Below are 56,273 nucleotides of genomic sequence, written 5' to 3'. Positions count from 1 at the left end.
GTGCGGTCACGACTGACAGTTAGGCAGATCCTCAAGCGACTGTCGCTTGATCCAATCGCGGTAGTGCCGGGCGCCGCGCAGGATAAAGTCCATCGCTGTGTCGATGGTGTCTTTGCGGGTAAAGATCGCCTCCGCGATGACGCGAATACCATGCTCCAGTTGCTGCCGTTCGAGGCCGCGGCCGGCGAGCCAGTATCCGACCCAGGCGGTGTGACGGGCCATGTTGAGTACCTGCGGCGGTCTGACTTCGAAGGGATCCCCTCGCTCGATCGCTTTGCGCACTTCCTGCCGTTCCTCCTCGCTGTACTCCTCAGTGAACCAGAAGCGGATATAGCCCGTCGCGCAGACGTAGGACTGAAGGACTCTCTCGGTTCTGAACTGCTGTTTGGTACAAAGGGCGCGTGGCCAACGCCCCAGCAGGGTTCTCTCGGATCCTTGAAGAAAAAGGGCTTCGTCCGGGCCGACGAAATTCGGTTTTGCATCCTTGTGGAGCGGACCGTAGCCGACAATCATCCGAATCCGCTCCTCGAGGTCACCTTGACCAAAGGCATTGGCGAGATGCGGCGTTTCGGCACTCAGGTGCAGAAACATCATCGTGCGCATCAACTGCGGCTTCCTGCCGTTGTCGGGTTCCGACAAAGCGGCGAGCAGCTTGGCCGCCTCTCGTCTCACGGCCGCTTCCGGATCGTTTATCAGGCGATCCGTCAGAACCTCCATGATCCCTTCGCCGAAAGTGAAGTACCTGCCGACCATTCCATCGACGGCCTGGCGCAGCGCGCTTTGCGGGTCCACGAGGCCGTTGTCCCGGAAGAACCGCTGCACTCCGTCGTCCGAGGCAAAGTGCTTGGCCAGGCCGGCGAACGCAGCCGCCCTGACACGATGATCAACTCTGTCGTCTTCGCAGGCCAGTTCCATCAGAAATGCGAGCTTGGCTCGCTGGTCCGGGAATGGGTCTTTCAGCACCCCCGTAAGGGTGGGGTCTTCCTCGATGGGCTCCGCAACATCGGTCTTGTCCGCAAAGCATTCCGCCAGCAACTCAACGGCCAGCGCCCGCGCCCCAGGATGGGCTGCATGGTCGGCCTGCTTATGCAGGACCTCGATGCGCTTCGGATACCGCGCCTTGGCGAGGCTGGTCAGGATCAGCTGCTGCTCCGTGAGATGTTCACGGATTTCGACCACCTCCGCCAGCAGATCGCAGAGACGCTGGTCCAAGGGATAGTGTTTGACCAGCAGTTCGAGCGCACTGCCTGGGGCTTGGTCGTCCTGTGCACGGCGCGGTTGCCGCGCGGACGCCTCCAGCAGAGGACGTATCTGCCGATTGTCCCTGTGGTGCTCTGCCAGCGCCTTCATGGCCGCAGCGTTCAGTGGCCAACCGGCGTTGTCGTCCCGCGCCGAGTCGATCAGATAGGGCAGCGCTTCGGGCAGTTGGGCGAAGTGCTCAATGATGCCTGATTCGGCATAGCGCAACTGAGCTTGGATCCAAGGCGATCTGCGATAGCCGTCGATGACTTCCTTAAGAACGGAGAAGGTTTTCGGAGAGCCGGCAAAGCGACGGGAGAGAATCTGCAGGGCTTCACCGCGGTGGTCGCTGTCGCCGTGTGCTTTGGCCAGTTTGCAGAGGTAGGCAAAGTGGTCTTCAGGTGTGGCGAAGGCCTTTGCTACAGCATCGTGGACAATTGAGCGCCAGCTGTCCGGCCAGACCGCGCCATAGACCAGGTCGCGATGTCTGAAGGCCATGACTGGCTCGGTGTCGAGCAGCGCGATCAGCTTGTCTCGGAGATAGTCTTTCGAGGGCAACGCCGCCAGTTGCTCTGCGACCCGACCGCAACTCCGGCTCCGTTCGGTTTCGGGAAGCCGCTTCGCTGCCGCGAACTCTGCTAGCAGGGTATCAACCCTTGTCCTGTCGTCGGAGCCTCTCACGCCGCTGGCCTCCCTCACACCGTGTCGGGCACGATCACATGGGAAGACCTAAAGTAGAATTAAGTCGTCGGTTGGCTCGCCGGAGGGACGTGCTGAGCCTGCCCCTGAGCTGAGGGAAAGAAAGGGGCCGGAGACGGGCATCCCATCGGAGGAAAAGGGGATGGTCCGTCTCCGGCTTCAGGTTAACCGGTCCGCCCGAAGCCGAAGAGGGGGTGCGGGGTCCGGGCGGACCGGCGGAGGCTTGTCGAAGGCGGCCTACTCGGCGGCGGCCGCCGGATAGGTCACGCCCAGCGCCTTGGCGACGCCGGCACCGTAGTCCGGGTCGGCGGCGTGGAAGTGGGCAAGCTGGCGCTGGACGATGAAGTCCGGCACCCCGGCCATGGCGCCGGCGATGCTCTCGAAGAGCCGCTGCTTCTGGCCTTCGTCGAAGAGGCGGAAGAGGTTGCCCGCCTGGGTGTAGTCGTCGTTGCCTTCACGGTGGTTGTAGCGGTCTGCTTCGCCGGAGATCTTCAGCGGCGGCTCGGCGTAGTCCGGGTTCTGGGCCGGGCCGTTGAAGGAGTTCGGTTCGTAGTAGACGTCCGGATTGCCGGTGTCGTTGCGGAAGAACCGCATGGCGCCGTCCTTGTGATAGTGGTGCACCGGGCACTTGGGCGCGTTTACCGGCAGCGCCTCGTAGTGGGTACCCAGGCGGTAGCGGTGCGCGTCGGCATAAGAGAAGATCCGCCCCTGCAGCATCTTGTCCGGCGAGAAACCGATGCCCGGCACGATGTTGGAGGGCGAGAAGGCGACCTGCTCGATCTCCGCGAAATAGTTGTCCGGGTTGCGGTTCAGCTCCATGACGCCGACGTCGATCAGCGGGTAGTCGGCGTGGGGCCAGACCTTGGTCAGGTCGAAGGGGTTGTAGGGCGTCTTCTCGGCGTCGGCCTCCGGCATGATCTGCACCTTGAGGTCCCACCGCGGGAACGCACTCTTCAGGATCGAACCGAAGAGATCCTCCTGATAGCTCTCGCGGCTCTGGCCGATCACCGCGGCGGCTTCTTCGTTGGTCAGGTGCTTGTGGCCCTGGCGGGTCTTGAAGTGGAACTTCACCCAGAACCGCTCGTTGTCTGCATTGATGAACGAGAAGGTGTGGGAGCCGTAGCCGTTCATGAAGCGCGGGCTGGTCGGAATGCCGCGGTCGGACATCAGGATGGTGATCTGATGCAGCGATTCCGGCGACTGGGACCAGAAGTCCCACATCGCGGTGGCCGAGCGCAGGTTGGTCTTGGGGTGGCGCTTCTGGGTGCGGATGAAGTCCGGAAACTTCAGCGGATCTCGGATGAAGAAGATCGGCGTGTTGTTGCCGACGAGATCCCAGTTGCCTTCCTCGGTGTAGAACTTCACCGAGAAGCCGCGCACGTCGCGCTCGGCATCGGCGGCACCAAGTTCGCCGGCGACGGTGGAGAAGCGGGCGATCAGTTCGGTCTTCTTGCCGACCTCGGAGAAGATCTTGGCGCGGGTGTACCGGGTGATGTCGTGGGTGACGGTGAAGGTGCCGAAGGCCCCCCAGCCCTTGGCGTGGACCACCCGCTCGGGAATGCGCTCGCGGTTCTGGTGCGCCAGCTTCTCGATGAGCTGATAGTCCTGCAGCAGAACCGGCCCGCGCGCGCCGGCGGTGATGGAATTCTGGTTGTCGGAAATCGGCGCGCCTGCCGTTGTCGTCATTGTGGGGGTCGCCATGGTGGGGATGGTTTTGCTGCTGTCGTCGGCCATCTCTGTCCTCCTGAAAACGGTGCTCTGCGCCCTGCCGGGTCCTGCCTGCAGTCTCGCCCTGCAGTCTCGCCCTGCAGTCTCACCGGCTACCCGGGTCGCACCCGGCTGCGGCGACGCCTCAAAGGTGGCCGGAAATTGTCGATAAGTGAAATCGATTGTTTCAATAGATACAATTGGCGTAGACTATTATTAGTGAACGGCGATACGTCGGAGGCTCTGAGCGATGAACCTGAGGGATCTGCGGTACATCCTGGCGGTGGTGGAGGAGCGCCACTTCGGCCGCGCCGCGGAGCGCTGCAACGTCAGCCAGCCGACCCTCAGCGGTCAGATCCGCAAACTGGAGGACAGCCTGGGGGTCACCCTCTTCGAGCGCACCAACCGCTCGGTGGTGACCACGGCGGTGGGCGAGGCCATTGCCAAGCACGCACGCCTGGCGCTGGAACAGACCGACCTGATCGAGGGCATCGCCCGCGCCCAGCGCGATCCCATGAGCGGACGCCTGCGGCTCGGCGTGATCCCCACCGTCTCGCCCTATCTCATGCCCCTGGTGCTTCGGCGCCTGGCGGAGGCCCACCCGCGCCTCACGCCGGTGCTCTCGGAAGAGGTGACCGAGCGGCTGCTGGAGCGCCTCGCCAAGCACGAGATCGACGCCGCATTGCTGGCAACGACGCCGGAGGCCCCGGACCTCGCCAGCCTGCCGCTCTTCGAAGAGCCCTTCTGGGTCGCCCATCCGCGTGACCACCCCCTGGCGGCACTGGAGGAAATCACCGAGGCCGACCTGGCCGATGTGGACCTGTTGCTGCTCACCGACGGGCACTGCCTGCGCGACCAGGTGCTGCAGGTCTGCGACAGCCGGACAGCGCCGTCCGGGGCGACGGCACGCAGGGACAAGAAGGGGACCAGTCCCTTCGGCGACCTGCGCGCCTCCAGCCTGGAAACGCTCTTGAACATGGTGGCCGCCGGCTTCGGCTGCACCCTGGTGCCGGCCTTGGCGGTAAAGGGCGCCCAATTCACGACCATGGGGACGACCGACATGGGCGTCGTCGCCCGGCCGCTGAAGCTGGCGACGGCGACCCGGCCGGTGGCGCTGTGGTACCGCCGCAGCTTCCCCCAGGTGCAGATGATCGAGGCCCTGGCCGAGGTGGTGGTGGCGAACCTGCCCAACACGGTGCGGCCCCTGCGCGGCCAGACTTAGACCGGTTTGGCGACAAGAGGGGCGTCCTGCGGCTCTGCGGGACGCCCCTGCCTCAGGTCTGCGAACGAAAGGTTAGGCGCTGGCCGGCTCCAGGGTGACCGTGTAGAGGTCCTTGTCGTTCAGGTCCTTCAGGGTCACGGTCATGGCCTCGGTCTCGCCGTCGATGCGCACATGGCCGAAGAACTGAAGCTCGGAGCTCGGCGGCAGATTGCGCTCGCCGGCCGGGTCCTTGGAATACACCACCTGCGGGCCGAAGGTGTCGTCCATCCGGCCCGGCCCGAAGGAGCCGGCGTGCACGGGGCCGGAGACGAACTCCCAGAAGGGATTGAAGTCGCGGAACTGCGCCTTGCTGGGGTCGTAGTAGTGCGCCGCGGTGTAGTGGACGTCGGCGGTGAAGAAGACCGTCTGCTTGATGTCGTTGTGCTTGATGAAGCTCAAGAGGTCGGCGATGTCGTGCTCGCGGCCCAGCACCGGCCCGCTGCCGTTGGCGCCGTTCTCGAAAGCGCTCTCGCCGTCGGCGACGACGATGCCGATGGGCATGTCGCTGGCAATCACCTTCCAGGTGGCCTTGGACGCCAGGAGCTGCTGCTTCAGCCAGGTGAGCTGCTGCGGGCCCAGGAAGTCGGTGTCGCGGCTGCGCACCGGCTGGTTGTTGGAGCTGTTGGGGCCGCGGTAGCTGCGCAGGTCGATGAAGAAGACGTCCAGCAGCGGTCCGTAGGGGATCTTGCGATAGATGCGCTCCCGGTCGCTGGGGTGCTGGCGGATCGGCATGTATTCGAGGAAGGCCTTGTTGGCGCGGGCCGCCAGCAGGTCGGCGCTTTTGACGGTGTAGCGGTCGTCGGAGATCAGCATTTCGCCCGGATACCAGTTGTTCACCACCTCGTGGTCGTCCCACTGGGCGAGCATCGGCACCTCGGCATTGAAGCGCTTCACGTTCTCGTCCATGAGGTTGTACTTGTAGTTGCCGCGGAACTCGGCCAGCGTCTCGGCGACCTTGGCCTTCTCCTCGATCATCACGTTCTTCCAGACGGTGCCGTCGGGCTGCATCTTCTCCGTTTCCAGAGGATTGTCGGCGTAGATGGTATCGCCGGAGTGGATGAAGAAGTCCGGCCGGGTGTTGCGCATGGTCTCGTAGCAGCGCATGCCGCCCCAATCCAGGTTGATACCCCAGCCCTGGCCGCAGGTATCGCCGGTCCAGACGAAGGTGATGTCGCGCTTGCCGGCGGGGCCGGTGCGGAAGCGGCCGACCATCGGTTCGCTCAGCAGGTTGACGTCGGCCAGGTCCTGCCACTGCAGGCGGTAGAAGATGTCCTGGCCGGCGGGCAGGCCGGTGAGATCCATCTTGGTGGTGAAGTCGTTGCCGTCGATGGCCGCCGGCCCGCGCAGGCGCTGGGCGTTGCTGAAGGAATCGCTGGTGGCGACCTCAACCAGCAGCCGCGCAGGCCGGTCGGTCCGGGCCCAGATGATGCCGCTGTCGGTGGTCACGTCGCCGGACTGAACGCCGTGGGTGAAGACCGGGCGGTTTGACTGGGCGATGGCAGGAAAGCCCAGCAGGCCGGCGCCGAGAAGCCCTGTACCGAAGAGCCCGGCACCGGCGGCGCCGCCGCGCAACACCTTGCGTCGCGAGTAGAGGGAGGTCGAGCGGGGAAAGCGCGTCGGCGTCATGATCTTCTCCTTAGCGATCGGGTTTTGGGGATCTTTTCGTTTCGTTAACGCGGAGGCGCGGCGTCCCGTGGCTGCCCCGGCCGGCCCTGCCTCAGCGCGCGATTATGGTTAACGAATTCGATAGCCTCCGGACTTTGCCGCAGGATGTCGCTTGCAGGTCACTTTCGTGACGGGTGCGTTTAGGTGTTGAAGGAGGGCTCTCGGCGAGGCTTCGGCCCGGTTTTCCGGGCATCTTCAACGTCTCTTAATGGTTATCAGAGGAAACTGAAATCTGTCCGTAATCCCATGGAAAGGTTGGGGTCCTTGCCCACGAAGGCTGAGTTGGCCGAGGAGCTGGCGCGGCTCAGGCAACGCGTCGAGGAGGTGGAACGCCTCGAGGACGATCATGCCCGGGCTCTTTCCGCGCTGCGCGACAGCGAGGAGCGTCTGCGCGGCTTTGCCGCCGCGGCTTCGGACTGGTTCTGGGAAATGGATGCGGACCTCCGGCTCTGCTATGTCTCCGAGCGGCTGAAGGAGACCACGGGCGTCGACCCCGACGAAGTGATCGGAAAGTCCCGGCTGCAGCTTGGATCGGGCGACACCGACGAAGAGAAGTGGAACGCGCACCTTGCGGACCTGCGGGCCCACCGCCCGTTTCGCGACTTCCGTTACGTCTATGCCATGGCCGACGGCTCACGCCAGTACTGGTCGATCAGCGGCGTTCCGCTGTTTGACGACAACGCCAACTTCCTCGGCTACCGGGGCACCGGCCGCAACCTGACGGAGGAGTATCAGGCGCGCCGCATGGCCTTCGAGGCGCAGGACCTTCTGCTGCAGGCGGTCGAATCGTTCACTGCAGCCGTCGCACTCTTCGATGCGGAAGACCGGCTGCTGCTGTTCAACGAAAGCTACCTTGCGTTTCACACCGCCGCCACCGAGACCATCGGGCCCGGCATGACCTTTGAGGAACTCATCCGCATTCAGATCCGGCACGGCCTTATCCCCGCCGCTTTCGGCCGGGAGGAGGACTGGGTGGCCGAGCGGATGGAGCGGCACAGAAACCCGCGCGAGGAGTTCGAGGTCGAACGCTCCGACGGCAAGTGGTTGCGGGTTCGCGAGGAACGCACAACCAACGGCGGCATTTTCATGACGGCCACCGACATCACGGAGACCAAGACCATCGAGCGGGCGGAGCAGGAGATTCGCGACCGCCTGCGCGCGGTGATCGATCATCTGCCCGCGGGCCTCAGCCTGAAGAACCAGGACGGTCAGTACATGCTGGTCAATCAGCAGTTCCGCGACGTCTACGGATTGGGCGCCACCCAGTTGCTCGGCGAATCACCCTTCGACTACTTCCGTCACGACGAGGCGGAGGTTTTCCGTGCCCAGGACTGGATGGTTCTGAAGACCGGCGTGCCGATGGAGGTGGAAACGGAAGTGACCCGCGGCGACGGCGGCAAGGTCTTCGTCATGATCACGCGCTTTCCGGTGCTCGACTCCTCCGGTGCAGCCATCGGCGTCGGCGGCATTCATGTCGACATCACGGAGATGAAGGAGAAGGAGAAACAGCTCCGCCTCGCCCGTGACGACGCCGAGCGGGCCAACCGCGCGAAGTCGACCTTCCTGGCGAACATGAGCCATGAGCTGCGCACCCCTCTGAACGCCATCATCGGTTTCTCCGAAATCATGGAGCAGGGGCTTTTCGGCCCGATCGGCAACGAGCACTACCGCGAGTACGCCGAAGACATTCGGCGCTCGGCCAGCCATCTGCTCTCCATCATCAGCGACATCCTCGACCTCTCGAAGATCGAGGCCGGGCGCATGGAACTGCACGAGGAGCCCATCGACATCGCCGCGGTCGTGGAGTCCTGCCTCACCATCGTCAAGGAAACGGCGGCGAATGGCGGGCTCAAACTGCAGGCAACCCTGCCGAAAGACCTGCCTCAGCTCGTCGCCGACAAGCGGTCGATCCGCCAAATCCTGCTCAACCTGCTGTCCAATGCCATCAAGTTCACGCCGGTCGGCGGTTCGGTCTCTGCCGAGGCGGTCCTGGAACAAGGCGGTACCTTCGCACTGGTGGTGCGCGACAGCGGGATCGGTATGGCCGAGGAGGAGATCGATCTCGTCCTCCAGCCCTTCGGTCAGGTCGAGAGCGTTCACACCCGCAGCCACGACGGCACCGGCCTTGGTCTGCCGATCACCAAGTCCCTGGCGGAGATGCACGGCGGCCAGATGGTGGTGACCAGCACCGTCGGCGAGGGGACGGAGATCACGGTGCGCTTTCCGGCAAACCGCGTACTGACCTGGCCGGGCGGCGCCGGCAAGCCCCGGAAGCACTCGGCCTAAAGCGGCCAGACCATCAGGATCACCGGCACCGCCACCACGATCACCAGCACCTCCAGCGGCAGGCCCATGCGCCAGTAGTCGCCGAAGCGGTAGCCGCCGGGCCCCAGGATCAGGGCGTTGTTCTGATGCCCGATGGGCGTAAGAAAGGCGCAGGAGGCGGCCACGGCGATGGCCATCAGAAAGGGGTCGGCGCTGACGCCCAGGCGCTCAGCAATGGTCGCTGCAATCGGTGCCATCACCACCGCGGTGGCCGCATTGTTCAGAATGTCCGAGAGGGTCATTGTGACCACCATCAGGATCACCAGAACGATGCTGGCCGAGAGGCCGGCGGTGATCATCAGAAGGCTGTCGGCGATCAGCGTGGTTGCCCCGGTCGACTGCAGCGCGCCGCCGACGGGGATCAGCGAGCCCAGCAGCACGATCACCGGCCAGTCGATGCCGTCGTAGAGTTCGCGCACCGCCAGCATGCCGCTGACCACCAGAAGCGCGACGGCAATGCCGAAGGCAATCTGAATCGGCACCAGACCCAGGCTGGCGGCGGCGATGGCGGCGGCGAAGATGGCGATAACGGCTGGCCCCTGTTTGCGTTTGCCGAAATGGATTTCCCGCTCGGCGAGCGGCAGGCAGCCGAGCGCCGGGACGAGATCGGCCAGATGCTCCGTCTCTCCGTGCAGCAGCAGTACGTCGCCCGGGCGGATGCGAAAGGAACGCAGCCGTCCGCGGTAGGGCTGACCCTGGCGGGAGACGGCGAGGATGGTGATGCCGCGCCGTGCGAAGAGGCGCAGCGAACCGACCAGTCGCCCCTCCAGGCGCGAGCCCGGCGTCACCACCGCCTCCATCAGGGTCGCGTCTTCCGGCGGTTTGGTCTTGCCCGTCTCGACGCCGATCTCCAGCCCCAGCTTGCTGACGAACTTGTCGATCTCTTCGGGAGCCGCTTCGATCTTCAGCACGTCGCCGGCCTGCAGTTCCTTGCGTCCCGTGGCGGGGTGGACCCGGTCGTTGCGGATCTGGTCCATGATGACCGCGTCGATATCCTGGGTCAGCTCGTCGACTTCATGCAGGGTCTTGCCGATGTGGGGGTTGTTCTCGGGCACCCGCACCTCGGTGATGTAGTTCTCGATGTCGAAGAGGTCGCCGTTTGCCGCGCGGCTCGTGCCGCGGTCCGGGACCAGCCGCCAGCCGATCAGGGTGATGAAGACCAGCCCGGCAAGGGCGATGGCCAGCCCGACCGGCGCATAGTCGAACATCTTGAACGGCTCGCCGGTCAGCTCGCCGCGAAAGGTGGCGACGATGATGTTGGGGGGCGTTCCGATCAGTGTGATCAGTCCGCCGAGAATCGATCCGAAGGACAGGGGCATCAGCAGCTTCGCCGGTGAGCGCGCCGCCTTGCGGGCGGACTGCAGCGCCATGGGTAGCAGGATGCCGAGGGCGCCGACATTGTTCATCACCGTCGAGAGCACGGCGCCGAGGCCCGCAAGGGCACCGACATGACTGCTGGCCGAGTGTGCCGCCGGCCTGATCAGCCGGGTCAGCAGGTCGATGGCGCCGGAACCGGAGAGGACCCGGCTGAGGATGAGCACGGCGGCCACGGTGATGGTCGCGGGATGGCCGAAGCCGCTGAAGGCCTGGCCGGCCGGCACCAGGCCCGCCACCACGCTCACCATCAGGCAGCCGAAGGCCACCACGTCGTAGCGCCAGCGGCCCCAGACCAACAGAACGAAGAGCCCCAGCATGATGGCGAAGATCATGATCTGCTGTTCGGTCATGAGGGCTGCGGGGGCTTCCGGATCGGTTAACGGAGCAGGAATTGTGTCATCCCGCCTTCCGGACGGCTAGAGCGGATCATGTTTAGACGAAACCGCCCCTGTGACCGACGTCAGATCCCGGCCAGCCCCCCCAAAGCCCTGCAGATTTGCGCCTTTTCCGCGCTTGGAACATGCCCGGATGGGCGGCGAAACCCAGTGGCACGCGATTCCCTGCGCACCGGATCCGCCCGCGGGTTGCGGCGCGGTTTGCTGCCGTGAAAGCCGGCTGGAAGCATGCAAACGGTCCTGTAACGCGGCCCGGCGTATGATCATCGCTTGATTGCGCTCCGTTGTTGGCTCCCAATGGGGTTTAGAGAGGGTTTATCCGGCGGTTCGGCGCTCGTAACGAAGGGTCACATCCCTGTGAGAGGCCTTTTGGCGGAATTCTGCCTTACTATCTGAGCTGCAGAAGGGGCGCCTGCAGGGGGAGCGTGGCGGGCACCCGGACCCAGGTCGGGGGACCACCGAGACGGCATGCGACCCCGCTACAGCGACAAGGAGAAAGCGTTATGAAGAAGGCCTTTCTGAGCACGGCTTCCCTCGCTGCCGGGGCCCTGGTCTTTGGTATCTCTTCTGCCTCGGCCGAGGAGGCGCAGGTGATCGAGCTGACCCAGACCGCCTGCCAGTTCGTCGAAGTCGAAGACGGCGGCGACCACGGCTACACCTCCACCCAGAAGGCCGACTGCGAGGCGATCAACGCCGAAAGCGGCGCCGACCGTCTGGCCAGCGCCAAGGTGCTGACGCTGAAGCCCGGCAAGTACGTCTTCCGGGTCACAAACAAGAACGTGCCCTACGATCTCGGCTTCTGGGTGCGCGAGCATGACTATGACTGGCGCAATCCGCTGCACAAACTGAACAAGACTTCGGTCTCCGGCGGTGGCCTCAGCCAGGGCACGACCAAGGACTACGAAGTCACCCTCGAGGCGGGCGAGTACATCTACAGCTGCCCGCTGAACCCGACGCCGAACTACAAGATCGTCGTCGAAGGCTAACGGCCCCGTCTCAGAAAGACACAAGGCTCGGACAAGGAACAGCACGATGGCCAAGACCATCCAAGCGGATATCTGCGTAATCGGGGCCGGCTCCGGCGGCCTTTCGGTGGCCGCCGGCGCCTCCCAGATGGGTGCCAATGTGGTTCTGCTCGAAAAGGGAAAGATGGGCGGCGACTGCCTGAACTACGGCTGCGTGCCCTCCAAGTCCCTGATCGCCGCCGGCCACGCGGCCGACACGGTGCGCCACGCCGGCAGGTTCGGGGTCAACGGCCACGAGCCGGAGGTCGACTTCCTCGCCGTGCGCGATCACGTCCGCAGCGTCATCGCCGCCATCGCGCCGCACGACTCGGTGGAACGGTTCGAGGAGCTCGGCGTCACCGTGATCCAGTCGGCCGGCAGCTTCACCGGTCCGGGCGAGGTGATGGCCGGCGACACCCGCATCAAGGCCAAGCGCTTCGTCATTGCCACCGGCTCCTCGGCCGCCGTGCCGCCGATCCCGGGCCTGGATCAGGTGCCCTTCCTGACCAACGAAACCGTCTTCGATCTGGCCGAGCGTCCCGACCACCTGATCGTTATCGGCGGCGGCCCGATCGGGGCCGAGCTGGCCCAGGCGCAGCGTCGCCTGGGGGCCAGGGTTTCGCTGCTGGAGATGTTCACGGTGCTTGGCAAAGACGACCCCGACGTCACTGCCTTCGCGCGCAAGCGTCTGGTCGAGGACGGCATTGAGATTCACGAAGGCATCGCCATTAAGGAGGTGGTGCAGCAGGGCAACGGCGTCGCCGTGACCATCGAGGAAAACGGCGAAACGAAGCAGCTCGTGGGCTCCCACCTTTTGGTCGCCGCCGGGCGCAAGGCCAATGTGGCTGGCCTGAATCTGGAAGTCGCCGGTGTCGCCTATTCCCCCAAGGGCATCGAGGTCGACGAGCGCCTGCGGACGACCAACAAGAAGATCTTCGCCATCGGCGATGTGGCCGGCGGCTATCAGTTCACCCATATGGCCGGCTATCACGCAGGCATCGTCATCCGCAACGCCCTCTTCAAGCTGCCCGCCAAGGTCGACTACAAGGCGGTGCCCTGGGTCACCTTCACCGACCCGGAGGTCGCCCACGTGGGCCTGACCGAAGCCCAGGCGCGCGAACAGTACGGGGACAAGGTGCGGGCGCTCAAATGGTCCTTCGCCGAGAACGACCGCGCCCAGGCGGAGCAGGCGACCGAGGGGCTGATCAAAGTGGTGGTGGGTGCGCGGGGCAAGATCCTCGGCGCCTCGATCGCCGGGCTCCACGCCGGCGAGCTGCTCCAGCCCTGGGTGCTGGCCATCAGCCAGGGCCTGAAGATCGGCGCCATGGCCAACATGATCGCGCCCTATCCGACCCTGGGCGAGGTCAACAAGCGGGTCGCGGGGAGCTACTACACCGCGAGCTTGTTCAGCGAGCGTACGAAGAAGATCGTCCGGTTCCTGCTGCGCTTCTAGGACCCAGAGTCAGGGACCCAGAGTCAGGGGGCCCGAGTTAGGGCCCAGACCTAAGGCGCAGACGAAAGGCCGCCCGGCGGCCGCAAGGCAGCAATCGTTTGAATTCATCAACCACCGCCCGCACGAGCGGCGTGGGGCGGCAAGCCTGGAGTGTGTCATGAGCAACCATGTATCGACCTCTGGCCCCGTGCCGCGAACCGCAACGGAGGCCACCACAGTGGACACCAACACTCATCCCGCCAAGAAACCGTCCCGCGTGAAGCGCTTTCTGCCGCTGGCCGTTCTGGCGGCGGCCGTTGCAACGGCCTTCTCGCTGGGTCTGCACGAGCATCTTTCCATCGACGCCTTGCGCCAGCACCGCGCCCTTCTGAACGGCTTTGTGGCGGACAACGCCGTCCTTGCCGGCCTGGCTTTCGTCTCGCTCTACGCCCTGGCGACGGCCCTCTCGCTGCCGGGCGGCGTGGTGCTGACCATTGCCGGGGGCTTCCTTTTCGGTGTCGCAACAGGTGCCGTCTATGTCGTTCTCGCCGCGACCCTGGGCGCAACCGCGGTCTTTCTGATCGCGCGCTCGGCGCTCGGCTCCGCTCTGCGCGACCGCGCCGGGCCGTTCCTGAAACGCATGGAGGCGGGTTTTCAGGAGAACGCTCTCAGCTATCTTCTGGTGCTGCGTCTGATCCCGCTGTTTCCCTTCTTCATCGTCAACCTGGTGCCGGCCTTCCTGGGCGTGCCTTTGCGCACCTACGTGCTGGGCACCCTGTTCGGGATCATTCCGGGCACCGTGGTTTTCGTCCTGGCCGGCGCTGGTCTCGGGTCGGTCTTCGATCAGGGCGGCGGTTTCTCCGTCGGCTCGGTGCTGACGCCTGAGGTCATTGCCGGGCTGGTGGGGCTGTCGCTGCTCTCGCTGCTGCCGGTGGCCTACAAGCACGTGAAGGCGCGGCGCGCCCGAAGCTGAGCGGTGAGGATTTGAAGGCCGGGCCGGACGGGCGCCACCCTGGCGCCCGTCCGGCCGGCTTGATATGCTGTGGCGGTGCTCACAGTCGGCCGCCCGGCCGGCTCCCGCAAAGAGGCGCCAATGCATCGCCGCTCCAGGTTCACAACAAGCGCCGGCAGGGCGCGTCGCCAGGGTCTGTTGATGCCCCTGCTCTCGGCCCTCCTGCTCCTGGCGGGCTTTGCAGCCGCCGCCGCGCAGGACATCACGTTCTTCCGGATCGGGACGGGGTCGACCGCCGGCACCTACTTTCCGGTCGGCGGCATCATTGCCAGCGCGATCTCCTCGCCGCCCGGCAGCCGGGACTGTGACCGCGGCGGCAGTTGCGGCGCGCCGGGCCTGGTGGCCGTGGCGCAGTCGACCCGCGGGTCGGTGGACAATGTCCGCCAGATCCGTGACGGGACCGTCGAATCGGGCTTCAGCCAGTCGGACGTTGCCTACTGGGCTTTCAACGGGGAGGAGCTCTTCCAGGAGGAAGGCGCCGTTTCGGGCCTGCGGGCGATCGCCAATCTCTATCCAGAAACCATTCACCTGGTCGTGCGCTTCGATTCCGCGATCAAGAGCGTGGGGGACCTGCGCGGCAAGCGCATCTCGCTGGACCGCAAGGGCTCCGGCACAAGGGTCAACGCCCTGTTGATCCTGAAAGCCTTCGGCCTGAGCGAAAGCGATGTGGAGGACGTGCCGCTTGGCTCCGGCGCGGCGGCCGATGCCCTGCGCGAAGCGGAGATCGACGGCTTCTTCTTCACCGCCGGCACCCCCGCGGCAGCCGTGCAGGAACTGGCGGAGGAAGCGCTTATCGAACTGGTGCCCATCGAGGGTCCGGCGGTAGAGGCCCTGCTGAAGGACTCTCCCTTCTTCGCCGACCACATGCTGCCCACCGGAGTTTATCCGGGGATCGGCGAAACCCACACGGTTTCGGTCGGGGCGCAGTGGCTGGTCGCGGAAGGCGTGCCGGAGGAGACGGTCTATCAGATCACCCGCGCCCTGTGGCACCCCAGCACGCGCCAGCTGCTCGAAAAGGGCCACCCCAAGGGCAGCCAGATCGTTATCGAGAAGGCCACGGAGGGACTGGGCGTACCCCTGCACCCCGGGGCTGAGCGCTACTACCGAGAAGTCGGGGCCCTGGATGAGGCAGGGCAGTAGGCAGGGCAGTAGGCCGGGCCGCCCCGGCGGAAATCCTCAGAAAAACGCGATGGTTTCGCTTTCCTCGGCCGCTTCCGCCAGCCACTGGCGCATCGGCGACCAGTCCATGATTGTCGTGCAGTAGGCCTCGCTGTCCGCGGCCAGCGTCACCTCGAAACTGCGGAACCGGGTGACGACCGGTGCGTAGAAGGCATCGGCGATGGTCGGGGCGCCGAACAGGAAAGCGCCGTCCAGGCCATGGCGCGCGCGGCAGTCGCGCCAGATCGCCTCGATGCGGGCGATGTCCTCCGCGACCTCCGGGCTCAAGGGATGGTCGGGATAGCGGCGGCGCAGATCCATGGGCAGGGCCATGCGCAGGGCGCGAAAGCCGGAGTGCATCTCCGCCACCACCGAGCGCGCCCGGCTGCGCGCGCGCGGGTCGGCCGGCCAGAGCCCTCTGTCGGGATAGCGCTCGGCCAGATGTTCGCCGATGGCCAGGCTGTCCCAGATCGCTTCGCCGTCCTCGATCAGCGCCGGGACCTGGCCGGCCGGGCTGTGGGCCAGGATCCTCGACCGGGTATCGGGCTTGCGCAGAAAGATGACCTCCTCCTCGAAGGCGATGCCGGCCAGCTTGGCGATCAGCCAGCCGCGCAGGGACCAGGAGGAGTAGCTCTTGTTGCCGAGAATGAGCGTGTAGCGGGGCATCGGGGTGGGTTCTCCGGCTCGGCCATTCTTCGGCCTGACTTTTGTGGGTCTGGCCTTTGTTCGGCTCGACAGGGCCGCGATTTAGCGCAAAGATGCGCGCGCCACGCAAGCCGTTCGTCGCCGGCCCGCCCTGCGGCATGGCTTTTCTCGCCTCTTTCTCCCGCGCATTCGGAGCCCGCAGCCTTGGCAACGACATCCTTTCTGGTTTCCGACGACCCCTCCGCCAAACCCCTGACCGTGCTTTCCCGCGAGACCTTCGATGACTGGTTGCAGCAGCAAAGTGCCGAGCGCCGCCGCTGGATCGCGGCAAGCGGGTTCAAGGCGGCGCCCGGTGCCGTTTGCCCTTTGCCCGGTGCGGATGGCGCGCTGGACGAGGCCCTCGCCATCATCGACGCCAAGGAGCCGATGTGGTCGTTTTCCGCCCTGCCTTCGACGCTGCCGCCCGGCCGCTATCGCCTGACCCAGACGCTGCGCCCGGCGGCTGCCACCAAGGCGGCGCTCGGCTGGCAGCTCGGCACCTATGCGTTCACCCGCTATAAGGAAAACGGACGCGACTACGCCAGCCTGGTCTGGCCCAAGGGGGCCGATCAGGACCTTGCCGCCCACACCGCCGAAGCGACCTTCCTGGTGCGCGACCTGGTGAACACGCCGGCCAACGACCTGGGCCCGGCGGCGCTGGCGGATGCCGCCAAGGCGCTGGCCAGACGTCACCGCGCCAAGTGCAGCGTGATTGTCGGCGATGCGCTGCTGCGCAAGAACTATCCGGCAGTGCATGCCGTCGGCCGCGCCGCCGCCGACGAGCCGCGGCTGATCGATCTGCGCTGGGGCACACGGGGGCCGCGGGTGACCCTGGTGGGCAAGGGGGTCTGCTTCGATTCCGGCGGCCTCGACCTGAAGCCCGCCTCCGGCATGAAACTGATGAAGAAGGACATGGGCGGGGCCGCCCACGCGCTCGGCCTGGCCGCGCTCATCATGGCCCAGAAGCTGCCGCTGCGCCTGCGGGTGCTGGTCCCGGCGGTGGAGAACGCGGTCTCCGGCAATGCCTTTCGTCCGATGGACATCCTGCAGACCCGCAAAGGGCTGACCGTCGAGGTGGGCAACACCGACGCCGAGGGGCGGCTCATCCTCTGTGATGCCCTTGCCGAGGCCGACAGCGAGAAGCCGGACCTGTTGCTCGACTTCGCCACGCTGACCGGCGCGGCGCGGGTTGCGCTGGGCCCCGACCTGCCGGCGCTTTTCTGCAACGACGACAAACTGGCCGGCAGCCTGCTGCGCCACAGTGCGGCGGAGAACGACCCGATGTGGCGCCTGCCGCTCCACCAGCCCTACCGCCAAGGTCTGGAGAGCAAGACCGCCGACCTCAACAACATCGCCGGCAGCCCCTATGGCGGCGCCATCGTGGCGGCGCTGTTCCTGGAGCAGTTCGTCAGCCCGGCGACGCGTTGGGCGCACTTCGACATCATGGCGTGGAACCCGGCGGGCAAGCCGGGCCGGCCCGAAGGCGGCGAAGCCATGGGCCTGCGTGCGGCCTATGCGGTCATCGCCGAGCTCACCCGACGCCCGCCCGCGGCGAAACGCTGACCGTTCGGCGGTTCCGGCCCCAGGCGGTCAGGCGGCTTCCCGCAAACTCCCATGTCTCAGCGTGGCTGGGGCAAAGTCGGGACAGACCTTGCGCCCGGACCGGGCCTTGGGCAGAATTCGTTCCGCATCTGTAACGAGATAGGGCGCCCGCCGTGTTCGACGCTCCGCTGCAAAAGAGCAGGCTGACAATCAGGCCGGTTGCCGGAAACGCCGGCCCGTGAGCCTGAACCTGAAGCCTGCCCAGGCGCTGGCCCTCTGGCACAGCGTGATGGTCGCCGGATTGAACCGGGCGCTGCCGGACCTGACGGCGCGCCAGTTCGCTCTCATGCTGCATGTTTATCAGGCGCCGCCGCCGCACACCGTGCGTGGTCTGGCCGCCCGGCTCAACATGTCCAAGCCGGCGGTGACCCGCGCCCTCGACCGGCTCGAGGGCCTGGAGTTCCTGCGCCGCAAGCCCGACGAGGCGGACCGCCGTTCGATCCTGGTGCAGCGTACCGTCAAGGGCTCGGTCTTCCTGCGCGAGTTCGCCGACATGGCCGCTGAAGCGGCGCGGACGCTGGACGAAGGCTAAACACGAACGACCACGCAAAGCAGGCAGCTGGCGGAGCGGTTGCTCACCCCCACCCCAACCCTCCCCCATCAAGGGGGAGGGGGATCTTCTCCGGGCGGCTAAACTTCGCCCCTCCCCCCTTTGATGGGGGGAGGTCGGGAGGGGGGTGACGACCTATCCGTCTCACTCGCCGTCATCCCAGATGGTCCTGCGACCCTGACGGAAAGCGTCAGTACCCGCGCTCCATATCGACGACGTGGCGCAGCGGCTCACCGGCTTCCAAGCGGTGGATGTTCGCCACCACGGCCTGGCAGGCGCTTTCCGGAAGGGTCATGCTGGCGATGTGCGGGGTGATGAAGATCCTGGGGTGCGCCCAGAAGGGGTGCTTCTTGGGCAGCGGCTCCTTGCGGAAGACGTCCAGCGTGGCGCCGCTCAGCCGGCCGCTGTCCAGGGCGGCCAGGAGGTCGTCCTCCACCAGGTGGCCACCGCGCCCGACGCTCACCACGGCCGCGCCCTCGGGCAGTTGATCGAAGGTCTCGCGGCAGAGAATGCCCTCGGTCTCCGGCGTCAGCGGCAGCAGGCAGACCAGGATATCGGTCTCGGCCAGGAACTCCCGCAGGCCCTCCTCTCCGTGATAGCAGGAAATGCCGGTGATGCTCTTGGGCGTGCGGCTCCAGCCGGCCAGCTTGAAGCCGAAGGGCATCAGCTTCTCCAGCGCATCGCGGCCCAGCACGCCCATGCCCAGCATGCCGACCTGACGGGCGCCGGCGGCGATCTGCGGGATTTCGCGCCAGAGCTTTTCGGCGCGCTGGCGGGCGTAGTCCAGCATGAAGCGGTGGTGGCCGAGCACGGCATAGGCCACGTACTCCGACATGCCGGCGGTCAGCCCCGGCTCGACCATGCGCACCACCGGCACGCCCTCCGGCAGGTCCGGGTCGCTTGCCAGGTGGTCGATGCCGGCACCGATGGAAAAGATCGCCTTCAGGTTCGGATAGCCCTTCAGCTCCCCCTCCGGCGGCTGCCAGACCAGGGCGTAGTGAATGGCCGCCGGGTCGCCCTCGTAGGGCCAGGTGTGGACGTCAAGCTCGGGATAGGCGCCCGCCAGCGCTTCGGCCCAGGCGGTGCCGCGATCGATATCGGTCTTGATGAGAAGGGCCACGGTGATCCAGGAAAGGGAAGGAATGGGCCCTCAGGTTGCCACAACCCCCTCGACGGCTTCCAGTTCAAATGCCGCCTTCATCAGCGCCTGGGTGTAGGCCTCCTGCGGGGCATCGAAGATCTGTCCGGCATCGCCCTGCTCGACCACCCGGCCATTGCGCATGACGATAACCTCGTCGGCCAGGGCGCGGACGACCTTCAGGTCGTGGCTGATGAAGAGGTAGGCCAGGTTGTGGCGCTGCTGCAGATCGCGCAGCAGATCGACGATCTGCGCCTGCACCGACATGTCCAGCGCCGAGGTCGGCTCGTCCAGCACCACGAAACGCGGCTTCAGCACCATGGCGCGGGCGATGGCGATGCGCTGGCGCTGGCCGCCGGAGAACTCGTGGGGGTAGCGGTGGCGGCTCTCCGGGTCCAGGCCGACCTCCTCCAGTGCGCCGATAATCATCGCCTCGCGCGCATCCTCGCTCTCGCCCATGCCGTGGATCTTCAGGCCTTCGGCGACGATCTGGCCGATGGAGAGGCGCGGGCTGAGCGAGCCGTAGGGGTCCTGAAAGACGATCTGCATGGAGCGCCGCAGGGGCCGCAGGTCCTTGGAGCCCAGGCCCTGGATGGTCTGGCCGTTAAATTGGATCGCGCCTTCGGAAGACAGCAGGCGCAGCAGCGCGAGGCCCAGGGTGGTCTTGCCGGAGCCGCTTTCCCCCACCACGCCGACGGTGTGGCCCTCACGCACCGAAACCGAGATGCCGTCGACGGCGCGCACGTAGTCCACAGTGCGCTTCAGCACGCCCTTCTTGATCGGGAAGTAGACCTTCACGTCGTCGCCGCGGATCACCTCCGGCGCGTCGGCGGCGGCCTCGATGGGGGCACCCTTGGGCTCGGCCGCCAGCAGGCGCTGGGTATAGGGATGCTGCGGGTTCTCGAAGATCGCCTCCTCGTCGCCCTGTTCGACGATCTCGCCCTGGGTCATCACGCAGACCCGGTCGGCCATCTTGCGCACGATGCCCAGGTCGTGGGTGATCATCAGCATCGCCATGCCAAGTTCGCTCTGCAGCTCCTTCAGCAGTTTCAGGATCTGCGCCTGGATGGTGACGTCCAGGGCCGTGGTCGGCTCGTCGGCGATCAGCAGGTCCGGCTCGTTGGCGAGAGCCATGGCGATCATCACGCGCTGGCGCTGGCCGCCGGAAAGCTCGTGCGGATAGGCCGAGAGGCGTTTCACGGCATCGGGGATGCCGACCATCTTCAGAAGCTCAAGCGTGCGCTGGCGCGCTTCGTCCTTGGTCATCCCCTTGTGCAGGATCAGCGTCTCGCGGATCTGCTTTTCCACCGTGTGCAGCGGATTGAGGGAGGTCATGGGCTCCTGGAAGATCATCGAGACCTGGTCGCCGCGCACCTCGCGCAGGGTCTTCTCGTCTGCCCCGATCAGTTCCTGCCCCTTGAAGCGGACGGAACTGCCGGCGGGATGGCGGGCCAGCGGGTAGGGCAGCAGTTGCAGCACCGAAAGCGCGGAGACCGACTTGCCGGAGCCGCTCTCGCCCACCAGCGCCAGGGTCTCGCCCTTGCCGATCTCGAAGCTGACGTTCTTCACGGCGTCGACCGGCGCGCCCGGCATCTGGAAGCGCACGGAGAGATTGCTCACCTGCAGCAGGGGTTCCATCAGTCGTCTCCCCTCGCGGCGGCGGGTCGTGAGGCGTCCAGCGTCTCGGACAGCGTGTCCTCGGCCACCGACGGGCCGGTGAAGAGCTTGCGCGGGTCAAAGGCGTCGCGCACGGCCTCGCCGATGAAGACGAGGAGGCTGAGCATGATGGCGATCACCACGAAACCGGTGAGGGCCAGCCAGGGCGCCTGCAGGTTGGCCTTTCCCTGGGCCAGCAGCTCGCCGAGCGAGGGCGAGCCCGGGGGCAGGCCGAAACCCAGGAAGTCCAATGCCGTCAAGGTCGTGACCGATCCCGAAAGGATGAAGGGCATGAAGGTGATGGTCGCAACCATGGCGTTGGGCAGCACGTGGCGGTACATGATGGTGATGTTGGAGGCACCGAGGGCTCTTGCCGCGCGGACATAGTCGAAGTTGCGCGCGCGCAGGAACTCGGCGCGCACCACGCCCACAAGGCCCATCCAGGAAAACAGCAGCATCAGGATCAGCAGGGGAAAGAACCCCGGTGTGATGACGCTTGCCATGATGATGAGCAGGTAGAGGATCGGCAGGCCCGACCAGATTTCGATGAAGCGCTGAAACAGCAGGTCCGTCCAGCCGCCGAAATAGCCCTGCACGGCCCCGGCCATGACGCCGATGACCGAGGATATGATCGTCAATGCCAGGCCGAAGAGCACGGAGATGCGAAAGCCGTAGATGACCCGGGCGACGACGTCGCGGGCCTGGTCGTCGGTGCCCAGCCAGTGCCGGCTGTCCGGGGCCGTCGGTGCGGGGTCGGCAAGGTCGAAGTCGATGGTGTTGTAGGAGAAGGGGATCGGCGGGTTCACGATCCATCCCTTCTCCTCGATCAGCTCGACGACAAAGGGATCCTTGTAGTCGGTTTCCAGTTCGAACTCGCCGCCGAAGACGGTCTCGGCGTAGGTGAAGAAAACCGGAAAGTGGGGCTTGCCGTCGAACCAGATAAAGAGCGGGCGGTCGTTGGCGATCAGTTCTGCGAACAGCGAGAGGATGAAAATCGGTACCAGGATCAGGGTCGCCCAGTAGCCGCGCTTGTTGGCACGGAAGTTTCCGATGCGCCGCCGGTTTATCTGCGAAATCCGAAAGCCCAGAAAGCGTCCCTCGCCGGTCTTCGCCGCTGCTGCCGGGGTGGTCACATCAGGTCTCCCGGCTTTCGAAATCGATCCGCGGGTCGACGATGGTGTAGGTGATGTCGCCGACAAGCTGCATGAGGAGGCCCAGCAGGGTGAAGAAGTAGAGGGTTGCGAACATGACCGGATAGTCGCGGCTGAGGGCCGCCTCGAAGCCCAGAAGGCCGAGACCGTCGAGGGAGAAAATCACCTCGATCAGCAGAGCGCCGGTAAAGAGAATGGAGACGAAGGCGCCCGGGAAGCCGGCGATCACGATCAGCATGGCATTCCGGAAGACGTGGCCGTAGAGCACGCGCCGCTCGGTCAGCCCCTTGGCGCGGGCGGTCAGCACGTACTGCTGGCCGATCTGGTCGAGGAAGGAATTCTTGGTCAGCATCGTGAGGGTGGCGAAACCGCCGATCACCAGGGCCAGGACCGGCAGCGTGATGTGCCAGAGATAGTCGAGCGCCTGCTCCACCCGCCCAAGATCGTCGAAGTTGTCGGAGGTCAGGCCGCGCAGGGGGAACCAGTCGAGATAGCGTCCGCCGGAGAAGACGACGATCAGCAGGACCGCGAAAATGAACGACGGCACCGCATAGCCGACAATCACCACGCCGCTGGTCCAGACGTCGAAGCGGCTGCCGTCGCGGGTTGCCTTGGCAATGCCCAGCGGAATCGAGATGAGGTAGACCAGCAGTGTCGTCCAGAGGCCGAGCGAAATGGACACCGGCATCTTTTCGATGACCAGGTCGACAACCCGCCGGTCGCGGAAGTAGCTCTCGCCGAAATCGAACTGGATGTAGTTGCCCATCATCAGCAGGAAGCGCTCGTGCATCGGCTTGTCGAAGCCGAACATGCGCTCGATCTCCTTGATGACTTCCGGATCGAGGCCCTGGGCGCCGCGATAGGTCGTGTTGGAACCCCTGTCCCCCGCCGCGCCGCCGCTTGGCTGCGTCTGCTGATTGACGTCGGCGCCGCCGCCGGAGAAGCGCTCGGTCGCGCCCACCGCCTCGCCGCTCAACTCAGCGATCAACTGCTCGACCGGTCCCCCGGGCGCCAGCTGCACGATCACGAAGTTGATGATCATGATCCCGAGCAGCGTCGGGATGATGAGAAACAGCCGCCTGACGATGTAGGCTAGCATAGAGGCTGCAGGCTCTTCGCGAGGGGCGGCACGGAACGCCGCCGGTCAGTTCGTGAGCTTCGCAGCGCGCGCCTCATCGTACCACCAGGTGCTGGAGAAGCCCGCACTGTAACGGCCTGATTTCTCAGGCATGCCGAACTTGTCCCAATAGGCGAACCAGTGCTTGTCCGGATAGTAGACCGGGACCAGGTAGTGGTTCCAAAGCAGGACCCTGTCGAGGGCGCGGGTGGTTGCCTTCAGGGTTTCCAGATCCTCGGCATTGATGATCTGCTCGATCAGCTCGTCGGCAACCGGGTTCTTGATCCCCATGGAGTTTGCCGATCCGCGCAGGCCGGCAGCCTCTGAACCGAAATAGGATCGCAGCTCCGTTCCCGGCGGTGGGAAGAAGTTGAGGCGCCCGGTGCTCAGGTCGAAGTCGAAGTCGTCGCCGATGACCCGCCATTGTGCGGGATCGACCAGCCGGATGGAGGCGTCGATGCCGGCGCGGCGCATGGACTGAACGAAGGGTTCGGCCATCCGCAGGGTCGGCGGCGAGGCGGTGATGATCTGGAGCTGGAACTGTTCGCCGCTTTCGGCGTTCACCAGCCGGTTGTCGCGCAGCTCCCATCCCGCTTCCTTGAAGAGGGCAAGCGCCCGGCGCAGGTTCTGGCGGTTGCGCCCGCTGCCGTCGCTCTTCGGCGGCTCGAATGTCTCGCTCAGAACTTCGGGCGGCAATTGATCGCGGTAGGGCTCCAGGATCGCAATTTCCTCCGGCGTCGGCGGTCCGGAAACGCCGAAATCGGAGTTGGGGAAATAGCTCTTGATGCGCCTGTATTGGCCGTACAGCAGGGTGCGCTGGATCGCCTCGAAGTCATAGAGGTTGACGATCGCTTCGCGGACCCGCTTGTCCTTGAACTTGTCCCGCCTGTTGTTGATGAAAAAGGCGCCGATGCCACGCGGGTTGTTGTTCGGCTTCTCGACCTTGACGATCTGCCCGTTGTTCACCTGGGGAATGTCGTAACCGGTGAACCAGCGTTTGACTTCCCCTTCGCTGCGGTAATCGATCTTGCCGGCCTTGAAGGCCTCGAACTGCACCGTCTGATCGCGGTAGTACTCGTAGCGGATGATGTCGAAGTTGTTGCGCCCGCGGTTCACGGGGAGGTCCGCGGCCCAGTAGTCCTCCACCCGCTCGTAGACGATGGTGCGCCCGGGCTCGGCGCTTTTGATCCGGTAAGGGCCGGAGCCCAGCGGCGGCTCCAGGGTGGTCCTGGAGATATCGCGCGTTTCCCAATAGTGGCGCGGCTGCGGGGAGGTGCCGGCCACGATCGTGATCGGCTTCATGGAATTCCGGGTGCGAAAGTTGAAGCGGATGCGGTGGTCGGAGAGAACTTCCGCGCTTTCGACATCGTCGTAGAACGACTTCAGGAATGGGCGGCCATGCTCGCGGATGGTGTCGAAGGTGAATTTGAAATCGGCAGCCGTAATCGGCACACCGTCGTGAAAACGGGCTTCCGGGCGGATGTTGAAGATTGCCCAGCTCTTGTCTTCCGGATACTCGACGCTCTCGGCAATGACCCCGTAGGCGCTCACCAGCTCGTCGGCAGAGCCTTCCATGAGGCTGTCGTAAATCAGCCCGATGGAGCCGGGAAACTCACCCTTTAGAATGTAGGGATTGAAGGTATCGAACGTGCCGAAGGCGCCCAGCGTAATGGTGCCGCCTTTCGGCGCATCAGGGTTGGCATAGGGCCAATGCTCGATAGTCTCGTCGTAGAGCGGTTCGCCGAACTCCGCGATGGCCCAGGACTTGGTGATGTGTTCGTCGGCGGCGGCGGAGAAGGGGATGAGCCCGGCAAGGCCGAGAGCCATGGCGGCCCGGCGCCATGGAAGACGGAGACTGTCAGTCATTCCTTTGTCCCTTTCCACAATCGCTGCGCGGGCGGCGTGGCCAAGCGATGCACGCGGCCGGCAAGAAACTCTGCGTTGGCTTGTTGTGGCTCAAGCTTTTGTCCCTGTTCTCGAATTCGACTTTAGACCGAATTGGGCGCCGAATCCTCTCGAAACAAGCGTCCTCGCCCTATTGTTACGGCGAATTCATCGCGCCGCAGCAACAAAATGTCGTAACCGGCCCGCCTATCAGCGCCTATCAGGCTGGGGCGAGCAGGGAAACCGCCGCGGCGTGGCAGGCTTTGTCGCCGGCACAGAGCACCCGGCCGTCCGAGTTCAGCGTCAGGGCGCCGCCCTGCCAGTCGGTCATCAGGCCGCCGGCCCCGATGATGACGGGGGCATGGGCCAGATAGTCGTAGGGGGCCAGGTCGGCTTCGATGACGATGTCGGCAAAGCCGCTGGCCAGAAGGCCGTAGTTGAAGCAGTCGCCGCCGTAGAGGGTCAGCTTGGCGGCTGCGCGCAGGCGGTGGAACGCGGGCTCGTTGGCGCCCTGGAACATCTCCGGCGCGGTGGAGAGGATGGTGGCCGCTTGGAGGTCTGGGCAGGGCCGGACCCGCGCCTCGCGCTGGCCCTGGCGGTCGCTGAAGACCGTGGGTCGCCCGGCGGCGCCCAGCCAGCGCTCTTCCAGAACAGGCATGTCGATGACGCCGAGGATCGGCTGCTTGTGGCGCAACAGGGCGATCAGGCTGCCGAAGAGCGGGTTGCCGGTGATGAAGCGCTTGGTGCCGTCGATGGGGTCCAGCACCCAGACGAACTCGGCCTCCGGGTTCTCGGTGCCGTACTCTTCGCCGACGATCCCATGGTCCGGAAAGGCCGTGGCGATGATCTCCCGCATGACCGCTTCCGCCTCGCGGTCGGCGCGGGTCACCGGGCTTTCGTCGGCCTTGTCTTCGATGGCCAGGCCCTGGCGGAAGTACTGTCGGGCGACGGTCCGGGCTGCGTCGGCCATCGCCCCGGCCTGCTCGATAAAGGCCTCAGGACAGGCTTCGGGGGATTGGCCCATGGACCCAAGTCTCCGCTGAAGAACTGAAAAGCGGTCCGTCAGGCTATCCCCGGCGGGCCGCTCGGTCAGACTGGATTTGCAAAGCTTATTGGGCCAAAGCTCACTGGGCCAAAGCTCACTGGGGCAGGGGTGCCGGACTACCGCTCAGCCCACGCATGTAGGCGATGATGTCGGCACGCTCCTGCTCGCTGCGCAGGCCGGCGAAGGACATCTTGGTGCCCGGCGCCCAGTCGCGCGGCCGGTGCAGGAAGCCGTTCAGGTTCTCGTAGTCCCAGACCTGATCGGCTTTCTCCAGCAAGGCATCGGAAAACGAATAGCCTTCGTAGCTGGTGATCTGGCGGTTGACGATGTCGTAGAGGTTGGGGCCGACCTTGGTGGGGCCGCCCTCGTCGAAGCTGTGGCAGGCGGTGCACTTCCGGGCCACGCTCTCGCCAGCGGCGGGGTCGGCGGAGGCCAGCAGCGGTCCGATGGGCTCCAGCGCCGGGGGTGCCTCGGCGACCTCGGCCGCCGGGGCGTCGCCCTCCGCTCCGGCCACCGTGTAGACGTTCTCCTCCAACTGCTCGGGATGGTAGAGAAGTTCTGCGGCGAATCCGGAGAACATGGCGATAACGCCGGCGGTCAGCAGCGCGGCGGCAATCTTGTTCGATTCCAACGAAGAAGCCATGGACAAACCCTTGCTTTCCCTCTGTTCCGGGCCGGACAATAGCCGTGCAAATCCGGGCATTCAATAGTTCGCGCCGCGTTATGGCGCCGCAGGTATACAAAAGGGGCGTGAAAAAAGCCTTTTCATAGCAGGCGAAGGCGGACAGGCTCCTCCCGCGGTCCCGCCACCGGCGGTTCCTGCGCGGGCATCGCGCAGGCCGCGAATCCGTCAGCCCCGAACTCTCGCCTTTCAGAAACCCGCATACACCCCATGGTCTCCGAGTCCTCGTCCGTGCCGAGCGCGCCGCGCAACCCCATCGTCCTGATTCCGGCCCGGCTGGCCTCGGTGCGCCTGCCGGACAAGCCCCTGGCCGATCTCCACGGCGAGCCCATGATCGTCCACGTCTGGCGCCGCGCGATGGAGGCCGAGGTGGGGCCGGTGGCGGTGGCCTGCGCCGAGCCGGCAATCGCCGCGGCGGTCGAAGCGGCGGGCGGCCGGGCGGTGCTGACGCGCCCCGATCACCCCAGCGGCTCCGACCGCATCTTCGAGGCGCTGCAGGCCATCGACCCGGAAGGCCGCCACGACGCCGTGGTCAATCTTCAGGGTGACCTGCCGACGGTGGAGCCGGCATTGGTGCAGGCGGTCCTGCGCGCCCTGGCCGACCCTGCCGTGGACATCGGCAGCCTGGTGGTCGAGATCCGCGATCCCGAGGAGCGCCGCAACCCCAACGTCGTGAAGGCCGCCGTCAGCTTTGCCGAGGGCGCCGAGCTGGCCCGGGCGCTCTACTTCAGCCGTGCCCCGGTGCCCTACGATCTCTGGGATTTTGATCCCAAAGAAGCCGCTGTGGCTCAGCCGCTCTACCACCACATCGGCATCTACAGCTATCGGCGCGAGGCCCTGGCGCAGTTCGTTGCGCTGCCGCCCTCGCCCCTCGAACAGCGCGAGCGGCTGGAGCAGCTCAGGGCCCTGGAAGCGGGGCTGCGCCTGGATGTGGCCCGCGTTGACACCCTGCCGCTCGGCGTCGATACTCCCGCCGATTTGGCCCGGGCGCGGGCCCTTCTCGCGCCAACCGGGGGATAAGGGCCGCTTAGAAAGTCAGTCTCTCGGGCGGCGGTCCCGCGCGCCCTATCCAACACGAATGTCTGGCCCAACACGAAAGAAGGTTTGAAGTCCATGGTGGAGGCCCCCGCAGCGGCGGCGTCGCAGAACACGATCGCCTTTCAGGGCGTTCCCGGTGCCTATTCGGACATGGCCTGCCGGGCCGTGTTTCCGGAGATGACGACGCTGTCCTGCGTTTCCTTCGAGGACACCTTTGCCGCCGTACGCGACGGGCGGGCGCGGCTGGCCATGATCCCCATCGAGAATTCCAGCGCCGGGCGGGTCGCCGACATCCACCACCTGCTGCCGGAATCCGGCCTGCACATCGTCGGCGAGCACTTCCAGCGGGTGGAGCATCAGCTTCTGGCGCCCAAGAACACGACGCGCGACCAGGTGAAGACGGTCCACAGCCATGTCCAGGCGCTGTCCCAGTGCCGCCACTTCACCCGGCGCGAGGGGCTGATGCCGGTCTCTCACGCCGATACCGCCGGCGCGGCGGCGGAGGTGGCCGAGCTGGGCGATCCCACCCGCGCCGCCCTGGCCTCCAGATTGGCGGCCGAGATCTACGACCTGCAGATCCTGGCCGGCGACGTCCAGGACACCGACCACAACACCACCCGCTTCCTGATCATGGCGGAGGAGCCGATCGACCCGCCGATGCACAACGGGCTGGTCATCACCACCTTCGTCTTCCGCGTCCGCTCGGTCCCCGCCGCCCTCTACAAGGCTCTCGGCGGTTTCGCCACCAACGGCATCAACATCACCAAGCTGGAAAGCTACATCATCGACGGCAGCTTCACGGTGGCCCAGTTCTACGCCGATATCGAGGGCCATCCGGACGACCGCATGGTGCGCCTGGCGCTGGAGGAACTCAGCTTCTTCTCCCGCGAGGTGAAGATCCTCGGCGTCTATCCCGCCGATGCCTTCCGCGGCCGCACCAACGGCGAGTAGTATGAATAAAGCGGCAACTATCCTGGCTTTGGCCTTAGTTGCGATCGTGCCGGCTTCTGCAGAAGCCGGCGCTCTAGATGATGAGTACTACAGAAACAAAGCGCAAAAGCATCTCCAGCTTGCCTCGATCTGGCTCATCGAGGAAGGGGTCTTAACGTTCAGGGAGTCTGGAAAAGAAGGCATTCACCGGAAGCTGGTCGATGAATGGGGCGTACAGATTTGGGTCGATCCCTGGATTGAATCAGATCGCTACATCAATGCCTTTTGGATCAAGGCGAGAGGCATCAATCACGACATCATAAACTTCCATCGCGAGCGCCTTCCTTCCGGCATTTACGAGTTCTGGGTAGTCAAGATTGACGGAAAAGACTGGTCTGGTGTCGGCAGCTCGGCGAATTTCCATGTGGCCAGAACGGATGATATCTATGGCCGACGGGTCATTCTCGAGAGCAGTGATCAGTTCATCCAGGAGTACACTGTCGACGACAACACAAGCATCAGCTTTCCAGTCGACGATCCAAGGATACTCTATGAGTTGCAGGCGTGGCGATACCCGGAGAACTTCGAGAACTCAGACATCGACGAAACAAGAGCCGAAATGAAATCCGATGGCTCTATTGAGCTCATAAAGTAGCCCTGCATTACCGATTGGGTCATCGCCTGACCCGGCCTCCCCGTCTGAGCCCGCGGGGGTGCGCGCCAAGGCAGTGGGCTCGAACCGCGCCGGCGCAAGCCGACACTCCAGCTAACCCTCCGCCAGCCAATCGTTCACCAGGCGCCGGGCGATGGAATCAGGACGCGGCAGCTTGAAGGTCTCGTCCTCCGGCGAGGCGCGCAGTTGGTCGCGGGTGTACCAGGCCGCGCTCTCCAGTTCGTCCTCCGCGGTATCCAGCGGGCCGAAGTCGGCGCGGGCGTAGAAGCCCAGCATGATGGAGGACGGGAAGGGCCAGGGCTGGGAGGAGTGGTAGACCACGTCCTCGACGGCGACCGGCAGGTTGACCTCCTCCAGGATCTCGCGGGCGACCGCCTCCTCCAGGCTCTCGCCGGGCTCGACGAAGCCGGCCAGAGTGGAGTGCATCCCCGGCGGCCAGATGGGCTGGCGGCCCAGGACGCAGCGTTCGCCGCCGTCGTGCACCAGCATGATGACCGCCGGGTCGGTGCGCGGGAAATGAACGGCGCCGCAGGCGGGGTTGGTGCAGCGGCGCTGGTGGCCGGCCTTCTCGCTGACCGTGGGGCTGCCGCAGACCCCGCAGAAGCCGTGGCGGGCATGCCAGTGCACGAGGCCGCGGGCATAGGCCAGGATGGCGGAGTCGCAGCGGTTCATGACCGGGCCGACGGCGCGCAGGTCCTGAAAGGCGCCCTGCCGCGCCAGCACCGGGTCGTCCTCCGGCGTCTCCAGGTGGGAGAGGTCGACGGCCAGATAGGGCACGTCGCTGCGCAGCCCGAGGAACATGTGCTCGCGCGCCACCGCCACCAGATGCCCCGCGTCGCGCCGGCGCAGCCAGACCGCCTCGGCCTCGGCGGCGATCAGGTGCTTGTTGCGCCAGACCGGCACGATAATGCAGTCCGGATCGCTGACCAGCCGGTCGATGAAGGTCGCATCGGCGCGGCGCTGGTCGATCCTGTCGAGGGGGACGCCGGCGTAGAAGTTCGGCGCGGGAGACTTGCGTGGGGACATGATGGGGCCAGCTTGCCCGGGCTTTAGACTCGTGGCAATGGGCTCGTGGCAATCGCCCTTTCGGTCACCGAAGCGTGATCCCGGCATCCTGCGGGGCGTACAGGCTGCGCCTTGAACCGCCGGCGCCCTTGGGTCAGGCTGGCAGCCGTATGACCGGTTCAAACACGACTGCGTCCGAACGGGCTGTGTGCGCCGACATCAACCGGCGCCGGGCGCTGCGCCTTGGCGGCGCTTCCGCGCTGGCCGCTGCGGGCCTGCTCGGGGCGGGCCGGCCGTTCGGTGCTGCTGCCGCCGACCTGGTGCCGCAGGACAAGGCCTGGCGCTTCCTGGTGCTGCGCCACGGCTCGGTGATCGGCGAACACCGCTTCGACTTTTCGCGCCGCGACGGCGACTTCATCGTCGAGGTCGCCATCGACATTTCGGTCGGTGTGCTCGGCGTCACGCTGTTCCGCTTCACCCACCGCGCCGAGGAGGTCTGGCGCGACGGCTGGCTGCAGGCCCTCACCTCGGCCACCGACGACGACGGTCGTCTCTGGCGGGTGCAGTCCCTGCGCAGCGACGGCGCCCTGCGCGGCACCGTCAACGACGTTGGTTTCGACGTCTCCGGCTTTGTCGTGCCCGCCAGCCTCTGGCACCGCGACACGCCGAAGACCCAGGTGCTCTTCGGCACCATCGACGGGCGTACCAAAGTCGTGAATACAAGGCTGGTCGGCGAGGAGGCGGTGGAAGTTGCCGGCCGGCCGCGCCAGGCCCGCCATTTCCGGCTCACCGGCGAGATCGAGCGCGACGTCTGGTACGACGCCGACTGCGGCATCGCCCGCGTCACCTTCCCCGCCCGCGATGGCTCCCTCATCACGTTGGAACGCCAGTAAACTGAAGCGGCAGCACGCGGAGGGGCCGCAACCGCGATCAAGCGCGCCCGCGCCACAGCCGCTATAGCTTGCCCCGGTTTCTTGTGGATGCAGAGCGACGGATGTGACCAACCCCGTGAGCAAGGCCATCTGGTTCATCGAAACCCAACTGGCCGAAGACATCTCCCTCGACGAGATTGCGGCGGTCGCCGGGGTCTCTCGTTTCCAGATGTCACGGGCCTTCAGCCTGGCCACCGGCTGGTCGCTCGCCCGCTACCGCCGGGGGCGCCGGCTGGCGGAGGCGGCCCGGTGCCTGGCGGAGGGGGCGCCCGACATCCTGGCGGTCGCCCTCGATGCCGGCTACGGTTCGCACGAAGCCTTCACGCGCGCCTTTCGCGAGCACTTCGGGCTTACGCCGGAGCAGCTTCGCGCACGGCGCAGTCTCAACACGCTCGAACTGGTGGAGCCATTGAAAATGGATGAGGACTTTATCGAGGGTTTGGAGCCGGCCCGCTTCGAGGACGGCCGGGCCCTACTCGTGGCCGGCCTCGGCGCGCGCTATGACTGGGAATCCAGCAAGGGCATTCCGGCACAGTGGCAGCGCTTCAACGCCTGTGCGAGCCAACTGCCGAGCCAGATCGGCCAGGTGGCCTATGGGGTCTCCTGCAACAGCGACGGGGCCGGCAACTTCGATTACATCTGCGGGGTCGAGGTAGCGGACTTCGACGAACTGCCGGCCGACTTCGCCCGCCTGCGCATTGCCCCGCAGCGCTATGCCGTCTTCGCCCACCGCGATCATATCTCGACGATCCGCCGGACGGTGAACACGATCTGGAACAAATGGCTCCCCGGATCCGGCTATGAGATGGCCGATGCACCGGATTTTGAGCGCTACGACAAGGACTTCGATCCCGAAACCGGGGATGGCGGGTTGGAAATCTGGATCCCGATCAAGGCCTAGATGCGGGGCTCCGCCGGGGCTTTCGGGCGCCTGCCGAAAGCCATCCGTGGGCCTTGCCCTCCCGCCCGCGATGCTCGATATTGACGGTGGGAGGTTGGCTGCGGACGTATCGCTCGCCAACCCGGTCAGGTCCGGAAGGAAGCAGCCGTAACGAGTTTCCGATGCGGGTCGTTTGTCCAACCTCCCACCTTAAGCTATTGACCGGGTTGAGCTTTGTCGCTTGAAGGCTACGGGTCCGGCCCGGACCGAAGTCCACCCGGATGAACCCGCCGGATGAACCCCCCGGATAACCTCCCGGAAAGCCCCCGGACAGCTTTATGAGCGACGCCAGCAGCGACAGAGACGAAGCCAGCCTCTATCGGGTGCTCGCCCGCAAATACCGCCCCAGCAGCTTCGCCGACCTGGTCGGCCAGGAAGCGCTGGTCCGCACCCTCACCAACGCCATCGAGACCGGCCGCCTGGCCCATGCCTTCGTGCTGACCGGCGTGCGCGGCGTTGGCAAAACCACGACGGCGCGCATCATCGCGCGGGCGCTCAACTGTGTGGGGCCGGACGGATCCGGCGGGCCCACCCCCGCGCCCTGCGGTGTCTGCGAACACTGCCGGGCGATCGCCCAGGACCGCCATGTCGACGTGATCGAGATGGACGCCGCCAGCCGCACCGGTGTCGCCGATATCCGTGAGCTGATCGAGGGCGTGCGCTACCGCCCGGTGCAGGCGCGCTACAAGATCTACATCATCGACGAAGTGCACATGCTCTCCACCAGCGCCTTCAACGCCCTGTTGAAGACCCTGGAAGAACCGCCGGAGCACGTCGTCTTCATCTTCGCTACGACCGAGATCCGCAAGGTGCCGGTCACCGTCTTGTCGCGCTGCCAGCGCTTCGATCTGCGCCGGCTCGCGCAGGAGGAACTGGCCGCCCTCTTTACCCGCATCGCCGGGGAAGAGAACGTGACGGTGGAGGCGGAGGCCCTGGCGATGATTGCCCGGGCCGCCGACGGTTCGGCGCGCGACGGCCTCTCCCTGCTGGACCAGGCGATCGCGCTGGGCGGCGGCACCACGGTCAGCGCCGAGCAGGTGCAGGCCATGCTGGGCCTGGCCGACCGGGCGCGCATCTTCGATCTCTTTACCGCGGTGGTCACCGGCAAGGTGCCGGAAAGCCTGGAGATCCTGGCCGGCCTCCATGCCGCCGGCGCAGACCCGGCGGTGGTGATCCAGGACCTGCTGGAGCTGTCCCACTTCCTCACCCGGGCCAAGCTGGTCCCCGCCACGCTCGATGCGCCGGGTCAGCCGGAGACCGAGCGGGTGCGCGGGCGCGAATTGTCCGAGCGCCTCAGCATGGCCAGCCTGGCGCGCATCTGGCAGATGCTTCTGAAGAGCCTGGGCGAGGTGCAGAGCGCGCCCATCCCCCTTCAGGCGGCGGAAATGGCCCTGATCCGTCTGGCCTATGCCAGCGAGTTGCCGACACCGGCCGACCTGGTGCAGCGCCTGACCGCGGACGCCGGCGCAGCGGCCTCCGCTGCCGGCGGCAAGGCCGCACCCGCTGCACGGCCGCCGGCGCAGGAGCCTTTCGCCGGCCCGCCGGAGGCGGGACCCGATGTTGGCCCAGATGGGGGACCCCAGGCCGCGGCACCCCCGCCGCCACGCGACCAGCCGGCGCCGATGACCGACGGATCGCCCCAGGCCGCCCTGGCCCAGCCGCTGGAAGAGACGTTCGACCTGCTGCCGGAGGCGGTTTCGCAGCCGTCCCCGGGGCCCGACGATAAGACGCCCCGGAGCTTCGCCGAGGCGGTGGCCCTTGTGCGCGGCGCGCGCGAGACCATGCTGGCCAACCACCTGATGGACGATGTGCATCTGGTCAGCTTCGAACCCGGACGCATCGAGATCAACGTCCGTGAAGAAGCGCCACCCAACTTGGCGAACCGCTTCGGCGCGGTGCTGGAGGAGATCTGCGGCAGCCGCTGGATCATCGCCATTTCCCAGGAGGCGGGCGCGCCGACCCTGCGCGAGCAGGAGCGCGCCGCGGAGGCCGGCAAGCGGGCGACTGTGATGGAACATCCCCTGGTCAAGGCGGCGCTGGAGACCTTTCCGGATGCCGAACTGGTCGCGCGCCGCGACGGCACGAGACAGACGGGCGCCGCGGAGACCGCCGCCCGTGACGACGAGAGTCGTAAAGAAAAAGGAGAGGGCGAAGCATGAAAAACCTGGGCCAGATGATGAAACAGGCGCAGGAGATGCAGGCCAAGATGGCCGAGATGCAGGAGAAGTTGGGCGAGCTCGAGGTCTCCGGCCAGGCCGGTGCCGGCATGGTGACCGCGACGTTGAACGGCAAGTCCGAGCTGCGCGGCCTGAAAATCGACCCCTCCCTGGTCGATCCCAGCGACGTGGAGGTTCTGGAAGACCTCATCGTCGCCGCTGTGAACGATGCCAAGGCCAAGGTGGAGGTCAGGGTCGCCGAGGAAATGCAGAAGGTGACCGGCGGGCTCAGTCTGCCGCCGGGCATGAAGCTGCCCTTCTGACCGGCCCGCTTCTGCGCGCCTTTCTCATGCTCCTGCGCTTCGGATCCAACCGCCGATGATTGCCGGCGACCTCGACCGCCTGATTCAACTGCTGGCCCGACTGCCGGGCTTGGGGCCGCGCTCGGCGCGCCGGGCGGTCCTCCATCTGATGAAAAAGCGCGAAGCGCTGATGCTGCCGCTGGTCGATGCCATGGGCAAGGCGGCGGAGGCCATCACCGTCTGCAGTACCTGCGGTAACCTCGATACGCAGGATCCCTGCGGCATCTGCCAGGACCCTAAGCGCGATGGACGCCTGCTCTGTGTGGTGGAGGAGGTGGCCGATCTCTGGGCGCTGGAACGCAGCGGCGCCTTCAAGGGGCGCTACCATGTCCTCGGCGGCACGCTCTCGGCCATCGACGGGCGTGGGCCCGACCAGCTCCACATGGCCAAGCTGATCGAGCGCGTCGAAGGCGGCGGCGTCGAGGAGGTCATCCTGGCGCTCTCGGCCACCGTCGACGGCCAGGCCACCGCCCACTACGTGACAGACCGCCTCGCCGGCGGCGCGGTGAAGCTCTCCCGCCTGGCCCACGGGGTGCCGGTGGGCGGCGAGCTGGACTACCTCGATGACGGCACCCTGACCGCCGCCTTGAAGGCGCGGCGGCCGGCCTGAAGAAACGGGCGACAGCCAGGCTGCGCCGGTTGCGCCCCAATGTCGCGGTTGCGCCCCAATGTCGCGGTTGCGCCCAAGTGCTGCCGCAATTGCTTGGCAGGCTCCCGCCGCGCCGCCGCACCGCAGGTATTGAACGAGGTTAGAAAAAGACAATGGCATCCCTGACGACGATGTTCGGGCGAAACGCGCGCTTCCTGCGCCGCCGCGCCGCTCTGGCGATCACTGCGGCGGCGGTTCTGGCCGCCTCTGCACTGCCGGCGGCGGCTCAGGAAGCGCGCCTGACGGCGGAGGGGCGCGAGGCCCTGGCGCTGACGATCTACGAGCAGGACCTGGCGCTGGTCAGCGAGCAACGGCGCGTGAACTTGGCTGCCGGCGAGTCCCAGTTGGCGATCGAGGATGTGAGCAACCTGCTGCGGCCCGAGACCGTGCTGCTGAGCGCTCCGGGCCTCCGGGTTCTGGAACAGAGCTTCGTCGCCGATCTGCTGACCCCGCAGCGGCTCCTGGAGGCATCCCTTGGCAAGACCGTCCGCCTTATCCGGACCCACCCGGAAACCGGTGCCGACACGGTCTTCGACGCCGAGGTGCTCTCCCTGGCCGGCGGCCTGGTGCTGAGGGTGGACGGACAGATCGAGATCTCGCCGCCGGGGCGGATCGCCTTTGCGGAGCTGCCGCCGGGCCTGCGCAGCGAGCCGGCGCTGCTCGCCCGCCTGGCCAGCCAGACGGCCGGGGAACAGGCCTTGCAGCTTGCCTATCTGACCTCCGGGCTGTCCTGGCGCGCCGACTACGTGGCACGGCTGAACGAGGCCGACGATACCCTCGACCTCCAGGCCCTCGCCACCTTGACCAACGGGACGCGCAGCGACTTTCCGGCGGCTGATCTGCGGCTGGTGGCCGGCCAGGTGAATCAATCGGTCCGCCCGCGGATGATGGCGCGGCAGGAGATGGAGGCGGCCATGCCCCAGGCCATGGCGGTGCCGGCCGATGTGGCGCGCGCACCGCAGTCGGCCTCGGACCGCTACGTCTACAGCGTGGCCCTGCCGGTCACCCTGCTGCGCGGCGAGACCAAGCAGGTGCCGCTGATGAGCGCCGCTGGGGTCAAGGTCACCCGCGAGTACCGCTTTGACGGTCTTGCCGTGGGGAATCCGAACATCGAGGAGATCGGCCCGGTCTCCGCGGCCCTGGTCATGGAGCTTGAGAACTCTGCCGACCTCGGGCTCGGCGCCCCGCTGCCGTCGGGGGTGGTGCGGATCTACGGGCCCGGGCCCGGCGGCCAGCCCCTTTTCCTGGGTGAGGACCGCATGGCCCAGACGTCGGAGGGCGAAACCGCGCGGCTCAGCCTGGGCCGGGCCTTCGACGTCACCGCGCGGGCCACGCGCACAGCCTTCGAGCGGCTGTCCCAGCGCAGCTACGAGACCGGCCAGCGTATCGTTGTGAAGAACGCCAAGGCCGAAGCGGTGGAGGTGCTGGTCGGCGGCACCTTGCCCCAGGGCTGGTCGATGCTGGAGGAAAGCGCGGCCCACGAGAAGGAGAGCGCCAACCGCATCGTCTGGCGCCTGCAGGTCCCGGCCGGCGGCGAGGCGGAGGTCAGCTACCGCATCAGAGTGTCGAATTAAGCAAATTCACGTTAATTTGCAGATATCGGCGAATTTAACTTAAAATAAGTCAATTCAGTGTTTGGTGATCTGGGGCGGCGGCGCTGAGGCCGGTTCCAGGGTGGCGGCGGCGCCGTCGTCCTCCAGCTCCAGCTCGCCGATCTTCTCGCCGCGGCGCAGGATCTTGCCGGAGGAAGTGCGGATCTCGTGGATGTCCCGGCGGGCCATCTCGAAGTGGCTCTCCAGGTTGTTCACCCGTTTGTCCAGGCGCAGGACGTCGCCCATCATCTTCTCCACCTCGGTCTGGATGATGCCCGCCTGCTCGCGCATGCGCACGTCTTTCAGCACCGCCCGCACCGTGTGCAGGGTCGCCATCAGGGTGGTGGGGGAGACGATCCAGACCCGTGCCTTGTAGGACTCCTCGACGACGCTGCGGAAATTGGCGTGCAGTTCGGCATAGACCGCCTCGCTGGGCAGGAACAAGAGCGCCGATTCCGCCGTCTCGCCGGCCAGGATGTAGCGCGCCGCGATGTCCTGGACGTGGCGCTTCAGATCCTGGGCGAAGGCGCGGCGGGCGGGCGCCAGGGCGGCCTCGTCGCTGCCCGCGGCACGCAGGGCCTCATAGCTTTCCAGCGGGAACTTGGCGTCGATGGCAATCGGCCCCGGCGGATTGGGCAGATTCAGCAGGCAGTCGGGCCGCCGACCGTTGCCCAGCGTCGCCTGGAAGGCGTAGGCCGAGGGCGGCAGCGCCGCCTCCACCAGGTCGCGCAGCTGCACCTCGCCGAAGGCGCCGCGCGCCTGCTTGTTGGCCAGGATGTCCTGCAGCCCCACCATCTGGCCGGACAGCTCCGCCAGGTTCTGCTGCGCCTTGTCGATCACGGCCAGGCGCTCGCGCAGCTCGGTCAGGGTGGTCTGGCTCTTGGTCGCGCTCTCGTTCAGGCGGTCGCCGACGCGCTTGGAGAAGCTCTCCAGCCGGTCCTCCACCGCCTTGGCCATCTGGCGTTCCTGGGCCTGAAGCTGATCGGTGATCCGGGCCTGCACCGCGGCCTGACTTTCCGCCATCTGGGCCAGACGGCCCGTCAGGGCGGCCAACTCGCCTTCGCGCACGCCGTGATGGGCTGATCGCTGCCGCTCGCGCAGCAGGAACAAGCCCAGAACGACTGCGACGGCGGTCGCCACGACGGCAACGAGAATCACCAGGGAATCCATGGTGCGACTCCGAAAGAGAACAGAACGCGAATCGAAGACTAACACAGCACGACGTCCCGGCCTAAGCAAGCTGCCTGGGCGGACTGTCCGGCACGCTCACCTTCGATCCCTTGGCCCCCTAACGCCTTGGTCCCCATTTCCTTGACCCTGGGCCCTGCAGACAATACCTAGTGCCTGACCGGCGCAGCGCGGCGGCGCCAAATACCGGCAACCATCAGCAACTCCAGCGATCCGACCATGGCCCTGCTTCCCATCATCACCGCCCCCGATCCGCGCCTGAAGAAGGTCTGCGCGCCTGTGGAGGCGGTGGACGACGAGATCCGCCGGCTGATGGATGACATGCTGGAGACCATGTACAACGCCCCGGGCATCGGCCTGGCGGCACCGCAGGTGGGGGTGCTGAAACGGGTGATCGTCGTTGACGTCGCCGGCGAGGACGAGGAGCGGGCGCCGCTTTTCATGGCCAATCCGGAACTCACCTGGGTCTCCGACGACGATTCCAACTACGAGGAAGGCTGTCTCTCCCTGCCGGAGCATTACGGCGACGTGGTCCGCCCGGCGGCCATCACGGTGCGCTACCTGGACCGCGAGAACGAGATCCGCGAGCTGAAGGCCGAAGGGCTGCTGGCCACCTGCATCCAGCACGAGATGGATCACCTGGAAGGCATCCTCTTCGTCGATCACATGACCGCACTGAAGCGCAACATGATCCTCCGCAAGCTCTTGAAGGCCAAGAAGGCGGACAAGCCGCTGGCGAGCTACGCCACGGCCTGAGTCCGGCCCGATGGCCCCACAGTCGGCACACAGCACCCGTTCTTCAGGCATCCGCCAGGGCAAACCCCTGCGTGTGGCCTTCATGGGAACCCCGGACTTTGCCCTGCCGGCGTTGGAGGCCATCGCCGAGGCGGGGCACGAAATCGTGGCCGCCTACACCCAGCCGCCGCGCCCGGCCGGGCGCGGGCAGAAATTCCGCCCCTCCCCCGTCCAGGCCCTGGCCGATTCCCGGGGCTGGCCGGTTCGAACGCTGAAAACCCTGCGCACCGAAGCTGCGGCCCTCGCCTTTGCCGACCTGCATCTCGACGCGGCCGTTGTAGCGGCCTACGGCCTCATCCTGCCGCCCGCGATCCTCTCGGCGCCCCGCTTCGGCTGTTTGAACATCCATGCTTCCCTGCTGCCCCGCTGGCGCGGGGCGGCCCCCATCCAGAGGGCCATTCTGGCCGGCGACCAGAAGACCGGAATCACCATCATGCAGATGGACGCGGGCCTCGATACCGGTGCCATCCTGCTGCAGGAAAGCCTGGCCATCGGGCCGGACACCAATTCCCAGCAGCTCCACGATGCGCTCGCGGCCTTGGGCGCGCGGCTCATTGTCGAGGCCCTGGCCGGCGTCGCGCGCGGGCGCCTGCAGGCCCAGCCGCAGCCGGCCTTCGGCGTCACGTACGCCGAAAAGCTGGAGAAGAGCGAAGGCCGTCTCGACTGGTCAGAGCCGGCGGCGGAGCTGGATCGCCGTGTCAGGGCCTTCACGCCCTGGCCCGGTGCCTTCTTCGAGGTGGAGCACGACGGCAAGGCGGAACGGGTGAAAGTGCTGGCCGCCACGCCGCTGCCGCAGGGCGGACCGCCCGGCGCGGTGCTGGACCAGGCCCCCACCATTGCCTGCGGCGCCGGCGCCTTGCGGCTGCTGCAGGTTCAGCGGGCCGGGCGCGCGGCGATGTCGGCGGAGGCTTTTCTGCGCGGCTTCGACCTCGCCACCGGCAGCCGCCTGCCGCTCGGCCCGGCTGCCGGGTAGCCGCCGGCGTGTCGCGCTTCCAGATCATCGTCGAGTACGACGGCGGCGCCTTCGTCGGCTGGCAGCGCCAGACGAACGGCCCATCCGTCCAGGCCGCCTTGGAGGAGGCCGTGACCCGCTTTTGCGGCGAGACCGTGCTGGTCGAGGGGGCCGGGCGCACCGATGCCGGGGTCCACGCCCTGGCACAATCGGCGCACCTGGATCTGGCGAAGGAGGCGGAGCCGGACCGCGTGATGGCCGCCCTGAACTTTCACCTGAAGCCGGCACCGGTGGCGGTGCTGGCGGCGCGCCGGGTGCCGGCGGACTTTCACGCCCGCTTTTCCGCCGACCGCCGCGCCTATCGCTACCGCATCGTCAATCGCCGCGCGCCCCTGGCGCTGGAGCGCGGCCAGGCCTGGTTCGTGCCCCAGCCGCTGGACGCTGCCGCCATGCATGCGGCGGCCCAGGTACTGGTGGGGCAGCACGACTTCACGTCATTCCGGGCCAGCGAGTGCCAGGCCAAGTCGCCAGTGAAAACCCTCGACCGCCTGGATGTCACGTCCCGGGCCGACAACGTCGGCCAGACCATCGAAATCCACGCCGAGGCGCGCTCCTTCCTGCATCACCAGATCCGCAACTTCGCCGGTTCGCTGAAGCTGGTGGGCGGGGGCAAGTGGCGCGCCCGGGACCTGCAACGCGCCCTGGAGGCGCGCGACCGCGCGGCGGCCGGCCCCACGGCGCCTGCCTGCGGCCTCTTTCTCACCGAGGTCGGCTATCCCGAGGAAGCTTTCGAGGGATCGTGACCAGAGCGCCGGGTCAGCCGGTGGCGTGGCGCTCCAGCAAGCTGCGGTAGATCGCCGTCAGCGCCGCGAGGTCTTCCAGGCTGACGTTCTCGTCCACCTTGTGGGCGGTGGCGTTCATCAGGCCCAGTTCGGCCACGGTGCAGTGGTCCTTGATGAAGCGGGCGTCGGAGGTGCCGCCGCTGGTGCCCAGCTCCGGCGGCTTGCCGGTGATCTCCTCCACCGCCGCCGAGACTAGGTCGCTCCAGGGGCCGGGCGGGCAGAGGAAGGATTCGCCGGAGACCCGGATCTTCAGGTCGTAAGCCGCGCCGCGCGAAGCGTCGAGCGCCCGGTCCAGGCGTTCGCGGATCCAGCGTTCCACCGCCGCGCTGTCATAGAGGTTGTTGAAGCGCACGTTGAAGCGCGCTTCGGCCGCCGCCGGGATCACATTGGTGGTGGCGTTGCCGACGTCGACGGAGGTGATCTGCAGGCTGGAGGGCGGGAAGTGCGCATTGCCGCCGTCCAGGGCCTCGCCGATCAGCGCGTCCAGCATGCGCGTCAGGTGGTGCAGCGGGTTGTCGGCCAGGTGGGGATAGGCGGTGTGCCCTTGGGTGCCGCAGACCGAGAGCCGGGCGTTCAGGCTGCCGCGGCGGCCGATCTTCACCATATCCGCCAGGGCTTCGTTGCTGGTGGGCTCGCCGACCAGGCAGCTGTCCAGCGTCTCGCCCTGCTCGCCCAGCCAGCGCAGCACCTTGCGGGTGCCGTTGATGGCCTCGCCCTCCTCGTCGCAGGTGATGAGCAGGGACAGGGAGCCCTTGGGCTTGCCGCCCTCCGCCAGGAAGCCGCTGACGGCGGCGACAAAAGCGGCGATCGAGCCCTTCATGTCCACCGCGCCGCGGCCATAGAGCCGGCCGTCGCGGACCTCGGCTGCGAAGGGGTCGACGCTCCAGTCGCCGGGGTCGCCCACCGGGACCACGTCGGTGTGGCCGGCAAAGCAGAGGTTGGGGCCGCTCTCGCCCAGGCGGGCATAGAGGTTGTCGACCTCGGCGCTGTTGTCCTCGGCAAAGGGCAGGCGATGGCAGGTGAAGCCGAGCCCTTCCAGCGCTTCGCTCAGAACGTCCAGGCTGCCCGCTTCCGCCGGGGTGACGCTGGGACAGCGGATCAGCGCCTGCGCCAGTTCGAGCGTTTCGATCTTTGGTGCGGCCATGAGCATGCGGTCAGTCGCGCAGCAGGTCGTTGATCGAAGTTTTGGCGCGGGTGCGCTCGTCGACCTGCTTGATGATGACCGCACAATAGAGGCTCGGGCCCGGGCTGCCGTCGGGCAGCGGCTTGCCCGGCAGGCTGCCGGGAACGACGACGGAGTAGGCCGGCACCCGGCCCATGAAGACCTCGCCGCTGTTGCGGTCGACGATCTTGGTGGAGGCGCCGATGTAGACGCCCATGGAGAGGACCGAGCCCTCTTCGACCACCACACCCTCCACCACCTCCGAGCGGGCGCCGACGAAGCAGTTGTCCTCGATGATCACCGGGCCGGCCTGCAGCGGCTCCAGCACGCCGCCGATCCCCGCCCCGCCGGAGAGGTGCACGTTCTTGCCGATCTGGGCGCAGGAGCCGACGGTTGCCCAGGTATCCACCATGGTGCCACTGTCCACATAGGCGCCCAGGTTGACGAAGCTGGGCATCAGGACCACGCCGGGGGCGATGTAGGCGGAGTGGCGCACGGTGCAGTTGGGGACCGCCCGGAAGCCGGCGTCGCGGAAGCGGTTCTCACCCCAACCCTCGAACTTCGAAGGCACCTTGTCCCACCAGGCGGTCGCCTGGCCCGGGCCGCCGGCGATCAAGCCCATGTCGTTGAGACGGAAGGACAGCAGAACCGCCTTCTTCAACCACTGGTTCACCTGCCAGCCGTCGCCGCCCTTTTCGGCGACGCGGAAGCTGCCGGAATCCAGCCCCTCCAGCGCCGCGGTCACCGCATCGCGGATCTCGCCGGTGGTTCCCGTGTTGACCGATTCGCGGTCTTCCCAGGCATTCTCGATGATGCCCTTCAACTGGTCACTTTGCATGGGGGTCCTGCAGCTTGGTTCAGGCGGTGAACGGGGCGTAAATGCCCATGGAACAGATACCTGGGAACATGCGGTAGGCGTGCCGTCCTGTCAATTGTCCCCCCTGCTGCCCGTGCGCTTCCCGCCGGCCGTGGACCGCCCGCGGGATGATCCCGGACCGGCCCTCAGGGTTAGCCGAAGGTTAAGGGCTTGAACCCTGGGTCGAACTTCGCTGATGGCGTGTGAATGCCCCAATTTGGACACGCAGGAATGGCCGTATCGCAGGGGTTTCGGCCTCTCCACTTAAGTGCATCTTAACGGCAGATGGCGCACTTTAGGGGCGTTCAATCACACCGCCTGATCACACCGCTTGATCACGCTGCCAGACCACACGGCCGGATGACGCAGGCCGTGGCCGAAAAGGGGGTCTCATGGCAAGGTCGCCCGCTAAGAGCGGCCCCACACAAGATGCCGGCCTGCAGGGCAGCTACGAGCAGATCCTCGAAGATGCGGCGCCTCCCGCGCTGTTCGGCGCCCATGGTGCTTTGGAGCTCTATCCCGGCGCCGTGCTGCTCGCGGGCCACAACGGCATCGTGCTGCATGCCAACGAGCTTGCGACACCCATCGCGACGCTCCTGACCGCGGGCGGCCACGAGGAACTGCGCGAAGCCGTGCGCGCCGCCATTCTGGGAACCGCGGCCCAGGTCAACCCGCTGGTGGTGACCGCGACGGAGGGCGGCAAGTCGGTCGAACGCGCCTTCGACGTCACCGTGCTGCCCTGGAGCGAAGGAACCGCAGCGCTCCTCCTCGGGCGCGACGTGACTCTGGAGCGCAGCCTGCGCTCGGCCCTGGTGGAGTCGCGCCAGCGCTACAAGGATCTGGTGGAGATCTCCAACGACTTCGCCTGGGAGACAGATGCCGAAGGTCGCTTTGCCTTCGTCTCGCCGCGCGGTGCACTGGGCTATCAGGCCTCGGAACTGGTCGGGCGCCCGGCCAGCGATCTGTTGCTGGACAGCAAGCTTGCGGACAGAAACCCTTTCAGCGCGAAGGAGCCGGTCGAGGAAGCCGAAATCTGGGTCCGCGATGCTGCCGGCGAAGGCCTTTGCCTGTTGTCGACCGTCCTGCCCCTGACAGGCCACGGCGGCGCCTGGCTCGGCGCGCGCGGGGTGTGCCGGGACATCACGGAGCTGCGCTGCCACGAGGCGGAGCTTGCCGAGGCGCAGAACCGGGAGCGCCTGTTCTCCTACATTGTCAACATGGTGCGCCGGGAACTGGAGCCGCAGCGGATGTTGACGGCGACGGCGGAGGCGCTGCTTCCCGCGCTGGCGCTTACGGGCATCTCCATTCACGCGCTGATCGAAGGGGAGATCGGCCAGCCTTTGGCTCAGGCTGGGCAGGCGGTGGACACCCATGATCTCTCCGCCCTCTCGGGGATGCTGACGCCTGAGAAACTCACCGCCGAGCTGGAGCGCAACAGCGGTGCCGTCCTCATCCGCGCCACCCAGTTTCGCGACGAGATGAACGGTCTGCTCTGCGTGTGGCGGGCCAGCGGCGGCCGCGGCTGGAACCAGGAGGACCGCAGCCTGCTCAACAACATCTCCGGACAGGTCGGCCTTGCCATCGAGCAGTTGGCGCGGCAGACGGAGATGGAGGTCCTCTCCATGACCGATCCGCTCACCGGCCTGGACAACCGGCGCAGCTTCACCGCCAAGCTGGAGAAGCGCGTGGCGGCGGACAGCGGCGCCAAGGGGGCGGGTGCGCTGATCTACGTCGACCTCGACAACTTCAAGCAGGTCAACGACACCCACGGCCATCAGACCGGCGACGAAGCGTTGCTGGACGTTGCCGCTCTGCTGAAGGAACAGTCGCGTTCCGGCGATCTGGCGGCACGCCTCGGCGGCGACGAGTTCGCGCTGTTTCTGGAGGGCATGGACCACGCCGAGGCGGAGCGCAAAGGCGAACAGCTGCTGAAGCTGGCCGAGCGTCTGCGCGGTTACTCCGGCGATGCCGACCATCCGCTCGGCTTTTCGCTTGGCATCGCCATTCACGAACCGACGAAGGGCGAGAGCCTCGAATCGCTTCTGCGCCGCGCCGACGAGGCGATGTACAGCGCCAAGCGGTCCGGCAAGAACGCGCTTCGACTGGCTACGGCCTATGATCGCCGCAAGGCAGCCGACTGATGGCTTTCGGTCTCAAACGCAAAAAGGCGCCGGCCGAGCTTTCCTATGAGGAGAGCAAGGCGCTGGCGGAAGGCGGCTCCGACAAGGACCGCGCGGACCTCGCCTCGCGCCAGGACCTGCGCCCGGAACTGCTCTATTACCTCTCGCAGGACCCCTCCTCGGAGGTGCGCCGGCGCATTGCCGCCAACGACAAAACACCGCGTCAGGCCGACCTCATCCTGGCGCGCGACAACGACGAAAAGGTGCGGGCCGAACTGGCGACAAAGGTTGCCGAGCTGACTCGCCAGGAAAACCCCGGCACCCAGGAAAAGGCCCAGCACTTCGTCGTCGAGACCCTGGAGCTGCTGGCCAAGGACCAGGCCACTCAGGTACGTCAGATTCTGGCCGAGACCCTGAAGTCGGTCGCCAACGCGCCGCCGCAGGTTATCCAGCGCCTCGCCCGCGATGCCGAGGACATCGTCGCCTGCCCGGTGCTGGAGTTCTCGCCGCTGCTCAGCGACGAAGACCTTCTGGAGATCATCGCCAGCAGTGTTTCGGGCGCTCGGCTCTGCGCCATCTCCCGCCGCGAGCATGTCGGCGAGGCGGTCTCCGATGCCATCGTCAGGCGTGACGACCGCCGCGCCGTCGCAGAGCTGCTGGGCAATGATTCGGCGCAGATCCGCGAGGAGACCCTCGATGCCCTGATCGATGGTTCTGCCAGCGAACCGAGCTGGCAGCAGCCGCTGGTCGAGCGGCCCAAGCTGTCGTCCAAGGCGGTGCGCAAGCTGGCCTCCCTGGTGGCCGAGTCCCTGCTGGAGAAGCTGAAGCAGCGCAACGACATCGACAAGGAAACGGCGGAGGCCGTGGCCAAAGAAGTGCGTCGCCGGGTCGCCGAGAGCGCGCCGGCAGAAGCGGCGGAGCCCGCCTTCAGCGGCGCGGAAGAGGCTGCGCGCCTGTTCAAGGCCGGCAAGCTGAACAACGAGGTTCTGGGCGATGCGGTGCTGGCCGGCAAGCGCGAGTTCGTGTGCCATGGCCTGGCGTTGCTCGGCGAGATCGATGTCGGGCTTGTCGAACGTGTCCTCAGCGGCCGCTCTGCCAAGGGTGTGACCGCCCTTGCCTGGAAGGCCGGCTGCTCCATGCGCATGGCTCTGCAGCTTCAGACCAACATGGGCGGTATTCCCCCCAACAAGGCCCTGCACGCGCGCAACGGCACCGACTTCCCGCTGTCGCCGGAAGAGATGAAGTGGCAGCTCGATTTCTTCGCCAGCCTGACCGACTGACGCACTGACGTCTCACGGGCTACTGGCGCTTTCGGCCCATGGTTCTCCATCCTTCGAGACGCGCGCCTTAGCGCGCTCCTCAGGATGAGGACTGAGGAGCTTCAAGAACTCACCCTCATGCTGAGGAGAGAGCGCAGCGAACGTCTCGAAGCATGGGCCGGCTGTCGGGAACTCCTCGCCAGCCCACTAGCGGTGGATCAGGGTGCCGATGCCGGCGCCGGTGAAGATCTCCAACAGCATGGAGTGGGGCATGCGGCCGTCCAGGATGACCGCCGCCTCGACGCCGTTCTCCACCGCCTTCACGCAGGTCTCCAGCTTGGGGATCATACCGCCGGAGATGGTGCCGTCCTGTTGCAGCCCAGCCACCTCGCCGGCACTGAGGTCCGACAGCAGCTCGCCCTTCTTGTCCAGCACGCCGACGACGTCGGTCAGCATCAACAGACGCGAAGCGCCGGCAGCCGCCGCCACTGCGCCGGCCACTGTGTCTGCATTGATGTTGTAGGTCTCGCCCTTGGGGCCCATGCCGATGGGGGCGATGACCGGGATCAGGCCGGAGTCCTGCAGTGCGGAGAGGATGCGCGGATCGACCATGGTCGGCTCGCCGACGAAGCCGAGGTCCAGCACCTTCTCGATGTTGGAATCCGGGTCGCGGGTGGTGCGCTTCAGCTTCTGCGCCTGGATCAGACTGCCGTCCTTGCCGGACAGGCCCACCGCCCGGCCGCCGGCGGCATTGATGGCACTGACGATCGACTTGTTGATGGTCCCGGAGAGCACCATCTCCACGACCTCGACGGTCTTGGCGTCGGTGACCCTGAGGCCGTCGACGAACTCGCTCTCGACCGACAGCCGTTTCAGCATGCGGCCGATCTGCGGGCCGCCGCCGTGCACCACGATGGGGTTCACACCGACCTGCTTCAGAAGAACGATGTCGCTGGCGAAGAGCGCGGCAAGCTCCTCGTCCACCATGGCATGTCCGCCGTACTTGATGACGAAGGTCTTGCCGGAGTAGCGGCGCATGAAGGGCAGAGCCTCGGTGATGGTCCGGGCCGTGCGCAGCCAGTGCTTGGTGTCGCTGATGCTGTTGCGTTTCATGCTCTAGATCCCCCGGCCCCCGCTGCGGCGCCGGTACTTCCCCCTAACCTACTCCGCTTCTTTGGGCCGTGCCCCTTTCGGCCGGCGCCACTCTAACCCCTGCCGGGCGGTTCGGCCAGCGCCGCCAGGGCGCCGCGCATCTCCGCGATCCCGGCCCCGCTCTCCGCCGAGGTGATCAGGCAGACCGGGTGGGCGGCCGGGCGTTTGGCCAAGGACTTGCCCGTTTCCTCAGCCATGCGCGCCAGCGGCCCGGGCTTCATCTTGTCGGCCTTGGTCAGCACCACCTGATAGGAGACGGCGGCCTTGTCCAGTTCGTTCATCACCTGGTGGTCGCTGGCCTTCAGGCCGTGGCGGGAGTCGATCAGCAGACAGACCCGGCGCAGTTCCGAGCGGCCCTTCAGGTAGCCGCGGGTGAGGCGGGTCCAGCGTTCGATGTCGGTCTTGGAGGCGCGGGCATAGCCGTAGCCCGGCAGGTCCACCAGGATCAGCCGCCCGCCGAGATCGAAGAAGTTCAGCAGCCGCGTGCGGCCCGGCGTGCCGGAGGTGCGGGCCAGGGTCTTGCGCCCGGTGAGGGCGTTGATCAGGCTCGACTTGCCGACGTTGGAGCGGCCGGCGAAGGCGACCTCGGCGGGACCGAAGGCGGGGATCTGGTTCTTGTCCGCCGCCGAGATCAGGAAGTCGCAGGGTCCGGCGAAAAGCAGGCGCCCGGCCTCCAGCGCCGCGGCTTCGGCTTCGGCGGCCTCTCCGGTCTCTGGTCCTGTCTCTGGAGTCATCGCGGTTGGCGGCAGGGACGGCGTCCGGGCTGTTCCCCGGGCCGTCCCGCCTCTCCGGTCAGGTCGTCGGCTTGGTGGCGGAGCCGCCGCCGATCGGCACCCCGGCGCGCTTCATGATGATGGCCTGCTGGGCGATGGAGAGCACGTTGTTCCAGGTCCAATAGATCACCAGGCCCGCCGGGAAGGTCGCCAGCAGGAAGGTGAAGATGATCGGCATCATCAGGAAGATCTTGGCCTGCACCGGGTCGGGCGGCTGGGGGTTCAGCTTCTGCTGCAGGAACATAGAGATGCCCATCAGCAGCGGCCAGACGCCGAGGTTCAGGAGGTTCAGGATGCCCAGTTCGGGCACGCCCCAGGGCAGCAGGCCGAAGCCGTTGAGGATGGAGGTCGGGTCCGGCGCCGAGAGATCCTGGATCCAGCCGTAGAAGGGGGCGTGGCGCATCTCGATGGTGACGAACATCACCTTGTAGAGCGCGAAGAAGACCGGGATCTGAATGAGGATCGGCAGGCAGCCCGACAGCGGGTTGGCCCCCTCGCGCTTGTAGAGCGCCATCATCTCCTGGTTCAGGCGCTGCTTGTCCTCGGCGAAGCGCTCGCGCAGTTCCAGCATCTGTGGCTGCAGCTTACGCATCTTGGCCATGGATCTGTAGGACTTGTTGGCCAGCGGGAAGAACACCAGCTTGATGGCCACGGTCAGCGCCAGGATGGCGAGACCGAAGTTGCCGAGGGTCGCGTTCAACCAGTGCAGGGCATAGAACAGCGGCTTGGTGAGGTAGTAGAACCAGCCGAAGTCGACCGCCCGGTCGAAGCCCACGATGCCGAACTGTTCCTCGTAGGCGTCCAGCTTCACCACTTCTTTGGCACCGGCGAAAAGCCGGTTGGTGATCTCGACGCTGCCCCCCGCGGGAACGGCGGTGGCGTCGTAGATCATGTCCGTCTGGTAGTGATCGCGGCCGTCGCGCTGATTGTAGAGGAAGCGCGTCTTCACCGCCTGGCTCTGTTCCGGGATCAGGGCTGCCAGCCAGTATTTGTCGGTGATGCCGATCCAGCCGCCGGTGGTCGGCGTTTCGATCACGACGTCGCGGCCCTCGAAGTCGTCTTTCAGTTCGTCGTAGTCGACTTCCTTCAAGACCTCGTCGAAGACGCCCAAGGGGCCCTCATGGAGAATGAAGAAGCCCAGGATCTCCGGTGTATTGGTTCGGGAGATCAGGCCGAAGGGCGCCAGTTGAACCTCTGCGCCGGCATCGTTGACGACCCGCTGGGTCACGGTGAAGAGGTATTCGTCGTCGAGCTCGAAGACCTGTTCGAAGGTCAGCCCCTCACCGTTGTTCCAGCGCAGGGTGACCGGGGTGTCGGGGGTCAGGGTCCCGCCCTCGGACTGCCAGAGGGTCTGGGCATCCGGCAGGGTGACCGTGGTACCTGGGGCGGCGGCCCAGCCGAAGCGTGCGAAGTAGGGATCGGCGGAGCCTTCCGGCGAGAGATAGGTGATCAGCGGGCTGTCTTCGTCCAGGGTCTCGCGGAACTGCCTCAGCACCAGGTCGTCCAGCTTGGCGCCGCGCAGGGCGATGGAGCCCCCCAGGTTCTCGCTGTCGATCTCGATCCGCGGGCTGATCCCGATCGCCTCTTCGCGCACCTGGGCGGCCGGTACCCCGCCGGGCAGACCGGGGATCGACGGGGCGGCGCCTTGCCCCGGGACCGGCGTCGAGCCCTGCTCGCCGACCGTCTCCGGCTGCTGGACCGGCGGCGGGGGCGGCGGGAAAAGCATCTGGAAGCCGAAAAGGATGGCTACCGACAGGACGATCGCCAAGAGAAGGTTGCGCTGTTCCATAGGACTCGATGGGCTCCCCGCGGGCGGGCCTCTGCGGCTACGTTAGTGGTCTAGATGGCGACAATCGGCGCAAAGGCCAAGCCCGCCGGCGGATTTCTTTGCGGCTCCCGCCGCCGACATGGAATTGGGCGCCCGGTCCGGCATCGGGTCGGGCACGGGGTCATAGCCCCAGCCCGCCCAGGGGTGGCAGCGCAGCAGCCGGCGCAGGGCCAGCCACCCGCCCCGTAGAGGGCCATGGCGGACGACGGCCTGGCGGGCATACTCGGAGCAGCTGGGGTAATAGCGGCAGGACGGGGGGAAGAAGGGCGAGATCAGAAGCTGATAGCCCCGGATCAAGACCAGCATCACAAGGCGCAAGGCCCCCATTAAGATGCCTCCTCTGGTGTTCCCTGCGGCGCGGCGCCGGGCGCCTTGCCGTCGCCCGGTTCGTGCCGGGCCTTTTTGCCGCGCTCCTGCCTGCGGTCCAGCCTGCCGATGGCCTGTTCCAGGTCACCCAGCAGCTTGTCGTAAGGCCGAGTCAGCGTGCCGGCGCGGCCGATAACCACATAGTCCGTACCCTTGCGGCCCAGACGCGGAAAGATCTCGGCGGCCGCGGCACGCAGGCGCCGCTTGGCCCGGTTGCGCGTGACCGCATTGCCGATCCGCCGCGTAACCGTGAAGCCGACCCGGACGTCTGCCTGATCATCGCAACCGGTGGCCGGGCGATCAGTGGCCGGGCGATCAGTGGCCGGGGCGCCCCTTTGCCGTGTCGTGCTGACCTGCTGAGTGCCGGTCCGCCGCTGTTCAGGACGTTGGGCAGCCTGCAGGACAAGGCCCGGCGTCGCCCACTTGCGCTTGGCGGCTGCGACCCTGAGAAACTGAGGTCGTGTCTTCAGCCGCCCGACGGTCGGCATCACGACCCCTTAAGCGGAAAGGCGCTTGCGGCCCTTGGCGCGGCGTCGAGCGAGTATGCGGCGCCCGCCAACGGTTCCTTTACGTGCGCGGAACCCGTGGCGGCGCTTGCGGACCAGCACAGAGGGCTGATAGGTGCGCTTCACGGTCGGTCTCCAGTACCAGGCTGACTCTTGAATTGACGGGGCTGTATAAGGGCGCCTCCCGGCTCTGTCAACGACCGCAAGGCCCGCCGCGCGCCTTTCTTTCCAGCGGTTCCGACACGGCGCGGGGGCAGGGGTTTCCCACGCCTCCTTCCGGGAACCCCAAAGCAAGGCCTGGCCGCCCATCGCGCAGGGCTCACACCATGGTGACTGGTCGCCGGACCGGCCAGGGGCTAAAACGCTCGGGTGTTCGGTTTTGCGCCGCCTCCCAGCGAACCCGACCGCCCCGCCGCCGGCCCTGACGGGCCTGCATTAGCCTTTGGTTAACCATGTTCCGGCTACCACCGGGGATTGTCCGGGACCGTCCCAGGGAGTGTCCATGACCGACCCCACCCCCGAGCAGACCGAGACTGCCGCCAGGAAAGGCATCTCTCTCGGCCGCTTCGTGCCGATCTTCGTTCTGCTGGCGGGGCTCGGCCTCTTCTTCCTGCTCGGCTGGCACCGCTACGTCAGCTTCGATGTCTTGAAGGAAAACCGCGCCAACCTGCTGGAGCTGGTCGCGCAGTACGGAATTCTGTCGGGGCTCGGCTTCGTGACGCTCTATGCGATCGTTGCCGCTTGCTCGATCCCTGCCGCGGCGCTCTTGACCATCACAGCGGGGTTTCTCTTCGGACCATACTTCGCCACGATCTACGTGGTTGTCGGCGCAACCCTGGGCGCCAGCGCTCTGTTCCTGGCAGCGCGCTATGCCTTTGCGGACCTGCTGCGCGCCAAGGCGGGCGCGGCTATCCAGAAAATGGAAGCAGGATTTCAGGAGAACGCTCTCAATTACATGCTGGTCCTGCGGCTGGTCCCCCTCTTTCCCTTCTTCATCGTCAATCTGGTGCCGGCGTTTCTCGGGGTCCCTTTAAGGATATTTGTCATCGGCACCTTCATCGGCATCATTCCTGGCACCTTTGTCTACGCGCTGGTCGGCAATGGGGTCGGGGCCATCTTCGACCGCGGCGAAGTGCCCGATGCGGGCATCATCTTTCAGCCCCAGATCCTTGCGCCCATCCTGGGGCTGGCGGTGCTGGCGGTGATTCCCGTGGTGTACAAGAAGCTGAAGGCCCGCAAGCAGGGCTGAGGCCCTCTCCTCGACCGCCAGCCGAACGGCTTCCCGAACGGCTCCACCCATTGGCGCCGGCAGGGCCTCTGCGCTTCCGCCGTGGGCGTCCTGTGGCCGGAAAAGGGCTTATTTCACAGAAAGTTGAAGCTGATCGCCGGAGCGTGATTCGAGATTGATCGCGCATCCCACCATTCTTGGAAGCACCGGCACGCAACGGCCCCACATCGGCGGCCCGCCGGTTCGAAGGCGCTCTTCCTTGGGGCGCCGAGACGGATCGATCAAGCTTGGAGGCTTATTGACGATGCTGAAGAAAACCCTTGTTGCGCTGAGTGTTGCCACTGTTTCCGCCGGTGCGGTGGCGATGCCGCTCGCCGCAGCCAACGCTTCGAACGCCCCGGTTCAGGTGGCGGCCTGCAATCCCTGCAGCCCCTGTGCGGCCAAAGCGGCCTGCAACCCCTGCGCCGCCAAGGTGCTGAAGCCGGCGGCCTGCAATCCTTGCAACCCCTGCAATCCCTGTGCGGCTGCCAACCCCTGCAATCCTTGCGCTGCCAAGAACCCCTGCAATCCCTGCGCCGCCAAGTCCAACTAAGGGCGGAGACAGGATCTTCCTTTTCGGCGCCCGGTCTTCCGCAAGCTGTCCCGCTCTACGTGCGGCGGCCTGGCGGGGCCGGGCGCCTCGCCTTTTGAGGCCTGAAAGCCGCCGCTTCCGGCCGATCGAAGCCCCGGCAGCCTTTGGCGGCGCCGATTCCCGAGCCTGCCGGAGCCGTGCTATAAGCCAGGGCTATGTTGGGTCCTAAGTCGCCGGGGAACAGGCTCCGCCTGCCGCCTCTCACCAAAAGCCTTTCGGCCAAGCTTCTGCTGCTGACGATCTTCTTCGTGATGGTGGCGGAGGTGCTGATCTATGCGCCCTCCATCGGCCGTATGCGCCTGGTCTATCTGCAGGAGCGGCTGGCCGCGGCGCATCTCTCTATCCTCGCCCTCGAAGCGACCCCGGACAACATGGTGAGCAAGGATCTGGAAGCCGAACTGCTGCAGCATGTCGGCGCCTATATGGTGGCCCTCACCAAGCCGGACCGCGGCAAGCTGATGCTCATGGTCGAGGGGCCGGAGGGCATCGACGCCAGCTACGATCTGCGCGAGGCCAGCTTCTTTGGTCTGATCGGCGATGCGGTGGTTGCCCTGGCGGCGCCTGAGAACCGCCTGCTGCGGATCGTCGGTCCCTCGCCCAAGGACCCCGCGGTGCTGGTGGAGGTCGTGCTGGACGAAGCGCCGATGCGCCGCGATATGTACGACTACTCCTACCGCATTCTGCAGCTCTCCCTGATCATCTCGATCTTCACCGCGGCGCTGGTCTACCTCAGTCTGCATCTGCTGATGGTCAGGCCCATGCGGCGCATCACCGCCAGCATGGCCGCCTTTCGCGAAAACCCCGAGGTTGCCGCCGGGGGGCTGCAACCCTCCGAGCGCAGCGACGAAGTCGGCATCGCCGAGCGCGAGCTGGTGACGATGCAGGAGGGGCTGCGCGCCGCGCTGCTGCAGAAAACCCGGCTTGCGGCCCTGGGCACCGCCGTCACCAAGGTCAACCACGACCTGCGCAACATTCTCGCCACCGCCAGCCTGATCTCGGAGCGCCTGGCCCGCAGCGGCGACCCGGCCGTGCGCTCCATGGCCCCCACCCTGGTCGGCGCCATCGACCGGGCCCTGCATCTCTGCGCCCAGACGCTGCAGTTCACGCGGGAAGGGCCGGCCCATCTGGAGCTCAACCGCTTTGACCTGCGCGACCTCATGACCGAGGTGCGCGAAGGTCTGGCCGGCGTCGGCGCCGGGCGCGCCGGCTGGCTGAACGAGGTGGAGCGCGGCTTCGTGGTCGAGGCAGACCGCGAGCAGCTTTACCGCGTCTTCATCAACCTCGGGCGCAACGCCCTGGAGGCCGGGGCCGGCGAGGTGCGCATCGACGCCCGCCCGGTGCGCGACTTCCTGGTCATCGACGTGGAGGACAACGGCCCGGGCCTGCCGGAGGAGGCCAAGGAGCACCTCTTCAAGCCCTTCACCGGCTCGACCCGCGAAGGCGGATCAGGTCTCGGCCTTTCCATCGCCCACGACATCATGCGTGCCCACGGCGGTGACATCCGCATGGAGCGTTCCGACGCCGAGGGCACGCTGTTCCGCCTCGTGCTGCCGGTGGCCCAGAGCAAGGGCCAGGCTGCGGCGAAGAAGGCGAGCTAGAGCGGATCGTGTTCAGAGGGAAACACACCGTGAGTCCATCCGAGCAGGTGAATCCGCTCTAAACCCGACAATCAGAGCAGTTTGCGGAACACGACCTTGTCCTCGCCTGTGCGATAGAAGTCGCGGATCCGCGCTTCTTCCTCATAGCCGTTGCCCAGATAGAAGCGCCGTGTCGCGGCGAAGCTTTCGAGCCCGGAGGTCTCGATCAACAACAGGCGTGCGTCCTGCCCGCGCAGCATCCCCTCCACATGGGCCAGCAGCGCTGTGCCGTGGCCCCGGCCTTGGTTCTGCCGCGCAACGGCTATGAAATAGAGGTTCCAGGCCCGGTCGCTCATCACCTCCGGGGCGACATAGGCGGCGGCGATCACCGTTGCGGCGTCCTCCAGGACGATCCAGTGATGGTCCTGCAGATCGCCGTTGAAGGCGTCGGCGAGCATCTCCGCCAACACGGCGGTTTCGTCCTCCTGGAACAAGCCGCTGGCCACGGCCAGATCCAGAATTGCGGACTGGTCATCGGCCGCCGCGGGGCGGATGGCACGCTTTTCTTTTTCGGTCATGTTTCTCTTGTCCTTGTTGCTGTTCCGCCCCTAGCGGTTGTCGAACTGCGGGCGCACGGACTCGCGGCCCAACTGGGATATGCGGTAGGGCCGGCCGCCCTGGGAGATGATCAGGCGCCGGCGCCGCAGGCGGTTGAAGAGTGACAGCGTGCAGTCGGACAGCACGTGCCCGTCCCGCGTGACACAAAGAACCTTGGTGATCTTGCGGCCCGTGCCGCGCTCATGACGGATCAATCCGCCCTGCGCCAGCACGTGGAGCACGCGCTGTTCGCCCTTGGAAATGTTCATGATGATGTACTCGGAGAGGGGAGTGTCCCCGCATTTGAACCCACGCCTGCACGCCGCCGGACCGCATCGCGGCGGCGGCGTCAAGGCTGCTCGAGTCCGTCTGCTTCCGTCAGGCCCAGCCCCACGAGGCGGGTTCAACCCTCAGGACAACGGATCAGCAGGTGGGCACAATCCCTGACATCAAGGCTCCGAGTAAGGCGGCGCGGCAGAGGCCGCCGCCGTTGCTTCAGGGCGTTCGGGTAGCACCGGATACCCGCTGCTGGCAAGACGGCTTTGGGGCAGGGCTGCCATGCGCCGGGGGGACGCCCGCCTGCCAAGAGGGTTGGATTGGGAATGAAATGCCCCTGTCCCTGGTCTATCCTAGGGTGAATTGCTTCCTGGAGAGTTGCGATGACACGTTCTGCCCTGGCGCTCGTTTTGGGCGCGACCCTTCTGATTTCCGCCTGCGGCAGCAGCACCGGCGACCGCGCCGGCTCGGGCGCGGGCATCGGCGCGGCAGCGGGCGCCGTCGTCGGCGCGGTGACCGGCCTCTCGATTCTGGAGGGCGTCCTGATCGGTGCTGCCGCCGGCGGCCTGACCGGCGCGCTCACCGACGAGGACATCATCAACCTCGGCGACCCGATCTGGGCCTCCAAGGACCGCTCCGCCAACAACTCGGCGGTCGCGCGGGTGCAGGCGGGCTTGACCGAGCTCGGCTACAGCCCGGGGCCGATCGACGGCCAGCAGGGCGAGAAGACCACCGCCGCCATCGAGGCCTATCAGCGCGACAACGGCCTGCTGGTCGATGGCCGCGCCTCGGTGGAACTGGCCAGCCACATCGACCGCAAGCTGCAGACCGCCCAGAACTGAGTCTGTCAGAACTGAATGGCGTTATGGCGCCGATGTCATTGCTTTCCTTTCGTCGCGTCAGGATTCGCTCTCTTTGGGTTCTTGGCGGACCTTTTGAGCTCCCGGCCCGGCATGCTTCGAGACGCGCCCTTTGCGGGCGCTCCTCAGCATGAGGAAGAGAACCGCCTCATCCTGAGGAGCCGCGCCCTTATGACGTGTGCGGGCGGCGTCTCGAAGGATGGAACCACGGGACAAGCCCGACCGTGACAGGTGGTGGGTCGGTA

General features: G+C 66.5%; 50 protein-coding genes and 1 other RNA gene. 27 read left to right on the top strand and 24 right to left on the bottom strand.

Annotated features, from left to right (window positions below; translation table 11 throughout):
- Positions 1-6: 6 nt before the first annotated feature.
- Complete coding sequence (locus tag Q0982_RS10120; protein ID WP_299394918.1) at positions 7-1,920, bottom strand: hypothetical protein; 1,914 nt, start codon at positions 1,918-1,920, stop codon at positions 7-9.
- A gap of 255 nt (positions 1,921-2,175) precedes the next feature.
- Positions 2,176-3,639 carry a catalase gene (locus Q0982_RS10115; protein ID WP_299394989.1) on the bottom strand — a complete coding sequence of 488 codons (1,464 nt, stop codon included), beginning with the start codon at positions 3,637-3,639 and terminating at the stop codon, positions 2,176-2,178.
- 256 nt (positions 3,640-3,895) lie between these two features.
- Between Q0982_RS10115 and Q0982_RS10110 the strand changes: the two genes are divergently transcribed.
- The gene (locus Q0982_RS10110; RefSeq protein WP_299394916.1) at positions 3,896-4,867 is read left to right on the top strand and encodes a LysR substrate-binding domain-containing protein; all 972 of its coding nucleotides are present in this window, start codon (positions 3,896-3,898) and stop codon (positions 4,865-4,867) included.
- A 72-nt stretch (positions 4,868-4,939) separates the two neighbouring features.
- On the opposite strand, the gene Q0982_RS10105 is transcribed toward Q0982_RS10110, so the two are convergent.
- The gene (locus Q0982_RS10105) at positions 4,940-6,532 is read right to left on the bottom strand and encodes an alkaline phosphatase (protein ID WP_299394913.1); all 1,593 of its coding nucleotides are present in this window, start codon (positions 6,530-6,532) and stop codon (positions 4,940-4,942) included.
- Between the two features lie 303 nt (positions 6,533-6,835).
- On the opposite strand from Q0982_RS10105, the gene Q0982_RS10100 reads away from it, so the two are divergent.
- Positions 6,836-8,857, top strand: coding sequence for a PAS domain S-box protein (locus Q0982_RS10100; protein ID WP_299394910.1), 2,022 nt, complete (start codon positions 6,836-6,838; stop codon positions 8,855-8,857).
- On the opposite strand, the gene Q0982_RS10095 is transcribed toward Q0982_RS10100, so the two are convergent.
- Positions 8,854-10,623, bottom strand: coding sequence for an SLC13 family permease (locus tag Q0982_RS10095; RefSeq protein WP_299394908.1), 1,770 nt, complete (start codon positions 10,621-10,623; stop codon positions 8,854-8,856). The genes Q0982_RS10100 and Q0982_RS10095 overlap by 4 nt on opposite strands.
- A 548-nt stretch (positions 10,624-11,171) precedes the next feature.
- Between Q0982_RS10095 and Q0982_RS10090 the strand changes: the two genes are divergently transcribed.
- From Q0982_RS10090 to Q0982_RS10075, 4 genes are all read left to right on the top strand, one after another.
- Positions 11,172-11,654 carry a hypothetical protein gene (locus Q0982_RS10090; protein WP_299394906.1) on the top strand — a complete coding sequence of 161 codons (483 nt, stop codon included), beginning with the start codon at positions 11,172-11,174 and terminating at the stop codon, positions 11,652-11,654.
- Between the two features lie 46 nt (positions 11,655-11,700).
- A complete protein-coding gene (locus Q0982_RS10085) occupies positions 11,701-13,125 on the top strand; it encodes an NAD(P)/FAD-dependent oxidoreductase (protein ID WP_299394903.1) in 1,425 nt (474 codons plus the stop codon).
- Positions 13,126-13,282: 157 nt separating this feature from the next.
- Positions 13,283-14,077 carry a TVP38/TMEM64 family protein gene (locus Q0982_RS10080; protein ID WP_299394900.1) on the top strand — a complete coding sequence of 265 codons (795 nt, stop codon included), beginning with the start codon at positions 13,283-13,285 and terminating at the stop codon, positions 14,075-14,077.
- Positions 14,078-14,257: 180 nt separating this feature from the next.
- A complete protein-coding gene (locus Q0982_RS10075; protein ID WP_299394898.1) occupies positions 14,258-15,256 on the top strand; it encodes a TAXI family TRAP transporter solute-binding subunit in 999 nt (332 codons plus the stop codon).
- Positions 15,257-15,292: 36 nt separating this feature from the next.
- On the opposite strand, the gene Q0982_RS10070 is transcribed toward Q0982_RS10075, so the two are convergent.
- Positions 15,293-15,940 (bottom strand): glutathione S-transferase family protein, encoded by a 648-nt coding sequence (locus Q0982_RS10070; RefSeq protein ID WP_299394895.1) that lies wholly within the window; start codon positions 15,938-15,940, stop codon positions 15,293-15,295.
- A 183-nt stretch (positions 15,941-16,123) separates the two neighbouring features.
- Between Q0982_RS10070 and Q0982_RS10065 the strand changes: the two genes are divergently transcribed.
- Together Q0982_RS10065 and Q0982_RS10060 are read left to right on the top strand one after the other, a co-directional pair.
- Positions 16,124-17,521: a M17 family metallopeptidase gene (locus tag Q0982_RS10065; RefSeq protein WP_299394892.1), complete on the top strand. Its 1,398-nt coding sequence runs from the start codon at positions 16,124-16,126 to the stop codon at positions 17,519-17,521.
- Positions 17,522-17,738: 217 nt separating this feature from the next.
- Positions 17,739-18,092, top strand: a complete 354-nt coding sequence (locus Q0982_RS10060) for a MarR family transcriptional regulator (RefSeq protein WP_299394889.1) — start codon at positions 17,739-17,741, stop codon at positions 18,090-18,092.
- Between the two features lie 208 nt (positions 18,093-18,300).
- On the opposite strand, the gene Q0982_RS10055 is transcribed toward Q0982_RS10060, so the two are convergent.
- The 7 genes from Q0982_RS10055 to Q0982_RS10025 form a co-directional block, all read right to left on the bottom strand.
- The gene (locus Q0982_RS10055; RefSeq protein ID WP_299394887.1) at positions 18,301-19,230 is read right to left on the bottom strand and encodes a glyoxylate/hydroxypyruvate reductase A; all 930 of its coding nucleotides are present in this window, start codon (positions 19,228-19,230) and stop codon (positions 18,301-18,303) included.
- Positions 19,231-19,260: 30 nt separating this feature from the next.
- Positions 19,261-20,886 (bottom strand): ABC transporter ATP-binding protein, encoded by a 1,626-nt coding sequence (locus Q0982_RS10050; RefSeq protein WP_299394884.1) that lies wholly within the window; start codon positions 20,884-20,886, stop codon positions 19,261-19,263.
- Positions 20,886-22,037 carry an ABC transporter permease gene (locus tag Q0982_RS10045; RefSeq protein ID WP_322096996.1) on the bottom strand — a complete coding sequence of 384 codons (1,152 nt, stop codon included), beginning with the start codon at positions 22,035-22,037 and terminating at the stop codon, positions 20,886-20,888. Before Q0982_RS10045 ends, Q0982_RS10050 begins: the two co-directional genes overlap by 1 nt.
- A 1-nt stretch (position 22,038) precedes the next feature.
- A complete protein-coding gene (locus Q0982_RS10040) occupies positions 22,039-23,154 on the bottom strand; it encodes a microcin C ABC transporter permease YejB (RefSeq protein WP_299394882.1) in 1,116 nt (371 codons plus the stop codon).
- A 45-nt stretch (positions 23,155-23,199) separates the two neighbouring features.
- Entirely contained in the window at positions 23,200-25,038 is a 1,839-nt protein-coding gene (locus tag Q0982_RS10035) for an extracellular solute-binding protein (protein ID WP_299394879.1), read from the bottom strand.
- Positions 25,039-25,276: 238 nt separating this feature from the next.
- Entirely contained in the window at positions 25,277-26,080 is an 804-nt protein-coding gene (gene hisN, locus Q0982_RS10030; RefSeq protein ID WP_299394877.1) for a histidinol-phosphatase, read from the bottom strand.
- Positions 26,081-26,195: 115 nt separating this feature from the next.
- Entirely contained in the window at positions 26,196-26,744 is a 549-nt protein-coding gene (locus Q0982_RS10025) for a cytochrome c family protein (protein WP_299394874.1), read from the bottom strand.
- 249 nt (positions 26,745-26,993) lie between these two features.
- Between Q0982_RS10025 and Q0982_RS10020 the strand changes: the two genes are divergently transcribed.
- From Q0982_RS10020 to Q0982_RS10010, 3 genes are all read left to right on the top strand, one after another.
- Positions 26,994-27,803, top strand: a complete 810-nt coding sequence (locus tag Q0982_RS10020) for a 3-deoxy-manno-octulosonate cytidylyltransferase (RefSeq protein ID WP_299394871.1) — start codon at positions 26,994-26,996, stop codon at positions 27,801-27,803.
- Positions 27,804-27,896: 93 nt separating this feature from the next.
- On the top strand, positions 27,897-28,772 hold the full coding sequence (locus Q0982_RS10015) for a prephenate dehydratase (RefSeq protein ID WP_299394869.1): 876 nt from the start codon (positions 27,897-27,899) through the stop codon (positions 28,770-28,772).
- 1 nt (position 28,773) lies between these two features.
- A complete protein-coding gene (locus tag Q0982_RS10010; protein WP_299394866.1) occupies positions 28,774-29,406 on the top strand; it encodes a hypothetical protein in 633 nt (210 codons plus the stop codon).
- Between the two features lie 111 nt (positions 29,407-29,517).
- On the opposite strand, the gene nudC is transcribed toward Q0982_RS10010, so the two are convergent.
- On the bottom strand, positions 29,518-30,450 hold the full coding sequence (nudC, locus tag Q0982_RS10005) for an NAD(+) diphosphatase (RefSeq protein WP_299394864.1): 933 nt from the start codon (positions 30,448-30,450) through the stop codon (positions 29,518-29,520).
- 149 nt (positions 30,451-30,599) lie between these two features.
- On the opposite strand from nudC, the gene Q0982_RS10000 reads away from it, so the two are divergent.
- From Q0982_RS10000 to Q0982_RS09970, 7 genes are all read left to right on the top strand, one after another.
- The gene (locus tag Q0982_RS10000; RefSeq protein ID WP_299394861.1) at positions 30,600-31,322 is read left to right on the top strand and encodes a DUF6134 family protein; all 723 of its coding nucleotides are present in this window, start codon (positions 30,600-30,602) and stop codon (positions 31,320-31,322) included.
- Between the two features lie 115 nt (positions 31,323-31,437).
- Positions 31,438-32,262, top strand: a complete 825-nt coding sequence (locus Q0982_RS09995; RefSeq protein ID WP_299394858.1) for an AraC family transcriptional regulator — start codon at positions 31,438-31,440, stop codon at positions 32,260-32,262.
- 89 nt (positions 32,263-32,351) lie between these two features.
- An RNA gene (gene ffs / locus Q0982_RS09990) (signal recognition particle sRNA small type) lies at positions 32,352-32,450 on the top strand.
- A 129-nt stretch (positions 32,451-32,579) separates the two neighbouring features.
- Positions 32,580-34,460, top strand: a complete 1,881-nt coding sequence (locus tag Q0982_RS09985; RefSeq protein WP_299394856.1) for a DNA polymerase III subunit gamma/tau — start codon at positions 32,580-32,582, stop codon at positions 34,458-34,460.
- Positions 34,457-34,780, top strand: coding sequence for a YbaB/EbfC family nucleoid-associated protein (locus Q0982_RS09980; RefSeq protein ID WP_299394854.1), 324 nt, complete (start codon positions 34,457-34,459; stop codon positions 34,778-34,780). Before Q0982_RS09985 ends, Q0982_RS09980 begins: the two co-directional genes overlap by 4 nt.
- Positions 34,781-34,835: 55 nt before the next feature.
- Entirely contained in the window at positions 34,836-35,429 is a 594-nt protein-coding gene (recR, locus tag Q0982_RS09975) for a recombination mediator RecR (RefSeq protein ID WP_299394851.1), read from the top strand.
- 152 nt (positions 35,430-35,581) lie between these two features.
- Positions 35,582-37,042: a DUF4139 domain-containing protein gene (locus Q0982_RS09970; RefSeq protein WP_299394848.1), complete on the top strand. Its 1,461-nt coding sequence runs from the start codon at positions 35,582-35,584 to the stop codon at positions 37,040-37,042.
- A 54-nt stretch (positions 37,043-37,096) separates the two neighbouring features.
- On the opposite strand, the gene Q0982_RS09965 is transcribed toward Q0982_RS09970, so the two are convergent.
- Positions 37,097-38,230, bottom strand: coding sequence for a DNA recombination protein RmuC (locus Q0982_RS09965; protein ID WP_299394846.1), 1,134 nt, complete (start codon positions 38,228-38,230; stop codon positions 37,097-37,099).
- A 237-nt stretch (positions 38,231-38,467) separates the two neighbouring features.
- On the opposite strand from Q0982_RS09965, the gene def reads away from it, so the two are divergent.
- The 3 genes from def to truA are packed head-to-tail and all read left to right on the top strand — an operon-like array spanning position 38,468 to position 40,798.
- Entirely contained in the window at positions 38,468-39,004 is a 537-nt protein-coding gene (gene def / locus Q0982_RS09960; protein ID WP_299394843.1) for a peptide deformylase, read from the top strand.
- A 10-nt stretch (positions 39,005-39,014) separates the two neighbouring features.
- Positions 39,015-40,016, top strand: coding sequence for a methionyl-tRNA formyltransferase (gene fmt / locus Q0982_RS09955; RefSeq protein ID WP_299394840.1), 1,002 nt, complete (start codon positions 39,015-39,017; stop codon positions 40,014-40,016).
- A gap of 8 nt (positions 40,017-40,024) precedes the next feature.
- The gene (gene truA, locus Q0982_RS09950; protein WP_299394839.1) at positions 40,025-40,798 is read left to right on the top strand and encodes a tRNA pseudouridine(38-40) synthase TruA; all 774 of its coding nucleotides are present in this window, start codon (positions 40,025-40,027) and stop codon (positions 40,796-40,798) included.
- A gap of 13 nt (positions 40,799-40,811) precedes the next feature.
- Here the strand turns inward: truA and dapE are convergent, their stop codons facing one another.
- Together dapE and dapD are read right to left on the bottom strand one after the other, a co-directional pair.
- Complete coding sequence (dapE, locus tag Q0982_RS09945) at positions 40,812-41,987, bottom strand: succinyl-diaminopimelate desuccinylase (protein WP_367575447.1); 1,176 nt, start codon at positions 41,985-41,987, stop codon at positions 40,812-40,814.
- A 4-nt stretch (positions 41,988-41,991) separates the two neighbouring features.
- Complete coding sequence (gene dapD / locus Q0982_RS09940) at positions 41,992-42,837, bottom strand: 2,3,4,5-tetrahydropyridine-2,6-dicarboxylate N-succinyltransferase (protein ID WP_299394833.1); 846 nt, start codon at positions 42,835-42,837, stop codon at positions 41,992-41,994.
- Positions 42,838-43,247: 410 nt separating this feature from the next.
- Here dapD and Q0982_RS09935 point away from each other — a divergent pair, with 410 nt between their 5' ends.
- Together Q0982_RS09935 and Q0982_RS09930 are read left to right on the top strand one after the other, a co-directional pair.
- Entirely contained in the window at positions 43,248-44,996 is a 1,749-nt protein-coding gene (locus Q0982_RS09935) for a diguanylate cyclase (RefSeq protein WP_299394831.1), read from the top strand.
- On the top strand, positions 44,996-46,255 hold the full coding sequence (locus tag Q0982_RS09930; protein ID WP_299394828.1) for a DUF2336 domain-containing protein: 1,260 nt from the start codon (positions 44,996-44,998) through the stop codon (positions 46,253-46,255). The genes Q0982_RS09935 and Q0982_RS09930 overlap by 1 nt, the downstream gene beginning before the upstream one ends.
- 186 nt (positions 46,256-46,441) lie before the next feature.
- Here the strand turns inward: Q0982_RS09930 and argB are convergent, their stop codons facing one another.
- The 6 genes from argB to rpmH form a co-directional block, all read right to left on the bottom strand.
- The gene (gene argB, locus Q0982_RS09925; RefSeq protein ID WP_322096995.1) at positions 46,442-47,347 is read right to left on the bottom strand and encodes an acetylglutamate kinase; all 906 of its coding nucleotides are present in this window, start codon (positions 47,345-47,347) and stop codon (positions 46,442-46,444) included.
- 92 nt (positions 47,348-47,439) lie between these two features.
- Positions 47,440-48,120 (bottom strand): ribosome biogenesis GTP-binding protein YihA/YsxC, encoded by a 681-nt coding sequence (gene yihA / locus Q0982_RS09920; protein WP_299394827.1) that lies wholly within the window; start codon positions 48,118-48,120, stop codon positions 47,440-47,442.
- Between the two features lie 58 nt (positions 48,121-48,178).
- Positions 48,179-49,948, bottom strand: coding sequence for a membrane protein insertase YidC (gene yidC / locus Q0982_RS09915; RefSeq protein ID WP_299394824.1), 1,770 nt, complete (start codon positions 49,946-49,948; stop codon positions 48,179-48,181).
- Between the two features lie 42 nt (positions 49,949-49,990).
- Positions 49,991-50,293, bottom strand: coding sequence for a membrane protein insertion efficiency factor YidD (gene yidD / locus Q0982_RS09910; RefSeq protein ID WP_299394984.1), 303 nt, complete (start codon positions 50,291-50,293; stop codon positions 49,991-49,993).
- Between the two features lie 20 nt (positions 50,294-50,313).
- Positions 50,314-50,841: a ribonuclease P protein component gene (gene rnpA / locus Q0982_RS09905; protein WP_299394822.1), complete on the bottom strand. Its 528-nt coding sequence runs from the start codon at positions 50,839-50,841 to the stop codon at positions 50,314-50,316.
- A 9-nt stretch (positions 50,842-50,850) separates the two neighbouring features.
- Positions 50,851-50,985 (bottom strand): 50S ribosomal protein L34, encoded by a 135-nt coding sequence (gene rpmH, locus Q0982_RS09900; RefSeq protein ID WP_299394819.1) that lies wholly within the window; start codon positions 50,983-50,985, stop codon positions 50,851-50,853.
- A gap of 376 nt (positions 50,986-51,361) precedes the next feature.
- Here rpmH and Q0982_RS09895 point away from each other — a divergent pair, with 376 nt between their 5' ends.
- The 3 genes from Q0982_RS09895 (at position 51,362) to Q0982_RS09885 (ending at position 54,316) form a co-directional block, all read left to right on the top strand.
- Entirely contained in the window at positions 51,362-52,108 is a 747-nt protein-coding gene (locus tag Q0982_RS09895) for a TVP38/TMEM64 family protein (RefSeq protein ID WP_299394817.1), read from the top strand.
- Positions 52,109-52,391: 283 nt separating this feature from the next.
- A complete protein-coding gene (locus Q0982_RS09890; protein WP_299394816.1) occupies positions 52,392-52,679 on the top strand; it encodes a hypothetical protein in 288 nt (95 codons plus the stop codon).
- A 194-nt stretch (positions 52,680-52,873) separates the two neighbouring features.
- On the top strand, positions 52,874-54,316 hold the full coding sequence (locus Q0982_RS09885) for a HAMP domain-containing sensor histidine kinase (RefSeq protein ID WP_299394813.1): 1,443 nt from the start codon (positions 52,874-52,876) through the stop codon (positions 54,314-54,316).
- Positions 54,317-54,387: 71 nt separating this feature from the next.
- On the opposite strand, the gene Q0982_RS09880 is transcribed toward Q0982_RS09885, so the two are convergent.
- Both Q0982_RS09880 and Q0982_RS09875 read right to left on the bottom strand, forming a co-directional pair.
- Positions 54,388-54,873 carry a GNAT family N-acetyltransferase gene (locus tag Q0982_RS09880; RefSeq protein ID WP_299394811.1) on the bottom strand — a complete coding sequence of 162 codons (486 nt, stop codon included), beginning with the start codon at positions 54,871-54,873 and terminating at the stop codon, positions 54,388-54,390.
- A gap of 30 nt (positions 54,874-54,903) precedes the next feature.
- Entirely contained in the window at positions 54,904-55,161 is a 258-nt protein-coding gene (locus Q0982_RS09875) for a YjhX family toxin (RefSeq protein ID WP_299394808.1), read from the bottom strand.
- Positions 55,162-55,551: 390 nt separating this feature from the next.
- On the opposite strand from Q0982_RS09875, the gene Q0982_RS09870 reads away from it, so the two are divergent.
- Positions 55,552-56,010 carry a peptidoglycan-binding protein gene (locus Q0982_RS09870; protein ID WP_299394806.1) on the top strand — a complete coding sequence of 153 codons (459 nt, stop codon included), beginning with the start codon at positions 55,552-55,554 and terminating at the stop codon, positions 56,008-56,010.
- The last annotated feature ends 263 nt before the right edge of the window (positions 56,011-56,273 follow it).

This window comes from Pelagibius sp., from assembly GCF_028281305.1.
Lineage (GTDB): Bacteria > Pseudomonadota > Alphaproteobacteria > Kiloniellales > Kiloniellaceae > Pelagibius.
Note: the sequence above shows the minus strand (reverse complement) of the source record. Positions and strands in the feature narration are given on the sequence as shown.

Excerpts from the sequence above, each read along its gene's own strand:
- Q0982_RS10040 (WP_299394882.1), bottom strand. The coding sequence starts at position 23,154 with ATGCTAGCCTACATCGTCAGGCGGCTGTTTCTCATCATCCCGACGCTG.
- Q0982_RS09870 (WP_299394806.1), top strand. The coding sequence starts at position 55,552 with ATGACACGTTCTGCCCTGGCGCTCGTTTTGGGCGCGACCCTTCTGATT.
- Q0982_RS09885 (WP_299394813.1), top strand. The coding sequence starts at position 52,874 with ATGTTGGGTCCTAAGTCGCCGGGGAACAGGCTCCGCCTGCCGCCTCTC.
- yidD (WP_299394984.1), bottom strand. The coding sequence starts at position 50,293 with ATGCTGGTCTTGATCCGGGGCTATCAGCTTCTGATCTCGCCCTTCTTC.
- Q0982_RS10090 (WP_299394906.1), top strand. The coding sequence starts at position 11,172 with ATGAAGAAGGCCTTTCTGAGCACGGCTTCCCTCGCTGCCGGGGCCCTG.
- Q0982_RS10110 (WP_299394916.1), top strand. The coding sequence starts at position 3,896 with ATGAACCTGAGGGATCTGCGGTACATCCTGGCGGTGGTGGAGGAGCGC.
- Q0982_RS09980 (WP_299394854.1), top strand. The coding sequence starts at position 34,457 with ATGAAAAACCTGGGCCAGATGATGAAACAGGCGCAGGAGATGCAGGCC.
- dapE (WP_367575447.1), bottom strand. The coding sequence starts at position 41,987 with ATGCTCATGGCCGCACCAAAGATCGAAACGCTCGAACTGGCGCAGGCG.
- def (WP_299394843.1), top strand. The coding sequence starts at position 38,468 with ATGGCCCTGCTTCCCATCATCACCGCCCCCGATCCGCGCCTGAAGAAG.
- yidC (WP_299394824.1), bottom strand. The coding sequence starts at position 49,948 with ATGGAACAGCGCAACCTTCTCTTGGCGATCGTCCTGTCGGTAGCCATC.
- Q0982_RS09880 (WP_299394811.1), bottom strand. The coding sequence starts at position 54,873 with ATGACCGAAAAAGAAAAGCGTGCCATCCGCCCCGCGGCGGCCGATGAC.
- Q0982_RS10000 (WP_299394861.1), top strand. The coding sequence starts at position 30,600 with ATGACCGGTTCAAACACGACTGCGTCCGAACGGGCTGTGTGCGCCGAC.
- Q0982_RS10070 (WP_299394895.1), bottom strand. The coding sequence starts at position 15,940 with ATGCCCCGCTACACGCTCATTCTCGGCAACAAGAGCTACTCCTCCTGG.
- argB (WP_322096995.1), bottom strand. The coding sequence starts at position 47,347 with ATGAAACGCAACAGCATCAGCGACACCAAGCACTGGCTGCGCACGGCC.
- Q0982_RS10105 (WP_299394913.1), bottom strand. The coding sequence starts at position 6,532 with ATGACGCCGACGCGCTTTCCCCGCTCGACCTCCCTCTACTCGCGACGC.
- Q0982_RS10015 (WP_299394869.1), top strand. The coding sequence starts at position 27,897 with ATGGTGGAGGCCCCCGCAGCGGCGGCGTCGCAGAACACGATCGCCTTT.
- Q0982_RS10035 (WP_299394879.1), bottom strand. The coding sequence starts at position 25,038 with ATGACTGACAGTCTCCGTCTTCCATGGCGCCGGGCCGCCATGGCTCTC.
- Q0982_RS10020 (WP_299394871.1), top strand. The coding sequence starts at position 26,994 with ATGGTCTCCGAGTCCTCGTCCGTGCCGAGCGCGCCGCGCAACCCCATC.
- rnpA (WP_299394822.1), bottom strand. The coding sequence starts at position 50,841 with ATGCCGACCGTCGGGCGGCTGAAGACACGACCTCAGTTTCTCAGGGTC.
- Q0982_RS09985 (WP_299394856.1), top strand. The coding sequence starts at position 32,580 with ATGAGCGACGCCAGCAGCGACAGAGACGAAGCCAGCCTCTATCGGGTG.
- Q0982_RS09935 (WP_299394831.1), top strand. The coding sequence starts at position 43,248 with ATGGCAAGGTCGCCCGCTAAGAGCGGCCCCACACAAGATGCCGGCCTG.
- Q0982_RS09965 (WP_299394846.1), bottom strand. The coding sequence starts at position 38,230 with ATGGATTCCCTGGTGATTCTCGTTGCCGTCGTGGCGACCGCCGTCGCA.
- Q0982_RS10080 (WP_299394900.1), top strand. The coding sequence starts at position 13,283 with ATGAGCAACCATGTATCGACCTCTGGCCCCGTGCCGCGAACCGCAACG.
- hisN (WP_299394877.1), bottom strand. The coding sequence starts at position 26,080 with ATGGGCCAATCCCCCGAAGCCTGTCCTGAGGCCTTTATCGAGCAGGCC.
- recR (WP_299394851.1), top strand. The coding sequence starts at position 34,836 with ATGATTGCCGGCGACCTCGACCGCCTGATTCAACTGCTGGCCCGACTG.
- Q0982_RS09970 (WP_299394848.1), top strand. The coding sequence starts at position 35,582 with ATGGCATCCCTGACGACGATGTTCGGGCGAAACGCGCGCTTCCTGCGC.
- Q0982_RS10010 (WP_299394866.1), top strand. The coding sequence starts at position 28,774 with ATGAATAAAGCGGCAACTATCCTGGCTTTGGCCTTAGTTGCGATCGTG.
- Q0982_RS09930 (WP_299394828.1), top strand. The coding sequence starts at position 44,996 with ATGGCTTTCGGTCTCAAACGCAAAAAGGCGCCGGCCGAGCTTTCCTAT.
- Q0982_RS10025 (WP_299394874.1), bottom strand. The coding sequence starts at position 26,744 with ATGGCTTCTTCGTTGGAATCGAACAAGATTGCCGCCGCGCTGCTGACC.
- Q0982_RS09875 (WP_299394808.1), bottom strand. The coding sequence starts at position 55,161 with ATGAACATTTCCAAGGGCGAACAGCGCGTGCTCCACGTGCTGGCGCAG.
- fmt (WP_299394840.1), top strand. The coding sequence starts at position 39,015 with ATGGCCCCACAGTCGGCACACAGCACCCGTTCTTCAGGCATCCGCCAG.
- Q0982_RS09890 (WP_299394816.1), top strand. The coding sequence starts at position 52,392 with ATGCTGAAGAAAACCCTTGTTGCGCTGAGTGTTGCCACTGTTTCCGCC.
- Q0982_RS10085 (WP_299394903.1), top strand. The coding sequence starts at position 11,701 with ATGGCCAAGACCATCCAAGCGGATATCTGCGTAATCGGGGCCGGCTCC.
- dapD (WP_299394833.1), bottom strand. The coding sequence starts at position 42,837 with ATGCAAAGTGACCAGTTGAAGGGCATCATCGAGAATGCCTGGGAAGAC.
- nudC (WP_299394864.1), bottom strand. The coding sequence starts at position 30,450 with ATGTCCCCACGCAAGTCTCCCGCGCCGAACTTCTACGCCGGCGTCCCC.
- Q0982_RS10095 (WP_299394908.1), bottom strand. The coding sequence starts at position 10,623 with ATGACCGAACAGCAGATCATGATCTTCGCCATCATGCTGGGGCTCTTC.
- yihA (WP_299394827.1), bottom strand. The coding sequence starts at position 48,120 with ATGACTCCAGAGACAGGACCAGAGACCGGAGAGGCCGCCGAAGCCGAA.
- Q0982_RS10075 (WP_299394898.1), top strand. The coding sequence starts at position 14,258 with ATGCCCCTGCTCTCGGCCCTCCTGCTCCTGGCGGGCTTTGCAGCCGCC.
- Q0982_RS09895 (WP_299394817.1), top strand. The coding sequence starts at position 51,362 with ATGACCGACCCCACCCCCGAGCAGACCGAGACTGCCGCCAGGAAAGGC.
- Q0982_RS10050 (WP_299394884.1), bottom strand. The coding sequence starts at position 20,886 with ATGGAACCCCTGCTGCAGGTGAGCAATCTCTCCGTGCGCTTCCAGATG.
- Q0982_RS10115 (WP_299394989.1), bottom strand. The coding sequence starts at position 3,639 with ATGGCGACCCCCACAATGACGACAACGGCAGGCGCGCCGATTTCCGAC.